This is a genomic window from Synechococcus sp. F70.1, from assembly GCF_047502745.1.
GTDB lineage: Bacteria > Cyanobacteriota > Cyanobacteriia > Thermostichales > Thermostichaceae > Thermostichus.
In genome coordinates, this window is record NZ_JANSJL010000038.1 from 1 (window position 1) to 46875 (window position 46875).

Below are 46875 nucleotides of genomic sequence, written 5' to 3' on the forward strand. Positions count from 1 at the left end.
CTCCCTGGGCGGCATTTTGTTCTGGGGATCCTTGCTGCCCGTTCAGGCGCAGGGGGTCACCCCGCTTTTCCCAGAAACTCCACTGCCCCCCAGCCAAGATATTCCCACCTTGCCCATCGTGCCGGATCCCCGGCCTGTGCCGCCCACACCTGCCCCGCGACGACCGCTGCCCAGGGGGAGCTTTGAGGAAATTAGTCGATACTTCCGCGATCTCAACCGAGCCAAGAACCTGGCCCGCCAAGCGGCCGAGATTGCCAACGGGGGCTTGCAGCGCTACCGCGCCGAGGCTTCCATGCACGGGGCGGCCATCGACGCGCCGTTTGAAGAGTTTGAAGACGCCTGGGTCTTTACCTTCCGCGGCGGCGAGCCCGGCTTTGTCCAACCCAGCATTGAAACCCAGGTGCGGGTGGATCGGCGCACCTTTCAAACCACCATCCTCTACAATGGCCCCATTCGCTCCCGGCGCTGAGGAAGCCCTGGGATCCCTGGCATAATCAAGAAAGGGCAAGGGTCGGGGCTATGGCCAAGTTTGTCTTCATCACTGGCGGAGTCGTCTCCAGCATTGGCAAAGGCATTGTAGCGGCTAGCCTGGGCCGTCTGCTCAAGTCCCGCAACTACACCGTGTCGATTTTGAAGCTGGATCCCTACATCAACGTGGATCCCGGCACGATGAGCCCCTACCAGCATGGGGAGGTGTTTGTTACCGACGATGGCGCCGAGACCGACTTGGACTTGGGCCACTACGAGCGCTTCACCGACACCAACATGTCTAAGCTCAACAACGTCACCACCGGCGCCATCTACCAGGCGGTGATCTCCAAGGAGCGGCGGGGCGACTACCAGGGCAGCACGGTGCAGGTGATCCCCCATGTAACCCAAGAGATCAAGGAGCGGATTCGGCGGGTGGCCCGCGAGACCAACCCCGACGTGGTGCTGGTAGAAGTGGGGGGCACGGTGGGGGATATCGAGTCTTTGCCCTTCTTGGAAGCCATCCGCCAGTTCCGCAAGGACGTGGGCCGCGCCAACGTGGCCTATGTGCATGTCACCCTGGTGCCTCTAATCAAGGCATCGGGAGAGATGAAAACTAAGCCTACCCAGCACTCGGTCAAGGAGCTGCGCTCGATTGGCATTCAGCCGGACGTGCTGGTGTGCCGCTGTGAACAACCCCTGCCGCGCGCCATCAAGGAGAAGATCTCCGAGTTCTGCGACGTGCCGGTGGAATGTGTCATCCAGGCGCAGGATGCTCCCAGCATCTACGACGTGCCCCTGATCCTGGAGCAGGAGGGCCTGGCCCAGCGAGTTTTGGAGATTCTCAACCTGGATCCACAGCAGCCGGATCTGCGCGAGTGGGAGCTCCTGGTACAGCGGCTGCACCACCCGCAAGAGCAGGTGGAGATCGCCATTGTCGGCAAATACGTGCGCCTGACAGACGCCTACCTCTCGGTGGCGGAAGCCCTGCGCCATGCCGGGCTGGCCCTCAATGCCGGCATTACCTTGCGCTGGATCTCTTCTGAGGAAGTCGAGGAGCGGGGACCAGAAACTCTGCTAGCGGGGGTAGATGGCGTAGTGGTGCCAGGGGGGTTTGGCAACCGCGGCATCGAGGGCAAGGTGGTCACCATCCGCCACGTGCGGGAGCGGGGCATTCCCTTTCTGGGGCTGTGTTTGGGCATGCAGTGTGCGGTGATCGACTGGGGATGCCATATTGCCGGCCTGGAGCGGGCCAACAGCTATGAGTTCGATCCCGACACTCCTCATCCCGTCATCAGCTTGCTGCCGGAGCAGAAAGATGTGGAGCACCTGGGGGGAACCCTGCGCCTGGGCCTCTACCCCTGCCGCATTCTGCCCGACACCCTGGCAGCCAAGCTCTATGGTGAGACAATTGTCTATGAGCGCCACCGCCATCGCTACGAGTTCAACAACGCCTACCGCAGCCTGTTCCTCGAGTCTGGCTACGTGATTAGCGGTGTTTCGCCCGACAACCGTCTAGTGGAGATCATCGAGCTGCCCAGCCACCCCTTTTTCATCGCCACCCAATTCCATCCCGAGTTTCGCTCCCGCCCCAACCGCCCGCATCCCCTCTTTTTGGGCCTGATTGAGGCTGCTCTGCGCCGCCGTTCCCAGCTTCAACCGCTGCTGCAGTTGCAAAGTACAAGTTGATCCAAGGGTTGTTGTCTCCAGCACGCTATGCCCCGCCACCGGAAAAAGTCGGATCTGCCTAGCAAAATCTGCCTCACCTGCGGCCGGCCTTTTACTTGGCGTAAGAAGTGGGCCAAGTGTTGGCCAGAGGTGAAGTATTGTTCAGATCGGTGCCGCAACCATCGCCCTAAAGGCTCCCACTCTTCTCCCCCTGGAGACACTCGGGATGGATAATGTAGTCGTTGAGGCTGGGACATGGGTCTCAAACCCGGTGGCATCGACATGCGGTTTCTCAAGTGGCTGTTGCACAATCCTCATGAGACGGAGGAGGAGGATCCCTTCCTTAGAGGTATTACCCGCATAGAAAGCTTGATCTCGAAGCTGCTTTCAATCCTCCTGATTGGGCTAGTTATAGTAGCAGTTGTCGATTTGGCCCGCTTCTTGGTGGCTGATCTGCTACGGGAGCCAACCGGGTTTTTCTCCACCACTTTGATTGAGATCTTCGGCCTCTTTTTGAATATCTTGATTGCCCTGGAGATTTTGGAGAACATTACTGCTTACCTGCAAAAGCAGGTTGTGCAAGTGGAGCTGGTCATTGTTACCTCTTTGATTGCGGTGGCGCGCAAGATCATCATTTTTGATTTCGAGAAGCTGGGGGGGTTGGATTTGATTGGCCTGGGGGCAGCAACTCTGGCTCTGTCGGTAAGTTACTGGCTGGTGCGACGCGCTAAGCCCCCATCCAAGTCCGGTCAAGACTAAGCTTGGATCGACGAGGGCTCTCCCAGGGTTGGTTCTCCCACATTTTTGCTTCCAGCCCAATAGTTGGGCAAAAGACCTACAACAGCCCGCGCCAGGGCTGCTTGGCCAAATCCTACACGGCTATGAGGGGAGCCACTGCCGGCACGATAGTTCTGGAGCTTTTCCCGCAAGAAGCTTCCCTTACTGTCAGCTTCGTCTTTTTGGGCCAACGCTCACTTCTACGATGGCTTCATCTTCCAGCGCGGGATTCGGGGCTTCATGGCCCAAGGCGGGGATCCCACAGGCACAAAGCGGGGTAGGAGGCTACCGCTTTCCCAATGAGCCGTTGCAACGTCCCTACCCCCGGGCGATCTTGGCGATGGCCAATGCCGGCTCTAACGCCAAGGGCAGTCAGTGACTATTCCCTACCTCCCAACTCCACCATCTTTGGCCAACTGGCCCGCAGGATTGCCCGCTAAACCCGGTGGAGATTCGGAATCCCATTAGCTTGAGCTAATCTCGTGGAACAGTTTGATTGATCCTTAGCTGGGTTTTTGCAACTTGCCTTGAGGGGGATCCCGTATGGAGTTCGCTAGCCCCCGGCGAATGTCCCCCCGCATTTTGGTTCTGGATTTTGATGGCGTGCTCTGCGATGGGCGGGCAGAGTACTTTGCCTCCTCCTGTCGTGTCTGTGCCCAGGTGTGGGGCCTGGCTCCTGCGCAATTGCAGCCGTTGCAGCCAGTCTTTGACCAGTTGCGCCCGCTAATCGAGACGGGTTGGGAGATGCCCCTGTTGCTCTGGGGGCTGCAGCAAGGGATCCCGGAAGACGCTTTGCGCCAAGACTGGCCCGGCTGGCGACAGCGGTTGTTGCAGCAGGCGGGGGTTTCCGAGCGGGCTTTGGCCCAAGCGCTGGATGAGGTGCGAGATCGCTGGCTTGCAGAGGATCGGCAGGGGTGGCTGGAGCTGCACCGCTTCTATCCGGGGGTGACAGCCTGGATGCGCCAAGTACAGGCTGCCGGCGAGCCGCGCCTAGCCATTCTCAGTACCAAAGAGGGGCGCTTTATCCAGCAGCTTTTGCTCCGCGAAGGGATCCAACTGCCGCGCCACCGCATCCTGGGCAAGGAGGTGCGCGCTCCCAAGGCCGCCACCCTCCAGCGGCTGCTAACTGCAGCTCAGGTAGCGCCCGAGGAACTCTGGTTTGTCGAGGATCGCTTGCAGACGCTGCGCCAGGTGCAAAGCGTACCGGAGCTAGAGCCGGTGCTCTTGTTTTTGGCTGGCTGGGGCTACAACCTGCCGGAGGAGCGAGAAGAGGCCGCCCGGGATCCCCGCCTGCATCTCCTTAGCCTGGAACAGCTCTCCCAGCCTTTTGAGCAGTGGTTGATCCCGCCTCCTCCTTCCTCTGGTCTTGCCATCAGCCCAGCCGGCCCGCAAGACTTGAGTCGGGTTCAAGCTAGCCCTGACCGGAAACGCCCGGAAGCTGGCCTTGCCTCCCTGCTGCTGACCTTGGTGGAGCTGCTGCGCCAGTTGATGGAAGCTCAGGTGGTGCGGCAGATGGAGGCCAATCGCCTTTCGCCGGAGCAGATCGAGCGGGCCGGCAGCAGCCTGCAAGCCCTGCGGCAGCAAATTCGGCAACTCTGCGCCCTGCTGGAGATTGACCCGGCAGATCTCAATCTAGATTTAGGGGATCTGGGCACGCTTCTGCCCCGCCAGGGAGACTACTACCCCGGCCAGCCCGACGGCGAGGGATCCCTCTTGGAACTCTTGGATCGGCTGATCAACACCGGAATCGTCGTCGACGGCGAGCTCGACCTGGGCTTGGCGGACTTGAGTCTTATCCACGCCCGCCTGCAATTGGTGCTTACCTCCAGCGCCAAGCTTTCTTAGACCCAGGGAGTGTCGATGGAGACGATTGGGAGAAGAGATGCCAGAAGCAAGATGGGAAGGCCGGAAATCGCGGTATGCTGGCTTTGGATCCCATTAATCTCTCTTCACAGTTTTCTCCTATGGATGTTTTCGCCCCAACCGGAAACCTGCATGCCGGCGCGATTTGGCCGGAGGTGGTGGTCACCCTCACGCTGTTGCTCGTCCTGGCAGTGGATCTGGTGGGCGGGTCGGCGGCGCGCAGAAGTTTGCCAACTCTTTCCCTCTTGGGGTTGATGGGAGCCCTGGTGCCCCTGGTGCTGCAGTGGCAGCAGCCCCAGTTGGAGAGCTTCTTGGGCAGCTTTGCCGCGGATCCCGTGAGCATTCTCTTCCGTGGCCTGGTGGTGGTGACAGCAGCGCTGACGGTGATGATGGCGGAACGCTACCTCAGCCAGGCAGGCACGCCCACGGGCGAGTTCTATGTGCTGCTCCTCACGGCCACCTTGGGGGGAATGTTCCTTGCGGGAGCGATGGATTTAATCATGGTGTTTGTCTCGCTGGAAACGCTGAGCATTGCCAGCTACCTCATGGCTGGCTACACGAAGCGAGATCCGCGCTCCTCTGAGGCTGCCCTGAAGTACCTGCTGACCGGCGCTAGCAGCACGGCCATCTTCCTCTACGGCATGTCGCTGCTCTATGGCCTGTCGGGGGGGCAAACCCAACTGTCGGCCATCGCGCCCCACCTGGCCAATGCTGGCCTAGCAGGGATCCTGGCCTTGGTGTTCTGCCTTGGGGGCATTGGCTTTAAGCTGGCGGCGGTGCCCTTCCACCAGTGGACTCCCGACGTCTACGAGGGATCCCCGACGCCGGTGGTGGCCTTTTTGTCGGTGGGATCCAAAGCGGCAGGCTTTGCCCTGGCCATTCGCTTTCTGGCTACCGTCTTCCCAGCCATGACGGAAGAGTGGCGGGCGGTGCTCTCAGTGCTGGCTATCTTGACCATGGTGCTGGGCAATGTGGTGGCCATTGCCCAAACCCGCCTCAAGCGCCTGCTGGCCTATTCCTCTATTGGGCAGGCGGGCTTTGTTTTGATTGGTTTGGTGGCAGGCACGGAAGCGGGCTACGCCAGCTTGATTTTTTACCTGATGGTTTATCTAGCCATGAACCTGGGCGCCTTTCTGTGCGTCACCCTGTTTAGCCTCAAGACCGGCACTGACGAAATCAACGAGTACAGTGGCCTTTACCAGAAGGATCCTTTCCTCACCCTTTGCCTTAGCATTTGTCTTCTCTCTCTGGGCGGGCTGCCGCCACTGGCCGGCTTTTTCGGCAAGCTCTATCTCTTCTGGGCTGGCTGGCAGGCAGGAGAATACACCCTGGTGCTGGTGGGCCTGGTTACTAGCGTCATCTCCATCTACTACTACGTGCGAGTGGTGAAAACCATGGTGGTGAAAGAGCCGCAGGAGATGTCGCTTTCGGTGCAAAACTACGCCGAGACCGACTGGCAGGCAGAGGGCATGCCGGCTCTGCGAGTGGGCATGGTGTTGACCCTCGTGGCCACCATCTTTGCTGGCATCCTCTCCAATCCCCTGTTTACCCTCTCTGTTCAGGCAGTGGAGCGTAGCCCGTTTTTGGGGTTCCCGACAGCCCAGGCTTTTGCTCCCGAGGCAGCCAGCCCTGCAGCTTTGCCTAGCTACTCGGGCCGCAATTCCTAAAAATGCCCCCACCCCTCTCCCTGTAGGAGGGGGAATTAAGCGTTTCAGCCTTGCCCCGCCACCGTCTGCAACTGAGTCGAACCTCAAATACCCTCTAGGCTGACATTAAGAAAGCGGGCAATTTCGGCGGCTTGGTTTTCAATCTCGGCCAAAGAAGGCGGCTGCCCAACGCCGGTGAGGGGGATGTCACCGCGTCCTTTCACTCGCAAGTAGATAGCTCGGCGGGGGTTGAGGCCTTCTCGCAGCTCCACCCGCAGGCTTTGTACCTCGGCAAAGTCATACTCCAGACGAACTTCGCGGTTTTTGCCTGGAAAGCCCTGCCGCACCAGCGTTATCTTTTGGGTACGGCGGTTGAACTCGTTGTAGCCGCCCCCCAAGTTCCAGTACAGGCTCAGCCATTGGTACGACCCTGCCAGGAAGCCGAGCACGCCGTAGAAGAGCATGGCAATGCCCTGGGGAATGAACACCAGGCTGGCGGGGTCGGAAAAGGGAAGCAAATTGCGGTGGAAATAGCTGGAAAGACCAGCCAGGGTAAAGCCCAGACCCCCTGCCGTCAGAACCACTGCCCAAAAGTAAACGCTGGGCCGCCGCGACCCAATGACGGTGTAGCGCAGCAGGTCTTCAGAGCGAATTTCGGGAACAGTTGCAGACACCGCCGGAATCCCTTTTTCCAAAGCTGGCTTCTCCCATTCTATTGGGCGGCTCGACCTCTTGCTGGGATCCCGCTACTTCAGGGTTGAGACTCGCGGGGCGTAACGATTTTCCCTACCCCTGGGGTAACTGCCGGAGGTTCAGCAGGGGAGGGTTCGGAAGTGGGGGAGGAGGTCGGTTCCGGCTCGGCTGGCAGGGGAGAGGATTCGACGGCAGGAGTTGGACTTGGGAGAGCCGAGAGCTGGGCTACGGCCTCTTGAGCCGTCCGCTCTCCAAAGGCAGACAGGGCAATTGCCACTTCCCCACGGCTAACTGGCTGGAGGGGGTTAAAGGTGCGGATGGGGCCGAAGGTGCGCAACACGGTGGAGGCATTCTCTAGGCTGCGATCTGCCACTAGGGGAGCAACAGCCTCGTCGGGGATCTGCGCCGCATCGGTAAAGCCCCAGCGCCCCTCCAGCTCTGCCCGAGATCCCTTGATCTGGCCGGGCGGCAAATCCAAAGGCACCTTCATGCGAATTAACTCGGCTCGCGACAGCAGGCTATTGGGGCGAAACTCGCGATTGGCATCCCCAGTAGCGATGCCGGCAGCTCCCAGGGCCTGGATGTAGCGAAAGTTGGGATCCTCCTCCGGTACATCCAAAAAAAGAGGGCGCTCCGAGGGAGATCCTATGCGGATTTGGCGGCTGGGCTCGTCAGCGTGAATGGCGTTGTTGGCTAGCACCAGCCAGCGGGCAAACTCTCCTCGACGCACGCTGCGCTGCGGCTGAAATTCGCTGCCAGCAATATCGGCAAAGATCCCCAGCCGATCCAGGTAATAGACCGACTGGGCCACTAGGGATCCGGGCTCCAGATCCGTGAAGCGGCTGCTGACTTGGCTTGGCAGAGGTGTCAAGGCAACAGGGGGAGAGGTGGAGGGTGAGGGGAATTCTGAGAGAGGCCTTGGCGTCGCCGGCTGCTCTGCAGAGGGAGGAACAGACAGATCCACCGGTCGCACCGCCCGTTCCAGTCGTTCTCCCCACTCCGTTCCCTGACAAGCTGACAGCAGTCCCAGCAGCAAGAGCCAGGTGATAGCCGGGGACAGCGATTGCTTAGGCCGCTTGGAGTGGTGTTGCTGGTGCAATGCTTTCTCTCCCTCTACTGCGCCCATTTGCGACTGAACTCCTCCAGCACATCCAGCAGGTTCAGCAGGCTTTGCATGGGCAGCAGATCCACCAGAGGCAGCTCTTTGCGCCCGCCCCCCACCTTTACCGGGATCCCTTGCAGGATCTCCGTGACGGCATTCTCATCCACCTTGCCTGCCATCACCTGAGGGGCCAGCCGCTCCGCCAAAACGGTATGCAGGTGGGCATCCCGCAGGTAGAGGTGCCACCGGGCTACATCGATGTAAACTTCCTTGCCAATGGCAGCGGCCAATTGCTCGATCTCGGGGTTGCTCGGCACTTGGGCCATGGATCAGCTTCGTTACTGGTTGCCCTGCGTTGATCATAGCCTGGCCCTCCTTTAGGGAGAGCTGGCGGCAGAGCGGCGCGGTAGAGGCAGGGCGAAGTTCTCTTGCAACTGCCGCAGCAGCAACAGGTGCTCCAGAGCCAAGCGATCCCGTTCGAGGCGCAACTGGCTGAGTTGGGCCTGGGTCTGGCGAATGTCCTCTACGTCGGCGTCCCAGGTTTGCAAAAGGCGGTAGAGGCGGTCTTGTTGGCTGGCAATCTGCTGGTTCAAGCGGGCTAGGCGGCGGCTAAACTCCCTATCCATTTCTGCCGCCAGCTCGGGATCGGGAAGGAGGGGCAGCTGAGCCCAATCGATGCCCAGCTTAGTCGAGGGTGGTGGAGGCGCTTCTACCTCTTTGAGAAGGGGGAAGTTGGGGAAAGGGGAAAGCTCTATCTCACCAGAGGGCGGCTGGTTTTTTCGAGCAGGAGCCTGAGAGCTGGCCGGCGGCGGAGTGGGCTGGGAAGCGGACTTCAAGGCGCTGGGGTTTGCCTGGGCTGGCCAGGATCCCAGACTGCCCAGCCAAAGACAAACTGCTAGCCCCCAAGCTTGGCAAACCGCTGTTCTCACCCTGTGTTCCTCACTTCAAGCTAGCTCAAGCCAATTAGCTCACTCCCAGCTCAAGTCGGTTGGGGAGTTGGGCAGCGACTCGAATAAAATTGAGTAGGCGTCTTGCTTCTGTCCTGGCTCAAATAGATAGCGTTGGGCAACCCAAGCAGAGGCGGGCACAATTGCCACCCGCACTGGCGGATCCTCCAGAGACACCAACGGCTGAGGGTGCAGCCAGCGCCAGCCCGCCCAGCCCGCTCCCGCCAGGGCTACCACGGCTGCTGCCACTTGTCGCCAAGGAAAGCCGCTGCACCGCCGCCAGCCCAGAGCAACCTCTGGCCTTCGATCCAGCTTCTCGAACACACGGCTAATCAGCAGCTCCGTCTGAACGGGATCCAGGGTTGGCGCTTTGAGGTTAGCCAAACCGGCCTGTAAAGCCGACAGTTGGCTGTACAGCTGCTGCGCCTGGGGATCGCTGGCTAGCCAGTCCTCCACTTGTCGCGCCTCCTGGGGGGACAGTTCTCCATCCAGGTAGGCGCTTAGCTGCTCAAAGCGCTCCTCCACTGGCGGCAGCTCCGCGGGGGGAGGGGAGGCGGCATCCTCGCGGTCAGGGTTGAGGTTGGGGCAAAACATGGTCATTCGCCATTGAGGTAGGGCTTCAGGATGGACTGCAAGCGGGCGCGGGCCCGGGCAATGCGGGATTTAACAGTACCCAGAGATACCCCCGTAATCTCCGCAATTTCCTCATAGGCCATCCCCTGAATTTCTCGCAGCAGGATGGCTTGGCGAAAGGCCTCAGGCAGGTCGTGGACGGCTTGGTGCAATCGCTCGTAAAACTCGCAGGTGGCGAGGTGGTCGTGGGGGCTTGGGCTACTGCTGGGCAGCTCCCATTCCATCTCACTCTCTTGCGTGGAAATCGAGGCATCCAAAGAGAGGGGTTGCTGCTGGCGCCTGCGCTTGCGCAGCTCGTCGTAAACCAGGTTGGTGGCAATCCGCCCCAGCCAACTGCGAAACTTTGCTGGCTCCTGCAGATGTTTGAGGTTGCGGTAGGCCCGGATCCAAACTTCCTGGGCCAAGTCCTGGCGATCCGGCCAGTTGGGCGCAAGATGGTAGAGAACCTTATCTACGTAGGCCTGATAGCGGCGTATGAGCTCGGCAAAGGCCTCGCGGTGGGGCCGGGATCCCTGCTGACACAGCAGTACCAGCTCCCGATCGGCAAGCTTTTCTGGCAGCACAGGCTCCTTCCTCAGTGAGGCTGACCAGCACTGGCCGCTGATGTTGCTGAGGGCAGCATCCATAAGCATCCCCAGAAAGAGATCCCCTCCCAACCGGAACCTCTACTTGAGAGACGAATTCAGGACAACCGGGTTCCCTTCCTATCTTTGGCGAGAGTACCCTTGCAGGATAGCTCTTGGGCTGGCAACTGGGCTACAGTGAGCTTGCGGTAGAGTAGACGCCCGATCTGGCATGACTTCCGACGCCGCTGCTGTTCTTTCTGAGCTCAAGGCAGTGCCGACGCTGGCGGAACTTTCGGCCACGTCTTTGCAGTGGCTGGGATCCCAGGTAAAGCTGCGGGACATCCCAGCAGGGCAGGCGCTCTTGATGCAGGATGCCTGGGGCAGCGTTGTTTATTTGATTTGATCCTATCTGGCTGGGTCAAGGTGCGGCGAGCTCTGCGGATCCACACCGCCGAAGGAACCTGGGACAGCGCCCAAACCCTAGCTCTACTCGGGCCCGGCGCCTGGGTAGGGGAAATGGCGGTGTTGGACGAAGCGCCCCGCTCGCGGGATGTGCTGGCCTTAACCTCGGTGCGGGCTGCCGGGATCCCAGCGGCAACTTTCAAGATGCTGATGCTGCAGGAGCCGCGCCTGTGCTACCAACTGGCTCGCAGCCTCTCCCGCCGTCTGCGCCTAGCGAATTTGCAGGCCGACCTGGAGCAACAGAGCCCTTCTGTGCGGGTGGTGCATGCGCTGGTGCAACTGGCGGAAGCCTTTGGCGAGAAGACTGAGCAGGGAGTGCGCATCATCTACCCGCCCCTCCAGGATTTGGCCGACCTCAGCCAGGTTAACCAGGAAACAGTGGCGGCAGTGCTGAACCGCTTGCAGCAGCAGGGGATCATTCAGCCCCTGCCAGACCAACAGTCTCTGCTCCTAATCCAGTACCCCAAACTCGTAAAAGCAGCCCGCCTGCTCTAGTTAGCTGGGGCTGCATCCAGGAAACTTGCTCCTTGCAAGCTGTGGTTTGCGAGAGCTTGCGCTAGCGGCAAGACCCGTGGCATAACGGCTAGCTGGCAAGACCGCAGGCCCACTCTAGCCAAGAGGCATCCTCTTCTGAGAGACTGGCCTGGTGCAGGGCGTAAACCTGGCGGTGATACTCATCCAGCCAAGCCCGCTGTGCCGCGTCTAGGAGATCCCAATCGATCAAACGCCTGTCAAAAGGGATCCACGTCAGAGAGCGAAAGCCCATCCAGCCCTCTGGCTCGGGGAGGGCAACCACCTCGTAGAGGTTCTCCAGGCGAATCCCGCCCCAGCCTGGCTGGTAGTAACCTGGCTCGATGCTGGTGATCATGCCTACCTTGAAGGGGGTGCTGGCGCGGCGGTGGATCCCATTGGGCCCCTCGTGGACGTTCAAAAAAGCGCCGACGCCGTGGCCAGTGCCGTGGCCATAGTCTAGCCCTGCCTGCCAGAGGCTGGAGCGGGCAATGCCATCCAAAGAGAGGCCGTAGGTATCGGGGGGGAAGATCTGGCGGGCGCAGTGAATGTGGGCTTTGAGCACCTCGGTGTAGCGCCGCTTGCACAAGGGATCCGCGGGTTGCGAGCCAATCCAGAGGGTGCGGGTAGCGTCGGTAGTGCCCCCCAGGTAGTGGGATCCCGAGTCCAACAAAAACAACTCGCCTGGCTGCAGCAGCTTCTGAGGATCCGGGGTGCCGTAGTGAACGATAGAGCTATTGGCCCCGGCCCCAGCGATGGTGTTAAAGCTCAGGCCCACCCAATCCCCTTCCTCGCGGTAGTGGGCCTCCAGGGTGGCTGCCACATCGGCTTCGCTGATGGGGATCCCTGCTTGGATCTGCCGGTCGATCCAGGCGAGCGTGCGGATCTTGGCCCGGCTGGCTTTGCGGTTGGCTAGCCGCATCTGCTCCAGCTCGGTGGGGTTTTTGACCGCCTTGAGGACATCCACAGGGTGATCCAGCTCGCGACAGGGGATCCCGTGCAGCAGCTCTTGCGTGCCCTGAGTGGTCTGCTTGGGATCCACTCCCACCGGCCTGTAGCGCTCGGCCCACTGGGGCAGGTGTTCCGGGTAAGCCTCGTAGGGCCAGAGCTCTACCTCCGCTTCGGCCAGCACTTGCCGAGCCGAGGGAGTAAGGCGCTCCAGATCTGTGAAGAGGGCAACCCTCTCCAGGGCAACCAGCGCGTAGGCGCGGAACACCGGGTTGTAGGGGATGTCAGAGCCACGCAGGTTCAATAGCCAGGCTACCTGGTCCAACTTGGTTAAGGGCAACAGGCCTACCCGCTTGCGTCGCATCTCCTGGCGCACCTGGGCCAGTTTGTCGCTGGGGGTGGCCCCGCAGAGCTGGGCAGGGACAGGATAGATGGGTTGTTTCAAAAGAGGTTGGCTAGATTCCTTGGCCAGCTTGTCCAGCGGGTTTTCGCGAACCGGCACCAGCAGCACTCCCCCGGCTTGGGCGTGGGCTTGTAACTGGCGGTAGGTGGCTACGGACACCGTAAAGGGATCCACCCCCAGGCGAAAGCCAGATCCCAACTCCTCTACAATCTCCATCAGGCTGGGCTGATCCGGCAGACCGCCTTTGATCACCGTAAACAGGTTGGGATCCACCTCCCGCTCCGCCTGCTCGTGGTAGCGGGGATCCACCCACAGCCAAGCCCTGTCCCGGCTGATCAAAGCATCGCCCACCGAGCCGGTAAAGCCCGTAATCCACTGCCGCCGCTTGCGATACTCCAGCAGGTACTCGTTGAGGTGCTCATCGGCGGAGGGCACCCAAAACCCATCCAAATTCTGTTCTTGCAAAAGCTGGCGCAGCTGCTGCAGACGGGCGGCAATCTCCGGGCGGGGCAAGGTTTGAGGCATGGCAGAGGCAACGGAAGAGTCCACGCTATCGGCCCTAGAGACCATGTTACAGACGTCCCCTTTCTCCTTGGGAAAGCTGAGCAAGAATTTCTAGCACTCTTCGGGAAAGCCAGCCTCTCGCCAGGCGCGGATGCCGCCGTCCATCGAAAACACGCGGCGGTAGCCCATCTTCTGCAAGTTATCGGCTGCCAGGGCTGAACGAAACCCACCACCGCAATAGAGGACAATTTCTGCTTCTTTGTCTGGGATCACCTTCTCGATGTCCCGCTCAATAATGCCTTTGCTCAAGTGAATGGCGCCAGCAATGCGACCTGCCTGCCACTCCGATTCTTCCCGCACGTCGACTAGGTAGAAGGAATCTCCTTGCCGTTGTTTCTGCCTGACTTGCTCGACGGTCAGCTCTTGGATGCGGCTTTTGGCCTCGTTGACCAAAGCCAAGAAAGCAGGAGAGTGAGGAGACGCCATGGAACCTCGCCGATGAACCCAATCTCCAGAATAAACCGGGCTTTAGGGGTGTGGATCTGCCGCTTGGCCAAGTTGGGCCGGATCCCTACCCGGACAGGCTAAACTAAGCGCAGACCTGCCCGCCGGAGGCCCACAGTTTGAGCTCTCGATCCGCCTTTTCCCAACTGCTCTGGCCCCTTGCCTTGAGTTTGAGCTGGGGGATCCTGCTTGCAGGCAAAGTGCTGGCCCAGACTCCCCCGCTGCGCCTAGAAAGCGGGCTGCAAAGGCAGGTTTCTGCCCCTGCGCCAGCGGCTCTGGTCGAGTGGCTGAACGAGCAAATAGCCGCGGCTAACCGACGGGACTTGCCGAAGGTGATGGCCGGCTACAGCCCCGACTTCCGCCACCGCGACGGGTTGGATCGGCAGGGGGTGGAAGAGGCCATTCGCAAGCTGTGGGACGCGCATCCTGAGCTGACCTACTCCGCCCAAATTGTCTCCTGGCGGCAGATAGGCCCTGAGATTGTAGCTGAGATTGCTAGCCAAGTGCAGGGATCCCAGGCTTCGGGGCGGGGGGAGTTTCAGGTAAAGGCTTCCGTCCTGGTGCGCAACCGCTACCGCCCGGATGCCGCCAATCCAGGACAACTGCTGCTGGTAGAGCAAGAAGTGCTGCGGGAGTCGAGCACGCTCACCTCCGGCTCAGCACCCCCCACCGTTACTTTCAAGCTGCCGGAGGTGGTCAAGCCGGGATCCACCTACTCGCTGCAGGCCATTGTGGCCGAGCCCCTCACCCAATCTTTGCTGTTGGGCGCTGTGGCGGAGCGGCCCGTTGCCGGAGCAAGCTACCTGGATGTCACTTCGTTTGCCCTCGAACCTCTGCAGGCGGGCGGGATCTTCCTGCAGGCGGATGCCCCCCCAGAAGCGGGTGCTGAGTGGATCTCGGTGATGCTGGTTAACCAAAGCGGCCTGGTTGTCGAGAGCCGGCGCCTTACCGTTCAACCCTAAAGAAAGGAACCCCAAGCAAGCCAGACTCCTGGCAGAAAGCCGAGGTGGCCGTCTGGATCCCTTTCCCTCAGGCCAGGGAGAGGAAGCCTAGAACACGACTGAGAACCAGGCAACGGCGTAGGATAGAAAAACGCCCTTTAGCCTGCTCAAGTTGCCGTGGACTACAAGAGTACCCTCAACCTGCCGCAGACTCAGTTTCCCATGCGGGCGGAGGCCGCTAAGAGAGAGCCCGCCATCCAGGCTTTTTGGCAGGAAGAACAGATCTACCAGCGTCTGTCGGAAACCAATCCGGGGGATCCCTTTGTCCTGCACGATGGGCCACCCTATGCCAATGGCGACATCCACATGGGCACTACCCTCAACAAGATCCTCAAGGACATCGTCAACAAGTACCACCTCCTGCGAGGGCGCAAGGTGCGCTATGTACCTGGCTGGGACTGCCACGGCCTGCCCATCGAGCTGAAAGTGCTGCAAAGCCTCTCCCCCCAGGAGCGGCAGAGCCTCACCCCCCTGCAACTGCGGCAAAAGGCCAGAGAGTACGCCCTGCACTACGTCGACGTGCAGCGGGCCAGTTTTCAGCGGCTGGGGGTATGGGGAGATTGGGATCGGCCCTACCTGACCCTATCGCCGGAGTACGAGGCGGCCCAGATCGAGGTGTTTGGCCAGATGGTTCTCAAAGGCTACATCTACCGCGGCCTCAAGCCCGTCCACTGGAGCCCCAGCTCCCAGACGGCCCTGGCAGAAGCGGAGCTGGAATACCCCGACAACCACATCTCCCCCAGCATCTACGTGGCTTTTCCCTTGCAAAGCCTCAGCCCGGCGGCGCGGCCGGTTTTAGAGCCCTTCCTGCCAGGCCTGCGGGTGGCCATCTGGACGACTACCCCCTGGACGATCCCGGCCAACCTGGCTCTCTGCTTTAACCCCAAGCTTACCTATGCGGTGGTGGAGTCTCCCCGCTTTGGCCTGCTGCTCATTGCCGCCGCTTTGCGGCAGCGGCTGGAAAAAGTCCTGGAGACTCCCTTAGAGGTCAAGGCCACCCTGCCGGGATCCGCTTTGGAATACTGCCAGGGACGCCACCCCCTCTTTGACCGCACTAGCCTCTGTGTTTTGGGAGACTATGTGACCACCGAGTCCGGCACCGGCATTGTCCACACGGCGCCGGGGCATGGGGAAGAAGACTTCAAGACTGGCCAAAAGTACGGCCTGCCCATCCTCAGCCCCGTGGACGAGCAGGGGAAGTTTACCGCAGAAGCCGGCCCCCAGTTTGCCGGGCTAGATGTCCTCTCCAAAGAACCGGAGACTAGCGGCAACCTGGCCGTGATTAAGGCTTTGCAGGCTGCCGGTGCCCTGCTCAAGGAGGAGCCCTACAGCCACAAATACCCCTACGACTGGCGCACCAAAGAACCCACCATCTTCCGGGCCACCGAGCAGTGGTTTGCGTCCGTAGCCGGCTTCCGGGAGCTGGCCCTGCAGGCCATCAAAACCGTGAAGTGGATCCCGCCGGAAGGGGAAAACCGCATCACCGCCATGGTCAAGGAGCGCTCCGACTGGTGCATCTCCCGCCAGCGGGCCTGGGGGGTGCCCATCCCTGTCTTCTATGACGAGGAGACTGGCGAGGCTCTGCTGACTGCCGAAACCATTGACCACATCAAGGCCATCTTTGCCCAAGAGGGATCTGACGCCTGGTGGAAGCGCCCAGTAGAAGAATTGCTGCCGGAGCAGTACCGCCGCAATGGCCGCACCTACCGCAAGGGCACGGACACCATGGATGTTTGGTTTGACTCCGGCTCTTCCTGGGCGGCGGTGGCCCAGGCGCGCGGGCTGGGCTACCCCGTGGATCTCTACCTGGAGGGTTCGGATCAGCACCGAGGTTGGTTCCAGTCCAGCTTGCTGACCTCAGTGGCCGTCAATGGCTGTGCCCCCTACAAGGCGGTGCTCACCCACGGCTTTGTGCTGGACGAAAAGGGCCAGAAGATGAGCAAGTCCTTGGGCAACGTCATCGATCCCCTGGTGCTCATCAACGGCGGCAGCGACCCTCAGACGGATCCCGCCTACGGGGCCGATGTGCTGCGACTGTGGGTTTCCAGCGTGGACTACTCCGGCGACGTGCCCCTGGGCAAGACCATTCTGGGGCAGATGGCAGATGTGTACCGCAAGATCCGCAACACAGCCCGCTTTCTGCTAGGCAACCTCTATGACTTTAACCCGGCCCAGGATGCCGTTCCCTTTGAAGCGTTGACCGAGTTGGATCGCTACCTCCTGCACCGCCTAAAGGAGGTGGGAGAGGAGATCACCGAAGCTTTTGACAGCTATCAGTTCTACCGCTTTTTCCAAGCGGTTCAGAACTTCTGCGTGGTGGATCTCTCCAACTTCTACTTGGACATTGGCAAGGATCGCCTCTACATCAGTCACGCCCGCAGCCTGCGGCGGCGGCAATGTCAGACGGTGCTGTCCCTGGTGCTGGAGAACTTGGCCAAGGCCATCGCCCCAGTGCTTTCCCACCTCGCAGAAGAGATCTGGAGTTACCTGCCCTACCCCAAGCCCACCCGTTCGGTGTTTGAAGGGGGCTGGATGCGACTGCCGGAGCAGTGGCGGGATCCCCAGCTAGCTGCCACTTGGGAAAAGCTGCGGGCAGTGCGGCAGGAGGTGAACAAGGCGCTGGAACAAGCGCGCACCGACAAGCTCATCGGCGCTTCCACCGAAGCCAAGCTCATCCTCAAGGTGGCGGATCCCCACCTGTACGCTCTTCTGGAAGAGCGGGCCGCCGAGCTGCGCTACCTGTTTATCACTTCCCAGGTGGAGCTCATCAAGGCAGAGACTGAGGCGGCGGAGCTGCAGGTTGTCGTTCAGCGGGCAGAGGGCAAAAAGTGCGTGCGCTGCTGGAACTACTCTCCTCGGGTGGGGGAATTTGCCGAACATCCAGAGCTGTGTGAGCGCTGCGTAGCGGCCCTAGCTGGCGAGTTTTGACTACCTAACCAAAGACTGCGGCAGCCGCGAGTCCGACTCTCGCTCCAGGTCGCGGAAGAGAGGCGTACTGAGGTAGCGCTCGCCAAAGCTGGGCTGGATCATCACAATCAGCTTGCCGGCGTTTTCCGGTCGCCGCCCCACCTGGATAGCGGCAGCCAGGGCTGCCCCAGTGGAAATGCCGGAGAGGATCCCTTCTTCTCTGGCCAGGCGGCGGCTGTAGACCATGCTTTCTTCGTCGTCTACGGCAATCACCTCATCCAGGAGATCCCGCCGCAACACCTCCGGCACAAACCCTGCCCCGATGCCCTCGATGCGGTGAAAGCCGGGCCGTCCCCCGCTTAGAACCGCGCTTGCCTTGGGCTCGACGGCCACTAGCCGAATGGAAGGTTTCTTACTCTTGAGAAACTCGCCCGCCCCGGTAATGGTGCCGCCAGTGCCCACCCCCGCTACCAGGATGTCCACCTGGCCATCGGTGTCCTCCCAGATCTCGGGGCCGGTGGTGCGGGCGTGGATTTGGGGGTTGGCCGGATTGGTGAATTGGCCCAGCATGTAGGCATTGGGGGTGCGGCGCACGATCTCTTCCGCCTTCCAAATGGCCTCTCCCATGCCACCGGCGCTGCTGGCTAGATGCACCTCTGCCCCGTAGGCCTTCAACAGCAGCCGCCGCTCCAGGCTCATGCTCTCAGGCATGACAATGATGAGCCGGTAGCCCTTGGCCGCTGCCGCCATAGCTAAGCCAATGCCCGTGTTGCCGGAGGTGGGTTCCACCAAAATGGTCTTGCCGGGGGCAATTAGGCCAGCTTGCTCAGCTGCCTCGATCATGCTGACGGCAATGCGGTCTTTTACCGAGGCTGCCGGGTTGAAGCTCTCCAGTTTAACCACAATCTCCGCCAGGCATCCCTCCGCCTGCGGGATCCGGTTGAGCCGCACCAACGGCGTGCGACCGATGAGTTGGGTGATGTTGTCGGCAATCCTCATGGGCAGGCAACCTCGAAAAGCGGGGCCTTTGTCCGATGCTAACCCTGCAGCGGGAGACATCCAGCGAAGTTTTGAAAAGACTCCAGCCAAGCCCTCTGGGAAAGCCATGATCTAGAGTGAGATCACACCGGAAGGACAGATCCCCTATGCACCTGAGTGAAATCACTCATCCCAACCAGCTCCGCAACCTAAGCCTCAGCCAGTTGCGCAGCTTAGCTCGCCAGATCCGCGAAAAACACTTGCAAACGGCTGCCAACTCTCCCGTCGGCTGTCACCTAGGGCCAGGGTTGGGGGTGGTGGAGCTGACCTTGGCGCTCTACAAAACCCTTGACCTGGATCGCGACAAGGTTATTTGGGATGTGGGGCACCAAGCCTATGCCCACAAAATGCTCACCGGCAGGTATCACAACTTCCACACCATTCGCCAAAAGGGGGGGATCTCCGGCTACCTGAAGCGCAGCGAAAGCCGCTTCGACCACTTTGGGGCCGGCCACGCCTCCACCAGCATCTCGGCAGCCTTGGGTATGGCCATTGCCCGCGACCGGCGGGGGGAAAACTTCAAGGTGGTGGCCATCATCGGGGACGGCGCCCTGACCGGGGGCATGGCCTATGAGGCCATCAACCACGCCGGCCATTTGCCCAAGACCAACCTGATGGTGGTTCTCAACGACAACGGCATGTCGATTTCCCCCAATGTGGGGGCGATCCCGCGCTATTTAAACCGCCTGCGCCTCAGCCCGCCAGTGCAATTTTTGTCCAACAGCCTGGAGGAGCAACTGAAGAACCTACCTCTAGTTGGCTCCAGTCTCAGCCCCGAAATTGAGCGCATGAAGGAGACGGTGAAGCTGGTTACTGCTGTGCAGAACAACAAGGCCGGCATCATCTTCGAGGAGCTGGGCTTTACCTACGTGGGACCGGTGGACGGGCACAACCTGGCAGAGTTGTTGGATGCTTTTGAGTTGGCCCATGGCCTCTCTGGGCCCGTGCTGGTGCATGTGGCCACCGTCAAGGGCAAAGGCTACCCACCGGCAGAGGCTGAGCAGGTAAGCTATCACGCCCAATCCCGCTTCGACCTGGCCACCGGCAAACCCTATCCCCCCACCAAACCCACTCCCCCCAGCTACAGCAAGGTCTTCGGCCATACCCTTTGCAAACTGGCGGAGCGGGATCCCCGCATCATTGGCATCACGGCAGCTATGGACACCGGCACTGGCCTGGACAAGCTCAAGGAAAAACTGCCGGATCAGTTTGTGGATGTGGGGATCGCGGAGCAGCACGCGGTCACCTTGGCTGCTGGCATGGCCTGTGAGGGGATGCGCCCGGTGGTGGCCATTTACTCCACCTTCCTGCAGCGGGCCTACGACCAGATTATCCACGATGTCTGCCTCCAAAAGCTGCCAGTCTTTTTCTGCTTGGATCGGGCAGGCGTGGTTGGACCTGACGGCGCCACCCACCAAGGCATGTACGACATCGCCTATCTGCGCTGCATCCCCGAGATGGTGCTGATGGCCCCCAAAGACGAAGCGGAACTCCAGCGCATGGTGGTAACCGGGATCCAGTACACCCAAGGACCCATTGCCATGCGCTACCCGCGCGACTCTGGCGTTGGGGTGCCCTTGGCGGAAGATGGCTGGGAGCCCATTCCCATTGGCAAGGCGGAGGTGCTGCGCAGCGGCGGCGATGTGTTAGTCCTGGCCTATGGGTCGATGGTCTATCCCAGTTTGCAGGCCGCGGAGATCCTCAAAGAGCACGGCATCTCCACGACGGTAGTCAATGCCCGCTTTGCCAAGCCCCTGGATACAGAGCTAATCCTGCCCCTAGCCGAACAAAGCCGCCTGGTGGTGACGGTGGAAGAAGGCTGCCTCATGGGCGGGTTTGGCTCGGCAGTGGGGGAAGCCCTCCTGGATGCCGATATCCGGGTGCCTCTTTTGCGCCTGGGGGTGCCAGACATTTGGGTAGAACATGCTACCCGTGAAGAATCTCTTGCAGACCTTGGCCTCAACAGTGTCGGTATTGCCGAGCGGATCCGAGCCAAGCTTGAGAAGCTGCAAAAGCCAGTGGCCGCAGGATCCCGGGCTACTCTCCTGCAAGACCCATCTGGCGGTTGAACCGGTCCACAGCAGCCTGCTGTAGGGCCTCTACCACTGCCCGTGTTCGCAGGAGAACTTGCACATCTCGCAGCAGGTTATTCCGCCACAGGTTCTCCCGCAGCACCTCTAGCCGGGCATAGCTGGGATCCAAGCGCACGGCTTTGGCCCCCAGTTCTTCCGCCCGCTGGGTTTGGCCGCGAACGTACAGGGCTGTAGCCAGGGCCAGGTAGGGCTCGGCCACCGCCTCGTTCATCTCGATGGTGCGCTCCCAGCGCTCGATGGCCGCCTCCAGATCCCCTTGCTCGTAGTCCACCAGGCCAAGGTTGTTCATAGCAGGCCAGTAGGCGGGATCCAACTCCAAGGTTTTCTCATATTCCCGCCGGGCGGGATCCCATTGGTCGAGCATGAGGTAGGCATTGCCCAGTTGAAAGCGAGCGTTGGGGTTATCCGGCTGCAAGGCAACAGCCCGTTCCAGGGCCTCGGCGGCGGCAAAGTAGCTGCCCTGCCGCAAGTAAGCCACTCCCAGGGAGTAGAGGACATCCCCATCCTGGGGAGCCAGAGCGCGGGCCCTTTGCAGCACCTGCACGGCCTGGGCAGAGTTCCCCAGCTCCAGATAGACGTTGCCCAAAGCGTAGAGCAGCTCGGAAGAGGTGGGCACCATGGCCACGGCCAGTTGCAGGCGGCGCAACGCCTCTTCGGTCTGGCCAAACTGGGCTAGCCGCAGCGCGTTGGTGGCTAGTTGCAGCCCCTGGGCCTGCATCAAGTCCCCATTGGGCAGGGGCACATGGAGCAAGACCTGAGCCCGCGCGGGATCCCCTCCCTCTATCCCCAAGACAAGGGCAAGGCCCGCCGGCAAGGCTAGGCAAAACCGGAACGACAGCGACGGCATGATACCCACGCAAAACCAGGCCATGCCCATGTTAGCCGCAATCGCTGTTTGAAATGTCTGCTCTCGCCCCCTTGGCGCTTTATCAGCCCCAGTCGCTACCTGAGCCAGGTTTTGCTGCAGGAAACTAGAGACGTCGCCACCGCCGCCCAGACTGGGCCAGCAGGTCTTCGGCAGCCTTGGGCCCCCAGGTGCCGGCCTCATAGGTGTACAGCGGCGGCGCGGTATCATAGCCAGGTGGCGTCTCCCAGGCCGACAAAACGGGCGTTACCACCCGCCAGGCAGCTTCCACCTCGTCGGCGCGGGTAAACAGGGTGGGATCCCCCAGCAGGCAGTCCAACAGCAGGCGCTCGTAGGCATCTGGCGCGCTCGACCCAAAGGCTGTCCCGTAGCGAAAATCCATTTCCACCGAGCGGGTGCGGATCTCCGGCCCGGGCATCTTGGCCTCAAAACGCAAGGAGATGCCCTCGTTGGGCTGGAGGCGCAGCACCAGGATGTTGGGGCTCACCTCTCGCGTTGCCGAAGGAAAAAGGGATAGGGGCACCTGCTTAAAGAAGATGGCCACCTCGGAAACCTTCTTGGCTAGGCGCTTGCCCGTGCGCAGGTAAAAGGGCACCCCTTTCCACCGCCAGGTGTCGCATTCCAGCTTCAGGGCGGCATAGGTGGGGGTCTGCGAGTTGGGGTTGACATTGGGCTCTTGGCGATAGCCGGGCACTGGCCTGCCGCTAATCCAGCCGGGGCCATACTGGGCCCGCACCGCTGCGGCTGCCACGTTGCGAGTGTCGGCCAGACGGGTGGCCTGCAGCACTTTGGTCTTTTCATTGCGCACCCCATCGCCGCGCAACGAGACGGGCGGCTCCATGGCCGTCAGGCAATAGATCTGCATTAGGTGGTTCTGCACCATGTCCCGCAGGGCGCCGGCAGCGTCGTAGTAGCCGGCCCGATCCTCCACCCCTACCGTTTCCGCCACCGTAATCTGCACATGGTCGATGTAGTTGCGGTTCCAGAGAGGCTCAAAGATGGCGTTGGCAAAGCGGAAGACCAGCAGGTTTTGCACCGTCTCTTTGCCCAGGTAGTGGTCGATGCGGTAGACCTGCTCTTCCTGACAGATGCGCTGCACAAGGCGGTTCAGCTCCTGGGCCGAGGTGAGGTCGTGGCCGAAGGGCTTTTCAATCACCACCCGCGTCCTGGTTGGATCCGCCAGCATCCCCGCTGCCCCCAACTGCTGGAGGGCCTGGGCATAGAAGTCCGGTGCCACCGCCAGGTAAAACACGCGGTTGCCACGGGTGCCCCGCTCTTCGTCCAGTTGGCTGAGAAATTGCTTGAGGCGCAGGTAGCCCTCGGCATCGCCAATATCCAAGCGACAGTAAAACAGGCGGCTGGCAAAGTCTTGCCAGAGGGCTTCTGGCCCCAGATCTTGGGAGGCAAATTCCTTCAGGGCTGCCCGCATCTTGTCCCGATAGATCTCGTGGCTCCAGTCGCGGCGAGCCACCCCCACCAAGGTAAACTCCGGCGGCAGCCGTCGCTGGACAAAGAGCCGGTAGTAGGCCGGGATCAGCTTGCGGGCCGCCAGATCCCCGGAAGCGCCAAACTGCACCAGAATGCAAGGATCCGGAATGCGCTCTTGGTTGAGGCCAACGCGCAAGGGGTTTTCCGCCAGGGCCACCATAGAGTCGGCTCAGCTTGGGTGGATAGGGAGAGAGGAGCTAGGGCCGCAGAGAACCTTCCAGACAGCGCAGCACCTCTTCCACGTTCTCGCGGCTGCCAATGATGAGGGGCACCCGTTGGTGGAGAGAGTGGGGCACGATGTCCAGGATGGCCTCGGTGCCAGTGGTAGCCACGCCTCCTGCCTGCTCGGCCAAAAACGCCAGCGGGTTGGCCTCGTACATCAGCCGCAGCTTGCCCTCGGGTTTCTTCTGGGTACCGGGATAGAGATACACCCCTCCCTGCAACAGGATGCGGTGAAAGTCAGCCACCAGAGCGCCGCTGTAGCGGGAGGTATAGCTACCTTGGCGATGGGCGTAGCGGATGAAGTTTTGGATCCCCTCGCTCCACTGGCAGAAGTAGCCCTCGTTGAGGCTGTAGACGGAGCCACGTTCGGGAATGCGGATGTCGCTTTGGGAGAGGATGAACTCGCCCAAGCTGGGATCCAGCGTAAAGCTATGTACCCCCTTGCCGACGGAATAGACCAGTTGGGTGCTGGGGCCGTAGAGGATATAGCCAGCAGCCAGTTGCCGGCGGCCCGGCTGGAGGAGATCTTGGTGGTCAGCCTCAGGGCGATCCTCCAGGGGCTGAAGGACAGAGAAAATGGAGCCAACGCTGAGGTTGGCCTCGATATTGGAGGAGCCATCTAGGGGATCGACAAGCAGCGCCAGGCGGCTGAGGGAGCAGTTTTCCGGCAAGCGGGCCGGGGTTTTCATCTCTTCTGAGACCAGCCGACAGACTAGCCCTGTCTGCTCCAAAGCGCGGATGAAGGCCCGGTTGGCGTACTCGTCCATCCGCTGCTGTTCTTCCCCTTGGACATTGACGTTGCCGGTTACGCCCAGCGCTCCCTCGATGAGTCCTGCCTGGCTGAGGCGGCGGGCAATCATCTTGCCGGCCAGGGCAATGCGGTTCATTAGAGCACTGAAGTCCTGGGCCTCGGCGGTGAAGCTGCCAAACTGCTGCAAGACATGCCGGGAGAGGGTGAGCACATCCCGCGCTATCTCGCGTTCGGCGCTGCTGGGCATGACCGAGGGAGGAGAGCTGAGAACCATACGAGGCTTCCCCAAAGAAACGCCGAAACAAGGGATCCCTCGCTTCTAGCAAAGACTCTGTCTTGCTGACCTAGGTGGGAAGCTGGGATCCCTTCTACTAGGTAGGCTGGCCGATTCTCGGCGCAGGTGCCGGGAACTTACAGAGTTGCTTCAGATTTGGCTGGCCTTGCCGGGCTTTTGCTTCGGCTGGGCTGGCAAAAACAGGGCTCTCCTCTAGTCCTTGATTCACTAGACAATCAGCCACTTTGTGGCATGACCAACCTCCTGCCTTGACGGAGATGGGCTGAGCTAGTAGGCTTGCGAGTACATCTTTTCTGGTAGGCACTTTGCCTAGGCTAAAGTTGGCTCCGTATGAGCCGGTGTGCCTTATGGGGGCAAGGAGCAACTACCTGCAGCAAGGCCTACGGCCCGCTATCGCGATCGCGGGGAAGTGACGCCTGTGGAGATCCCTCTGGCGGGGTGGTAGGGGTGGACTCTGCCACTAGCTACGGGTCGTGGAAGCAGGAAGAAAGCGTCAACCTGGAGCAAAAGTCCGCTTTTGTCCAGCGTTGTATAAGTCTTTCAGAGCGGTAGGATGGGTTCTACTTGTATCCCAGCGGGGGCTTGTCGTCCCGCTCTGTTCCATGATGGCCAACCCTCCTTCTCCACTGCGCAGCCAGGTTATCACCCAAGGGGTGCAGCGCTCCCCCAACCGCGCCATGCTTAGGGCAGTGGGCTTTCGCGATGAGGATTTCGGCAAGCCCATTGTCGGCATCGCCAACGCCCACAGCACCATTACCCCCTGCAACATCGGGATCCAAGCCCTGGCAGAGCGGGCCGAAGCTGCCCTAAGGGAGGCCGGCTGCATGCCTCAAGTCTTCGGCACCATCACCATCAGCGACGGTATTTCCATGGGCACTGAGGGGATGAAATACTCCCTGGTGTCGCGGGAGGTGATTGCCGATTCCATCGAGACGGTGGTCAACGGCCAGAGCATGGATGGCCTCTTGGCCATCGGCGGCTGCGACAAGAACATGCCGGGGGCGATGATCGCCATGGCCCGCCTCAACGTGCCCTCTATCTTTGTCTATGGCGGCACCATCAAGCCCGGCCACTACAATGGCCGCGACCTCACCATTGTCAGCGCCTTTGAAGCGGTAGGGGAGTACAGTGCTGGCCGCATCTCTGAGGAAGAGCTGCTGGCAGTCGAGCGCCACGCCTGCCCCGGTGCCGGATCCTGCGGCGGCATGTACACGGCCAACACCATGTCCAGCGCCTTTGAGGCTATGGGCATGAGCCTGCCCTATTCCTCCACCATGGCCGCAGAAGACGAAGAAAAAGCCGAAAGTGCCGCTCAATCGGCCAAAGTCTTGGCCGAGGCCATCAAAGCTAATATCCGGCCGCGGGACATCATCACCCGCCAGAGCATCGAGAACGCCATTTCGGTCATCATGGCCGTAGGGGGATCCACCAACGCCGTGCTCCACTTCCTGGCCATTGCCCACGCCGCAGAGGTGCCCCTGACGCTGGATGACTTTGAGACCATCCGCGCCCGCGTGCCTGTTCTCTGTGACCTCAAGCCCTCGGGCCGGTTTGTAACCACTGATCTGCACCGGGCCGGCGGGATCCCGCAAGTGATGAAGATCCTGCTCAACCACGGCTTGCTGCACGGCGACTGCCTCACCATCTCTGGACAAACAATTGCCGAAGTCCTGCGGGACGTGCCGGACGAGCCCAGCCCAGATCAAGAGGTGATTCGCCCCTGGCATAGCCCCCTTTACCCCCAAGGGCACATAGCCATCCTCAAGGGCAACCTCGCGCCCGAAGGGGCAGTGGCCAAGATCAGCGGCGTCAAGAATCCGAAGATCACGGGGCCAGCGCGGGTCTTCAACTCGGAAGAGTCCTGTCTGGAGGCTATCCTCGCCGGCCAGATTCGACCAGGGGACGTAGTGGTGATCCGCTACGAGGGCCCTAAGGGCGGCCCTGGCATGCGGGAGATGCTCTCCCCCACTTCGGCCATCATCGGCGCTGGTCTAGGAGATAGCGTGGGGTTGATTACCGATGGCCGCTTCTCTGGCGGCACCTACGGCATGGTGGTGGGCCATGTGGCTCCTGAGGCCTATGTAGGCGGCCCCATTGCCCTTGTGGAAGAAGGGGATTTGATCACCATCGATGCCCCTGCTCGCCTCCTCCACCTGCATGTCAGCGAAGAGGAGCTGGCCAGCCGCCGCGCCCGCTGGGTTCCGCCTGAGCCCCGCTACAAACGAGGTATTCTGGCCAAGTATGCCAAGCTGGTCTCCAGCAGCAGCCTGGGGGCGGTGACCGATCTGAACTTGTGGGATTAGACGAGAGGGGAGTTCGGGCTGCTGGGCTTTCTCCTGGCACTACCCCCTCAAGAGCTCTCGCTGCTCAGCCTGCTGGAGTGAAGGGCCGCCAGCGGCTCCCATTGCTGGGCTTGCTGCTTAAGCCGCTTGATCAACTGCCTGCACACCACCTCGCACAGCTCAAAACAGACGGGATCTGCAATTTGGTAGTAGACACTCACGCCCTTGGGCTCGCGGCTGACGATCCCTGCCTGCGCCAGGATCTTGAGATGTTTGGAAACGTTGGCCTGGCCCATGCCAGTGGCCTCTAGGATTTGGGTGACGTTCTTGGGCCCCGAGCGCAACTGACACAGGATCTGCAGGCGGCTGGGCTCCGCCAAAACCTTGAAGTACTCCGCCACGCTGGTCAGCACTTCTGGCGTCAGGGTCAACTGGCGCTCGTCTTTGCCGCCTTTCGCGAGCTCGTCCCCATCCATAGACCGTCTTGAGGGCTGTGCTGACTTGATTTTAACACTAAATGGTTATATAGTGTTCCTGGAGGCCCAAGCTATGTTCAGGTCTTTGCCAACAAACAGAAGGGTAACATGCTATTTCGCCAACTGTTCGACGCCGAGACGAGCACTTACACCTACTTAGTTGCAGACCCAAACACCCGCGAGGCCGCGCTGGTGGATCCCGTGTTGGAGCAGGTGGAGCGGGACTTGAAGTTAATTCGAGAGCTGGGTCTGACGTTGAAGTACTGTCTCGAGACCCACGTTCACGCCGACCACATCACCGGCACGGGCAAGCTGCGCGAGTTGACCGGCTGCCGAGGGGTGGTGCCAGCCCAGGCCAAAGCCCAATGTGCCGACCGCTTCATTGGCCACGGGGAAACGCTGCAGGTGGGATCCATCACCATCGAGGCCATCGCCACCCTGGGCCACACCGACAGCCACATGAGCTATCGCGTCCATGGGGATCGCGTTCTCACCGGAGACTCCTTGCTCATTCGCGGCTGTGGGCGCACGGATTTCCAAAGTGGAGATCCTGGCCTGATGTACGACCACGTTACGCAGCACCTGTTTACCCTGCCAGACGAGACGCTGGTCTATCCCGGCCACGACTACCGTGGGCACACCGTCTCCACCATTGGCGAAGAGAAGCGCTGGAACCCCCGCTTTGTGGATCTACAGACGGGCAAGCTGCGTTCGCGGGAGAGCTTCATCGCCTTGATGAATAGCCTCAACCTGCCTCAGCCCAAAAAGATCCAGGAAGCCCTGCCCGCCAACGAGCAGTGCGGCCAAGTGGCAGCAGCGGTTTAGTTGGAGGCTGTAAAGCCTGCTGAGCTAGCTAGACTTCTCTGAGCCGGCTGGTCAGAAGGGGGAGGGTTGAGAGTGGATCCAGAAAGTCTCTATGAGAAGGATTTCTATGCTTGGACTCAGCAACAAGCTCAATTTCTGCGGGAGCGGGCTTGGGAGAAGCTAGACCTGCCCCATTTGATTGAGGAGACAGCGGCAAGAGCTGCGCAACCAGCTGGGGGTTTTGGTGGGGCACCTCCTGAAATGGGAGTATCAGCCGCAGGCTAGATCGGTAAGCTGGCTTCTCACCCTACAGGTGCAGCGGCAGGAAGTTCTGGATCTGCTGGAGGAAAGCCCAAGCCTGAGGCCCTATTTGCCGGAGGCCATCGCCAAGTCTTACCTGAGGGCGCTCCAGCTAGCCCTGGAAGAGACCAAGCTGCCCAGAAAGACTTTTCCCAAGACGTGTCCTTACGCTCCCGAGCAAATCCTGGATAGCCAGTTTTACCCTGGCGAGCCCAGCAGGTTGCTTGAGGAAGAAGGTTAGTTACCCGAGGAGGAAACCGATGACTGTAGCCCGACAAAATCCTACGCCTTCCGCTCAGCAGGAACGGGATCCCCGTCTCAAGGAGATCGACGCCCTGACCTTAAAGCAGTGGCTGGATCAAGGGCGGGTACAGCTCATCGACGTGCGGGAGCCGGGAGAATATGCCGATGAGCGGATCCCAGGGGCGATCAACATGCCTCTATCTACCTTTGACCCGGCCAGGGTGCCGGCCTCGACGCCGGAAAAACCGGTGGTGTTGCAGTGTCGCATGGGCAGTCGCTCCATCCGCGCTGCCTGTCAGTTGCTAGACCACGGCTGGCCGGAGGTGCTTAGTCTAAAAGGCGGGATTGAGGCTTGGAAGGCTGCCAAGCTGCCCACCACCCGCACCCGCAACGCGCCCATTTCGCTAATGCGGCAGGTGCAAATTGCGGCGGGATCCCTGGTGCTCACCGGAACCTTGCTGGGAGCCTTTGTCCATCCGGCCTGGCTGGTGTTGAGCGGCTTTGTGGGAGCTGGGCTGGTGTTTGCCGGGATCACCAACACCTGTGGTCTGGCGCTGCTTTTGGCCCGCATGCCCTGGAACCGAGGTCAGGCCCTATGAGCGGGATCCCTTCCCCCCAGAGAATCCTGGCGCGCTACCTGCCCTTTACCAGGGATTCCTTGTGGTGGCTTCGGTATCGGCCAGAGGATCTGCCAGGGGATCTCATGGCCGGACTGGTTACAGCCCTTCTCCTAGTGCCCCAGAGCATGGCCTATGCGCTGCTGGCCGGGCTGCCTCCCCAGACAGGTCTCTACACCGCTATCCTGCCGGTCATCGCCTACGGCTTTCTAGGATCCAGCCGGGCTTTGTCGGTGGGGCCGGTGGCCATCATCTCCTTGCTGGTGGCATCGGGCTTGGAGCCGCTGGCTGAGCCGAGCAGCCCGGAGTATGGCCGGTTGGCGCTGGGCTTGGCTCTAGAAGCGGGCCTGATCCAGGTAGGGGTAGGGCTACTGCGGCTGGGGTTTTTGGCCAATTTCTTGAGCCGCTCGGTGGTAACGGCCTTTGGCAGCGCCGCAGCCCTAATCATCGCCTTCAGCCAGCTCCGCCATCTGTTGGGGGTGAAGATCGCCAACACCGAGTCCTTCTGGCTGATGCTGCAACGGCTTTGGCAGAGCCTGGAGGGGGTAAACTGGGTCACTCTGGGGCTGGGGCTGTTGGCCATCACCCTCTTGGTGTACGCCCAGCAGAAGCTCCCCGCTCAACTGCGCCGCTGGGGGATCCCACCCCTCTGGGGCCTACTTCTCACCAAGGGCGCGCCGCTGGGAGCCGTCTTCCTGACCACGCTGCTGGTGTGGGGGTTGAACCTCTCGGAAAGAGCAGGAGTGGCGGTGGTGGGATCCATTCCGGCGGGTTTGCCCCCCCTGACCTTCCCCTGGCTGAGCTGGCCAGAGTGGCGAGCTTTGCTGCCCACAGCCTTGGCCATTAGCTTGGTGGGCTTTACAGAAAGCTATGCGGTAGGTCAGTCGCTGGCCAGCCAGCGGCGGCAGAAAGTGGATCCCAACCAGGATCTAGTGGCCCTGGGGGTGGCCAACCTGGCCGCAGCCACAAGTGGTGGCTACCCGGTAACGGGTGGGATCAGCCGCTCAGTAGTTAACTTTCAGGCCGGGGCCAACAGCGGCCTGGCTTCGGTGGTGACGGGATCCCTGATAGCCCTGGCAGTGAGCTGGCTGATGCCTCTGTTTACCTTCCTGCCCCAGACGACCCTAGCAGCTATTGTGCTGGTGGCAGTGCTGGGACTGGTGGATTTTCACCCCTTGCTGCAGAGCTGGCGCTACGACCGCGGCGATGCCTTGGTTTGGTTGGTTACCTTTGCCAGCGTGCTGGGGATCGGGGTGGAGCCGGGGATTGGGCTGGGAGTGCTGGTGTCTATCCTCCTCTTCCTCTGGCGGGCCAGCCGTCCCCACATCGCCATTGTCGGCCAGGTGCCTGGCACCGAGCACTACCGCAACGTGCTGCGCCATGAGGTGCTTACCGATCCGCGCATCCTGGCAGTGCGGGTGGATGAAAGCCTGTTTTTTGCCAACGCCGCCTACCTGCAGGAGTATCTGCTGCAAGAGGTGGCAGCGCGGCCAGCAGTGGAACAGGTGCTGCTGGTGGCCAGCGCCATTAACTTCATCGACGGCAGCGCTTTGGAGGTGCTGACTCAGTTGGTGGAACGTCTGCGCCAAATGGGGGTGGGCTTTGCCCTGGCCGAGGTGAAGGGGCCGGTGATGGATCGCCTCAAAATGGCGGGGTTTGTGGAGAAAGTGGGCGCCGAGCGCTTCTTCTTGTCCACCCACCAGGCGATGCAGGCTCTCAAGTCCCAGGTGACCTCTATGCCGGCAGCCGCTTCCGGATGAGCACAATCGGCGTTTGCTCTGCCGCATTGCCCGCCGGGTTCTTGCGCAGAGCCTGCTCAACCAGTCCCCGCTCCACACCTGGGCTGGCCGCCAAGACGTTGACTTCGCCTAGGTCGTTGGCATCCACAATGGCCACCTCGTAGCCGGTCTGGGCGTGGAGCTCGGCCACCAGCTTGGCTGGATCCCGTGGTCCCAAGACAATGAACTGGTCATAGGGGGGCAAGGTGCCGGTGACATCGTCGATGAGATCCGCCTGCTCCCCCGCTAGGGCATAGAACACCCCTGGGATCCCCAGCAATTTGGCTAGGGATCCCACCACAAAAGCCCCCAGCACCCGCCAAGCCCCCGAGGAGTCGATGAGCGTCTGCATGCCATAGCAGCTTGAGAGACTGGTCTTGGAAGGGAAGAAGTAGCAGAGGGTGCGGGCCAGCCAGCCGGGCTGCACCTGCAGGGGATGGCGAAAGTGGCCCTGGACAATGGCCGCCGCGCTTTCCGAGATGGCCACAATATCGCCGGGCTGGATATGAGGGCCCACGTAGCGACGCAGCACCTCGGCTAAGTCATCGCTGGGGGTGAGCAGATGGGTGGGAATGGCAGCCCAACTCACCGGCCCCTGCTGCTGCCAGCACAGCTCCGCCAAGGGATCCACTTCCTGCAGCGGCAAGATGAGGTGGCTAGTCTTGAGGGTACGCCGCTGCCGCCCGTACTGGACGTAGTCCAGCTCTAGCCAGGCCGAGCGCAAATCTGCCAGTCCTTCCCCCCCTAGTTCAATCTCGACTTCTAGGCCAGTCTGGCTTTGGGGGGTGATGATGTAAGCCTGCCAGTAGTTGTCTTGGCGAGGAGGCAAGTCGGGGTGACGGGAGCGGAGGCGAATTTGGGTATGGATCCCCTCGACGGAGCTGGTGCTGAGCAGATGCAGTCGCGGCTCCACCTGGGCCAAGGTGACCTCAAAAAGGGGGTTGAGATTGCGGGCCACGAAGTCAGCCTGGATGAGCCAGCGGTCGGGGCTGAGGCGGTTGAGGCGCCAGCTCTGCGGCTCCACCACCAAGCAGTCGGCGGGGCGGGTTCTCAGCCAGTACAGCAACGTCCCCCCGCTCAAGAGCAGGCCAGCCGCCACCTGGATCCAGGCCGAGGGATCCCACAGCCAACGCCCGATCCCCCAGAAGCTCAAGAGCACCCCACCCAGTACCCCGGCCACCACACCTCGGCTCACCGTCCGGATTGTTGCCATCGGGATCCCACTCCTTCGTTAAGCCCTGCTAAAGCCTCTCCCTTCCTTCAAGTTCGCTCCCTAGACTACAGGTACCGGCCAAGCCCTAGCCCTCCTACCGGCAAGCCGAAAGCAAGCTGTAGCAGAATCTCTACCCACATTTCCATCTCAAACACTTAGACTGCAAATAGGTTGCATTCTTTGGTTGCCATGGCCCAGAAACAGTGGTTCAAAAGCTTTGACGACATGATCCAGGGATCCAAAACTCCCATTCTGGTGGATTTTTACGCCACCTGGTGTGGTCCCTGTCAGGTAATGGCGCAGGTGTTGGAGCAGGTGAAGCCCCAGGTGGGGGACGCCATTGCTTTCGTGAAGGTAGATATAGACAAGTACCCCAACATTGCCGCTCGCTGGGGGATCTACGCCGTGCCGACCCTCATCTTGTTCAAGGACGGGAGGCCGGTTGACCGCATCGAGGGACTGCTGCAGCCTCGCGCCTTGGTGGAGCGGTTGCGGGCGCAGGTCAATCTGTCGGTAGGCTAGGTCCCGGCCGACGGCTAGTTCCTGGATAGGCAGCGGGGGCGGCACTAGGTCTTTGCCAGGGCTTGAGGGCTATTTGGGTGTGCCAGTTCTACACGTCCACCTGCCGGGAGAGGTGCCCTACCGCAAAGCCTGGGCTTGGCAACGGACCAGACTGACCCAGATGATCCGCAATCCCCAGCTACCGGATGGGCTACTGTTGCTTACCCACCCGCCGGTGTACACCCTGGGGGCAGGGGCTGATCCCAAGTTTCTCAAAAGCCTCCCTGGACAGATAGGATCTCCGGACACTCAGCCAGAGTCCCCTGCTACTGGAGGGCCGGAAATCCTGCGGGTGGAGCGGGGCGGCGAAGTGACCTACCACGGGCCAGGGCAGTGGGTGGGGTATGCAATCCTCAACCTCAAACGCCACTGTCTGGATATCCACTGGTACCTACGCCAACTGGAGCAGGTGGTCATCGAGACTGTGGCTTACTTTGGCTTGAGGGGGGAGCGGATCCCTGGCCTAACGGGGGTTTGGGTGGAAGGGCACAAAGTGGCCGCCATTGGCATCAAGGTCTCCCGCTGGATCACCTACCACGGCTTTGCCCTCAACGTTTGTCCAGATCTAGCTGCCTTCGAGGCCATCGTGCCCTGTGGGATCCCTGACCGACCTGTGGGATCCCTGGTGCAGTTTTGTCCGGAGGTGACGATGGCTGCCGTGGCCCCAGTCCTGGTGAAGTCTTTTTGTGAAGTCTTCGGGCTGCAGGCCCAGGCAGTTTCCCTAGAGGAGTGGCTGGGGGGCAAGGAAGAAAGCTGAACTTAGCCGGTTGCTTACTCCACCCCCAATTGGCGCAGCAGTTGCTGAATGATGGTTTGATCGGCAAAGTTGCCGCTTTTGGAAAAGAGAGCCAACGCCTGGCGAAAGTCGGCCATAGCGGCCTCTCGCTTCCCCATTTGCAGGTGGGCTATCCACGGCTGAAGTAGGCTTCTGGGATCCCCGGATCCAACTGGATGGCCCGCTCGGCATCGGTCAGAGCTTCTTGGGGCTGGCGCAAGGAGTTGTAAACGTAGCTGCGGTTCACGTAGGCTGGCGCATAGGTGGGATCCAACTGCACTGCTCGATCCAGATCTGCCAAAGCTGCCACCGGATCCCCCCGCAACAACTTGAGGGATCCCTGCCAGTTGAACTCAGAAGCCGTTTTTGGGCCTGAAGTGCTCTCAGCAGGAGTTGGCCAAGAGAGAGCAGGGGCAGCAGCCAAGAATGCTGTTAGGAAACTGATCAGGGCCACCCTTCCCAATCGACGCTTCATTGGCTCTGCACTGCTAAGGATCCCAAGCCACTCCAGCATAAACTGTCGGCAAGAGGGGCAACTCTTGAACCTCAATTGGACTTAAAAGGAAAGCTTCTGGAATAGATGAGAAACGGGTAGGGCAAATCCTGGAATGACTTCTTCACCCTCGAGAAGATCTACCGATTTGAGGAGACGATCGGGCTCTTCAGAGCTGCGATACACCAGGATGTAGTGCTCAATGGGGTGGACGAGCCAAACCAGGCGGCTGCCATTTTCAAAGTACTCCACCAGCTTGTCATGAATTTCTTCGATTGTATTGCCGGAAGAGAGCACTTCAACAGCCAGATCGGGGGCACCCTCTAAAAATCCTATGGGCAGTTCGGTCATGCCCTGCAAGCGTTCTTTGGCAAAAAAAGAAATGTCAGGGGAGCGCCAATTGCCACTCTTCATCTTAAAAGCAGTGCTGGAATCTAAAACGACTCCCAGCTTCTTGGACAAAACGTAGGAGGTTAAAGCTGACAATAGGAGACTGCAAACATAACCATGGAGTGCCCCTGCGCTTCCCATATCAATTGGCTTTCCATCAACAACTTCATAGCGATGCCCCTCTTTGGACAACGCCATGAAAGCTTCCGCTGTCCAAGATCTTCCTTCCTGGGTTAGCGCAGCTCCAAGGGTCATCTGCAAACTCCCTGTTGCTTCTAGGTCAATTTCCCGCTCTTAAACAGTCTGGCGGCAGCGTAGGTCAAAGCTGCGGGGATAACTCAAGCGGGGAGGCCAAACGCTAGAATAGCTTGGCTTATCCTATCGTACTGACGGAAAAGGCACCTTGATCGAGCGCTACACTCTGCCGGAAATGGGCCAGATCTGGTCCACCGCCCACAAGCTCCAAACCTGGCTGCAGGTAGAACTGGCCGTTTGTGAAGCCCAGGCGGAGCTGGGGCGGATCCCTCAAGAGGCCCTGCAGGAGATCAAAGCCAAAGCTGCCTTTGACCCAGCACGGGTTTTGGAAATTGAGGCGGAAGTGAAGCACGACGTCATCGCCTTCTTGACCAATCTCAACGAGCACGTGGGTGAGGCGGGACGTTACATCCACCTAGGCCTGACCAGCTCGGATGTGTTGGATACAGCCCTGGCCCTGCAGCTAGTGGCCTCTGTGGAGCTCCTGCAAGCTCGCCTAGCAGATCTCATCGCTGCGCTGCGTGAGCAAGCTCGGCAACACCGCTACACCCTCATGATTGGCCGCACTCACGGCGTCCATGCTGAACCCATCACCTTTGGCTTCAAGCTGGCCGGCTGGCTAGCCGAGTGCCTACGCCACCAGGAGCGCCTGGCGCGCCTGCGGGAGGTGGTGGCGGTGGGCAAGATCTCTGGGGCTGTGGGCACCTACGCCAATGTGCCCCCCCAGGTGGAGCAGTTGGCCTGCGCCCGCTTGGGCCTCAAGCCGGATACGGTCTCAACCCAGGTGATCTCGCGGGATCGCCACGCTGAGTATGTGCAGACTTTGGCCTTGATTGGGTCTTCCCTGGAGCGCTTTGCCACCGAGATCCGCCACCTGCAGCGGACGGAGGTGTTGGAGGCCGAAGAGTACTTTGCCCCCGGCCAAAAAGGCTCCTCCGCCATGCCTCACAAGCGCAACCCCATCAAAGCGGAACAATTGACAGGGATCGCCCGCCTGCTAAGGGGGTACGCCCTCTCGGCCCTGGAAAACATCCCCCTCTGGCATGAGCGGGACATCTCCCACAGCTCGGTGGAGCGGGTAATCCTGCCCGATGCTTCCATTCTCTGCCACTATTTGCTGGTCAACATGGCGGATCTAGTGCGCCACTTGCAGGTTTACCCTGCCAACATGGAGCGCAACCTCACCCTCTACGGCGGTGTTGTCTTCAGCCAGCAGGTGCTTTTGGCTTTAGTGGAAAAGGGCTTGAGCCGTGAGGAAGCCTACCGTCTTGTCCAAGAGAATGCTCACCGCGCCTGGAACCAGCCTGGCGGGGATTTCCGCGCCAATTTGCTGGCAGATCCCCGGGTGATGGCTCACCTGAGCGAGGCGGAGTTGCAGGCCTGCTTCGACCCGCAGCGGCACCTTACCCACCTAGACGAGATCTTTGCCCGCCTAGGCATTTGAGGATCCCCTATGGTTTGGCAGCGGCAGCACGTTTTGGGCCTGGCGGATTTTACTCCGGAAGAATACCAGATCGTTTTGCAAACCGCCGCCAGCTTTCAGGAAGTGTTGACCCGGCGGCTGCCCAAGGTGCCCACCCTGCAGGGAAAGGTGGTAGTGACGCTGTTTTTCGAGCCTTCCACCCGCACCCGCAGCAGCTTTGAGCTGGCGGCCAAGCGCCTGTCAGCCGATGTGCTCAACTTTTCCCCCGGCACTTCTTCCCTGGCCAAGGGGGAAACCATTCTGGATACAGTTCGCACCTTCTTGGCCATGGGCTCCGACGTGCTCATCGTCCGCCACGCCCAGGCCGGGGTGCCGCAGCAGTTGGCCGCCGAGATCGACCGGCGCGGATCCCATACGGGGGTGTTGAATGCGGGAGACGGCCTGCACGAACACCCCACCCAAGGGCTGCTGGATTTGTTTACCCTCTGTAGCCATCTGGATCCCCAGCGGCCTCGCCTCGAGTTGCTCCAGGGGGTGAAAGTGGCCATTGTCGGCGACATCCTCCACTCGCGGGTGGCTCGCTCCAACATCTACGCCCTGGTGGCTGCTGGCGCAGACGTCCACCTGGCCGGCCCACCTACCCTGCTGCCGAAAGACTTTGCTCAGTTTGTGCCCGGCCATACCCTGCCAGTGCACTGGCAGTTGGAGCCAGCCCTGGAAGGAGCCCGCTTTGTCATTGCCCTGCGCTTGCAGCAAGAGCGGATGAGCGAATTCCTCCTCCCCAGCTTGCAGGAATACCACCACCTTTTCGGCCTCACCCGGCAGCGGCTGCGCCTGTGCCACCCAGAAGTAAGGGTCTTACACCCCGGTCCGGTTAACCGCGGCGTCGAACTCAGTTCTGAGGTGATGGAGGACCCCGACCTCAACCTCATCGAGCGGCAGGTTGCCCACGGCGTGGCGGTGCGCATGGCGCTGCTGTACCTGATGGGGGGCGGGCGGATCCCAGCCTAGAGCCCAGCTCTACCGCTAGTCTGGCTTGCTGGCGGCTCCTTGTTGGTAATGATGGGATCAAGACCTTACCCCTAGAGAGGATCCCTATGACCATGGTCGCCGCTGAAAAGCTGCAGGGCTTGCTCTCGGAGCTGGCCGACATTGAAACCATTACTGATCCGTCAGAAGTGGCCAAGTTGTCCCTGGACTTTTACCACTACAGCCCTGTGCTCAGCCGGCAGTTGAGCGACAAGCGAGGGGATGTGGTGGTGCGCCCAGCAAACGAACAAGAGGTCAAGCGAGTGGCAGCAGCCTGTGCCAAGTGGCGGCTTCCTCTCACCGTACGGGGCGCGGGCACTGGCAACTACGGCCAGTGCATTCCCCTAGCTGGCGGCGTGATCCTAGAGATGAGCAAGCTCAATCAGGTGATCTGGGCCAAGCCGGGGCTAGCGCGGGTGCAGGCAGGGATCAAGCTGGCTGCAATTGACAAACACACCCGCGAGATGGGTTGGGAGATCCGCATGGCTCCTTCCACCTACCGCACAGCCACCATCGGCGGCTTCATTGCCGGGGGCAGCGGCGGCATTGGCTCCGTTACCTACGGCCAACTGCTGGATCGAGGAAACATTCTAGGACTGCGGGTGGTGACGGTGGAGGAAGAGCCGCGGACTCTGGAGCTGCGGGGAGACGACGTGTTCAAAGTCAGCCACGCCTGGGGCCTCACCGGGATCATCACCGAGGTGGAGATCCCCCTGGCGCCGGCTTACCCGTGGGCAGAGCTGATTGTAGCCTTCCCTCCTGAGGGGGGGTTTATGCCCTGCGCCCGGTTTGGCCAGGCTCTAGCCGCTGCCGATGGCATCCTAAAAAAACTCATCAGCCTGCATGCTTGGCCGATCCCCAGCTATTTCGCGCCGCTACGGGGTTATTTGCCGGAGGGATCTGCGGTAGCCCTGTTGATGGTGGCCGAATGCAGCCTGGAGCCGCTGCTAGAGCTCATCCGGGAGCATGGCGGCCAGGTGGTCTACAACAAAACGGCCCAGGAGGCCGCCAAAGGGATCTCGCTGGGGGAATTCTCCTGGAACCACACCACTCTGCACTGCCGCAGCGTGGATCCCAATTTGACCTATCTGCAGTCGATTTTCCCGCCTGACCGGGAGCTGAAGCTGGTGCAGCATCTATACGAGTACTTTGGCGACGAAGTGCTGATGCACTTGGAAATGATTCGCCTTGGCGGACAGGCCATCCCCGTGGGTCTCCAAATTGTCCGCTTTACCACCGAAGAGCGGCTCAACGAGATCATGCGCTACCACGAGGCCCAGGGAGTGTTCATCGCCAACCCCCACACCTTCATCCTCGAAGAAGGAGGCCGCAAGGTGATGGATCCGCGCCAGGTCCGTTTCAAAGAAGAGGTGGATCCCTATGGGCTGCTCAACCCGGGCAAGACGCGCACCTGGCAAGGCCGAGCCTCTGCTTAAAAGGGGGAAGGCAGATGCTGGGGCAATAGCAGCAGCAAGGGCGGGAGAAACAGCCAAGCTGCCACTGCCACAGAAGCCAGCGCTGCCACCAACACTGCCCCAGCAGCACAGTCTTTGGCAACTTCTGCCAGCAGGTGATAGCGACTGCCCAAGGTGAGATCCACCACTGCTTCTAGGGCAGTATTCACCAGCTCGAGAGCCATCACCAGACCACTGGTCAGGCTGATCAAGGCCATCTCCACGGCGCTCAACCGCAGGGCCAGGCCCAAGCCAAAGGCCAACACCGCTGCCAGGAGGTGGATGCGAAAGTTGCGCTGGGTGCGAACGGCGTACAGCAAGCCCCTGCCCGCATAGTAAAAACTCTTGCCCAGGTTGGTGGCCACGCACCAAGAAAGGGGGCGCCGCCAGGGATCCTCCCTTGGAGACTCAACCGGGGCCATAGAATCATCTGCCAAGCGCAGGGGCGAGGGAAAGCGACTAGGGCTGTCGGCCATGAGCCACCTCCAAATCTTCTTGGATGGCAGCAAGCAGGTTTTGCTGTTGCTGTAGCATGCGCTGTAGGGAAAGTTCATCGGGGTGATCCCACCCCAGAAGATGCAGCAGCCCGTGACTGGCCAGCCAGGCCAGTTCGTGGGATAGTGAGTGTCCTTGCGCCTTGGCCTGGGCGCAGGCGGTAGGCACAGAAATCACAATATCCCCCAGTAGACGCACTCCTGTTAGCTTCTGCACCTCCACAGGAGCAGCCATTTCCTCAGCGGCAAAGGCCAGCACATCGGTGGGGGCGTCGATGTGACGAAACTCGCGGTTGAGCTGGCGAATGCGTTCGTCGGAAGTAAGGCAGAGGCTGAGTTCGCAGGGATCCGTCACCCCCAGCTTACCCAACCAAACCTCAAACCAACGTCGCCAAGTGGCCTCCTCAATGGGGCTGGGGACCTGCAGCTCCAGGTACAGATCCAGAAACCCCTCCATGCAGCTCTCGCTCACACCATGCCCCCTATTCTACTGGCTTGCTCAAGTTAAGCTCGGCTTGGGAGCTGGGGCTGCCTTTCTCTGTTCGACAAGCTGCGCCAGCGCTTGCCGTAGCCGATTTTCCAACCTCTGTTGGCTATCGTTAAACAACTCCGCCGGGAACAGATCCCCAGCAATGCCGACGGCCCAGGCCCCTGCCCGCAAGTACTCCGCAGCATTGGCTAGGGTAACCCCGCCGGTTGGGATCAAAGGCAGGGATCCCAGCACTGGCTGGAGGTGGCGCAAGTAGCGGGGCCCTCCCAGGCTTTCTGCTGGAAACACCTTCACTGCCGCTGCCCCTGCTTGCCAAGCTCTCCAGATCTCGCTGGGGGTGAGCGCACCGGCAACGATGGGCAGCCCCACCTCCTGGCCCCAGCGGATGAGGTTCTCGTCGGTGAAGGGGCAAACACAGAACTGGGCTCCTGCCTGCCAAGCTTGCTCTGCCATCTGCCGATTGAAGACACTGCCCACCCCTACCCAACACTGCGGGTACTCCTGTCGCAGGTGGCTAACTAGCTGCAAATACTGGGGAACTTGCGTGGTGATTTCGATGTGGCGGATCCCGGCTCGGATGGCCAGAGTGGCCCCCGCCAGGGCTTGGGCGTGGCTGGCCAAGAGGCGAATCACGGCAATCAAGGGCTGCTGCCATAAGTCAAGTAGCCAGAGGTGCTGTGACCCATTCCTGAAACTGCGTTCAGAACTCTCGAAGGCCATCTTTTGCAGTTGCCCAGCTTAGGTTTACCACCATTTTCTGCACTGGAGCCCGGTTTTGCCTTACCAGCCAGTAGCCTGATAGGTCGCAAACGACCGCCCTTGGTATCTTTAGGGGCGGTAGCTGCTGAGAGTGGGGGGAGCGATGAGTCTCAGGAGGAAGGCAAGCAGCCTAAAGGCATGGGCAATTCTGGGGTTGCTGGCCCTCCTGCTGTGGGGAGGATGGATGAGGGTTGCTCCATCGCAGGCGCAGAGTGTCTACCAACTGCAACAGCGGCAGCAGCACATCCAACAGCAAATCCAGCGCACCCGGCGCCGTCTTGGGGAGCTGCGCCAAGCCGAAGAAGAAGCCCGCCGGCGCATGGGATCCCTGCAGCGAAACCTTCAACAGACCGAAGTTAGCCTGCGGGACAACCAATACCGGCTGGAGCAAGCCCAGAAAGGGCTAGAGCAAGCGCAGCAAGAGCTGCAGGCGCTGGAAGAGCGCCTGAGACGGCAGCAACGGGGTACGGCTGCCCGCTTACGCTACATGCAGCGGCAGGGATCTGAACAGTGGTGGGCTTTGCTGCTCACCAGCCGTGACCTCAACGAGTTTTTTGACCGCCGCCACCAATTGCAACTGTTGATCGAGGCGGATCGGCAGTTAATCCAAAAGCTGCAGGCGATGGCCAAGGAGGTGGAGCAACAGCGCATTGCCCTGGAGGCGCAGCGCAACGAGATCTCCCTAATCCTGCAGGAGCTGGCGGCTCAGAAAAACCAACTGCAGCAGCAGGCTGCCCTCCAAGAGCAGCTCATAAGCCGCTTGGCCAAAGAGCGTGCTGCCTACGAGGCAGCCCAACGGCGTCTGGAAGCCGACTCCCAACAGCTGACCCGTCTCATCCAATACCTGATCGCCCAACAGGCTCAGCAGCGAGGGGGCAGGGATCCTGTTCAGGGAACAGGCCGGCTGATCCCACCGGTGCACGGGCCGATCACCAGCGGCTTTGGCTGGCGGGTTCACCCCATCTATGGCATCCGCCGCTTCCACACCGGGATCGATTTTGGTGTGCCCACTGGCACCCCCGTGAGAGCGTCAGACCGAGGCACCGTCATCTACGCCGGCTGGTACGGCGGCTACGGCTACACGGTCATTGTCAACCACGGCGGCGGTATCACGACCCTCTACGCCCACAACAGCCGCATCACCGCAGGGGTAGGCCAAAAGGTTCAGCGCGGGCAAGTCATTGCTGCTTCCGGCTCCACTGGCCTTTCCACCGGCCCCCACGTTCACTTTGAGGTGCGAGTCAACGGCCAGCCGGTCGATCCCCGCCGCTATCTGTAGAGCAACGCCTCTGCCGGCAGGGGCTGCAGGGATCCCGCCTGCAAAAGCCAGCGCACATCGGCAATAGCAGACAGCTCCTCTGGGTCGTGGGAAACCACCAGCACCGTCCAAGTGGATTTCAGCCGGGCCAACAGCTCGATCACCTGCTGTCGCACCGACCAATCTAGCCCCGCTGTCGGCTCATCCAGCAGCAGCAAAAGGGGGCCGCGAACAAGCTGCACCGCCAAGGCCAGGCGCCGCTGTTGCCCGCCACTGAGGCGGTTGGGGGAGCTCTGGAGAGGGATCCCTTCTAGTCCCACTTGTTTGAGGGCGTTCTCAACTTCCTTTGGGGTCAGCTCCGGGTGGCCAAAGCGCATTTCTTCCAGCACCGTCAGGCCACAGAAGTGCCGCTCAGGAAACTGAAACACCAGCCCTGCCAGGCTGCGCAGCTGCTGAGGAGAGAGCTCTGTTCCTCCCCAGGCAATCCGCCCGCGTGTGGGCCGCGCCAAGCCGGCCAAAATTTCCAGCAGGGTGCTTTTGCCAGCCCCACTTTTGCCCACAATCAGCCCCAACTGGTTCAAGCCCAGCTCAAAGGAGAGATCGCGAAGAATCGGCTGGGGAAGGGCTGCCGGATGGTAGAAAAGGTGCTGCACCTGCAACATGGGCGCCTGAGCTGGGAGAGTTGAAGACTAAAGCCATTCTTCTAGGCGCCCAAGTTGATCCCGGAAGCCATAGGTGAGTTCGCGGTACCACTCCCGCAGCTCAAATTGATCCACAGCCCGCCGCAAAGCTTCTTGCGACCGCTCGATTGGGCGCAGGGCGGCAGGTGGGATCCCTTCTTGGGCAGCCCATTGTTCAAACAGAGCCAGCTCCGTTTGCAGGTAGAGAATAAGATTGGCCACATCCTGAGGATGGGGGTAGTGAGTGGCATCTGGCATAGAGGACTTAACCAGCGGAACTAGCTCCATTTTGGCCAAGAATCCACTCTGCTGCCGCCCAAACCCAACAAGATTCGGGAGGAGGTTTTCTCCGCCCCTGCCTACTTCCGCGAGATAATACAAGGGAAAACGCTCACTGCTGTCACTCATGACCCAAAAGCTTTTGTTCGTGTGTCTGGGCAACATCTGCCGTTCTCCCGCTGCTGAGGGAATCACCAACTACTTGCTGCGCAGCAGCGGCTACGAAGGAGCCATCCTTTGTGACTCGGCAGGGACAGCCGCCTATCACATTGGCAGCCCACCGGATCGGCGCATGCGTCAGGTTGCCCAGCGCTACGGGCTAGAGCTGCAGGGCCGGGCCCGCCAAATCCATCCTCTGGATCTGCGGGAGTTCGACTTGATCCTGGCCATGGATCGGCAAAATTACCGAGATATCCTGAGCCTAGATCCCCAGAGGAAATACGCCGAGAAGGTGCGCCTAATCTGCAGCTACTGTCGCTCTCACACCGATGAAGAAGTTCCAGACCCGTACTATGGGGGCGAGGCTGGGTTTCACTATGTCATCGAGCTACTTTGGGATGCCTGCAGCGGTCTCCTAGAGTCGCTAATCCCTGGGATCCAATGCCCGCCGTTGCCAACCCAGCCTTCTCAGCCTTCTGCATCCCCTCCTGCTGCATAGACAGGCTTGCTAGGTAAGCCCTAGAATGGTCAGCTAATGCCTAGGAGCTTCTCTACAACAACCAGTCCCTCGCAGGAAATTCTTTACCAGCCGGAAGTGTACTTTTTGTAAGGGTGGAGCTATGACCTCTCCCACAGCAACTTTGGGTTACCCCCGAATTGGTAAAAATCGTGAGCTGAAGAAGGCACTGGAGTCCTTTTGGAGTCAAAAATCTGACGCGACTAGTCTCCAGCAAAGCCTGCAACAGGTGATGTTGGCCAACTGGCAAACCCAGAAAGATGCAGGTATTGACCATATCGGTATTGGGGACACTTCTCTCTATGACTTAGTTCTGGACTGGATTGTATTTTTGGGACTGATCCCCAAGCGGTTTCGCCACTTGTCAGGTCTTGATCAGTACTTTGCCATGGCCCGAGGGAAAGAGAACATCCCGGCCCTGGAAATGACCAAGTGGTTTGATACCAACTACCATTACCTAGTGCCAGAGATCGACGAGGATACTCAACCTAAAGCGGATTTTTCTAGTTTCCTGGAAGTAGTTAACCAAGCACAAAGCCTTCTGGGACAAAGAGCTGTTCCCATCATTCTTAGCCCCGTAACCCTACTTTGCCTGAGTCGCCTCAAGGGAAGTTTGCAAGAGCATTTGCATCGTTTACTGCCCTTGTATGCTGAGTTGCTGAGGCAGCTCGCTGCGCGTGGCGTTACTGAAGTGCAGTTCCACGAGCCAATCTTAGTTACAAGCCGAGCAGAAGCCCTAAGAGAAGCAATTACAACCACGTATACCCAATTGGCCACTGCGGAGGTTCCAATTCACCTTGTAACCTATTTTGACGACTTGGGGAACACCTATCCCTGGGTTGTGGAATTGCCAGTGGCAGGCATTGGTCTAGATTTTACGCGGGGGAACAATTTAGAACTTCTGCAGACATATGGCTTTCCCCCGAGCAAGCAATTGGGCGTGGGTCTGGTTGATGCGCGCAACGTCTGGAAAATTCGTCCCCAGCGGGTGCTTTCTATCCTAGAGAGCATCCAAAAGGTTACCACCAATTTGCGAATTCAGCCTTCTGCGTCCTTGCAATTTGTGCCCTATGATGCCCGACGGGAAACCCACCTGCCCACTCCTCTGCGTCAAGTGCTGAGTTTTGCAGAACAGAAGCTAGAGGAAGTTGTCCTCCTGGCCCAGGGAGGTTCAGCAGCCCAAGAGCAACTGGCTGTCATTGAAGCCCAGTGGCAGGAATTTGCCCAGTTTAGCCCCCCAAATCCAACTGTACGGGAGCGAGTTCGCCAGATAACCCCCCAAAGCCTGGAGCGTGCTCTACCCTACGACCAACGCCGCCCTCTGCAGCCTCAACTGCCCTTTTTGCCCACCACCACCATTGGCTCGTTTCCCCAAACTGAGGAAGTACGACAACTGCGGGTCAAGCGCAAACGGGGTGAGATCACTCAGGCGGAGTACGAAGCAGCCATTGATGCGGAAATTGCCCGTTGCATCCGGTGGCAAGAGGAGGTGGGGCTAGACGTTTTGGTTCACGGGGAATTCGAGCGCACCGATATGGTGGAGTTTTTCGGGCAACAGCTAGAAGGCTTTGCCTTTACAGAACACGGCTGGGTGCAGAGCTACGGTAGCCGTTGCGTACGTCCACCCATTATCTATGGTGACGTGGCACGCCGCCAGCCCATGACGGTGCGGGAGTTTCGTGTGGCCCAATCCCTGACTTCGAAAATTGTAAAAGGGATGTTAACAGGGCCCGTAACCCTATTGAACTGGTCTTTTGCACGGGACGATCTCCCAAGACGGGAGCAGGCAATGCAAATTGCTTTGGCATTGCGGGATGAGGTGGCTGACCTGGAGGCTGCAGGCGCCAAGATGGTGCAAATTGATGAGCCAGCCCTGCGGGAGGGTCTACCCCTAAAGCAAGAACGTTGGGACGAATACTTATCTTGGGCAGTGGATGCTTTTCGCTTGACTGCAGGCGTTGCTAAGCCGGAAACCCAAATTCACACCCACATGTGTTACTCAGAGTTTGGTGACATCATGCCCCACATTCAGCGCTTGGATGCAGATGTACTGTCCATTGAAAATAGCCGCAGCAACAACGAAACCCTGCGACAAATTGCGGAGGCAGGCTACCAACATCAAGTGGGGAATGGAGTTTACGATGTCCACAGCCCGGTAGTACCCACTGTGGAGCAGATCGTTCAACAACTGAAGACCGCTATGGAGCTTCTGCCACTGCAGCAAATCTGGGTAAATCCTGACTGTGGACTGAAAACCCGCCGCTGGGAGGAGGTCATCCCTGCTTTGAAGAACATGGTGGCAGCAGCAAAAACGCTGCGGGAAGAAATCTCTTCCTCAGCCCAGTAAAACGGCTTGCCGCCATAGAGAGAAGGCGGTGGTGGCAAGCTAGAGGGTTCTGCTACAGGCCACTACACCGCCTCTACTTTGCTATTCAGTTGGCAAGGGCTAACGGTGGACGTCCTTCTGGCGCTAGCTTGATAGGCTACCACTTAAGCAGGTTAAATCTCTCCATATCAATGGTGGCGCGATTGCGGTAGATCCCGAGCACAATGGCCAAGCCTACAGCGGCCTCAGCAGCAGCCACGGTGATGACAAACACCGAGAACACCTGGCCGCGAATCAGAGCTGAATCGACAAAGTTGGAGAAGGCCATAAAGTTGAGGTTCACCGCATTGAGCATCAGCTCAATGGACATCAGCACCCGAATGGCATTGCGGCTAACGATCAACCCATAGATGCCAATGCAAAAGAGGATCGCTGCTACTACCAAGAAAAACTGCAGTTGCAACATCGCAAGAGACTCCGATGGGTAGAGAGGGGTATGAGACCAGCTCTAACGGGTGCTCACTAGCTCTGCTTGCCGTTCTGACTCCGATTCAAGCTGGGGCCGGGCCCGCTCCAGCAAGCTGAGATCCCCCTGTTGGGCTTGGGGAACGACAAACTCGCGACGCGCCAGCACAATGGCCCCGATCAACGCCATCAGCAGCAGAACGGAGGCCAGCTCAAACGGCAACAGATAATCGCTAAAGAAATGCCCCCCGATCACCATAGCGCTGCTTAGAGGCTGGATTGGCTGCAGAGGCCAAGGAGTGTTGAAGGCCATCACCGTAAGCAGGGCAAACAGACCCAAACACACTGCCGCTGTCACTCCATTGCGCAGCCAGCCCAGCTTCAGAGGGGCAAAGGTGTAGCGCCGGTTCACCAGCATAATGGCAAACAGGATCAGTACGTTGACGGCGCCGACGTAGATCAAAACTTGGGCGGCAGCCACAAAATCGGCATTCAAGAGAAGGTACAGCCCGGCTATGCTCAGGAAAACGCCCCCCAAGAGAAAGCCGGAATAGACGATGTTAGGGGCCCAAACCACTCCCAGGGCAAAGCCAATGGCCATTGCCGAGAGCACCCCAAAGCTAACCAGTTGTACGCCTTCTGCAAGGGTCATGGGATCTTCTCTATCGCTGCTCCCTTACCACTGTACTGCCCTGGCGGACTGAGGAAAAGCCCAACTCCCTTGTTCAATCCATAGAGAAATCCCTAGAGTCAGGTCTCACCAACTGCCGCCTGCTCCGCCGCCGCTGCTGCTACCGCCACCGAAGTCTGAATCTCCACCGAAGTCTGAATCTGTGTCTGTGTCGCTGAGCTCGGGGATGACCACCTCTCGCTCGCTGCGGTACCCGCAGATAGGACAGCTCAGGATTTCCAGCTTCAAGCCGCTAGAGGAATAGGTGGCTTCCCTGAGAACCTGGGTGGTGAGGTCAAGGGTGAGAGCTTGACACCGGGGGCAATAGAGG

48 protein-coding genes and 2 pseudogenes are annotated in these 46875 nt (G+C 60.2%); 25 read left to right on the forward strand and 25 right to left on the reverse strand.

Going from position 1 to position 46875, the window contains the following annotated elements:
• From NW860_RS02955 to NW860_RS02985, 7 genes are all read left to right on the forward strand, one after another.
• Nucleotides 1–469, forward strand: a 469-nt coding sequence (locus NW860_RS02955) for a hypothetical protein (RefSeq protein WP_414512295.1), incomplete at its 5' end; no start/stop codon positions are given.
• A gap of 50 nt (nt 470–519) precedes the next feature.
• Nucleotides 520–2157, forward strand: a complete 1638-nt coding sequence (locus NW860_RS02960; RefSeq protein ID WP_414512297.1) for a CTP synthase — start codon at nt 520–522, stop codon at nt 2155–2157.
• Between the two features lie 27 nt (nt 2158–2184).
• Complete coding sequence (locus NW860_RS02965; protein ID WP_414512299.1) at nt 2185–2370, forward strand: DUF2256 domain-containing protein; 186 nt, start codon at nt 2185–2187, stop codon at nt 2368–2370.
• Nucleotides 2371–2418: 48 nt separating this feature from the next.
• Nucleotides 2419–2895 carry a phosphate-starvation-inducible PsiE family protein gene (locus NW860_RS02970; RefSeq protein ID WP_414394394.1) on the forward strand — a complete coding sequence of 159 codons (477 nt, stop codon included), beginning with the start codon at nt 2419–2421 and terminating at the stop codon, nt 2893–2895.
• Between the two features lie 246 nt (nt 2896–3141).
• Nucleotides 3142–3216, forward strand: a complete 75-nt coding sequence (locus tag NW860_RS02975; RefSeq protein ID WP_414404956.1) for a hypothetical protein — start codon at nt 3142–3144, stop codon at nt 3214–3216.
• Between the two features lie 240 nt (nt 3217–3456).
• Entirely contained in the window at nt 3457–4758 is a 1302-nt protein-coding gene (gene gvpJ, locus NW860_RS02980; RefSeq protein ID WP_414512301.1) for a gas vesicle protein GvpJ, read from the forward strand.
• A gap of 119 nt (nt 4759–4877) precedes the next feature.
• Nucleotides 4878–6443, forward strand: coding sequence for an NAD(P)H-quinone oxidoreductase subunit N (locus NW860_RS02985; protein ID WP_414394098.1), 1566 nt, complete (start codon nt 4878–4880; stop codon nt 6441–6443).
• Nucleotides 6444–6526: 83 nt separating this feature from the next.
• Here NW860_RS02985 and NW860_RS02990 read toward each other — a convergent pair whose 3' ends face one another.
• The 6 genes from NW860_RS02990 to NW860_RS03015 all read right to left on the reverse strand — a co-directional run bounded on the left by NW860_RS02990 (nt 6527) and on the right by NW860_RS03015 (nt 10423).
• Complete coding sequence (locus NW860_RS02990; RefSeq protein ID WP_414512303.1) at nt 6527–7096, reverse strand: photosystem I assembly protein Ycf4; 570 nt, start codon at nt 7094–7096, stop codon at nt 6527–6529.
• Nucleotides 7097–7173: 77 nt separating this feature from the next.
• Complete coding sequence (locus NW860_RS02995; protein WP_414512305.1) at nt 7174–8241, reverse strand: S-layer homology domain-containing protein; 1068 nt, start codon at nt 8239–8241, stop codon at nt 7174–7176.
• Nucleotides 8229–8543, reverse strand: coding sequence for a DUF3181 family protein (locus NW860_RS03000; RefSeq protein WP_414410600.1), 315 nt, complete (start codon nt 8541–8543; stop codon nt 8229–8231). The genes NW860_RS02995 and NW860_RS03000 overlap by 13 nt, the downstream gene beginning before the upstream one ends.
• Before the next feature lie 51 nt (nt 8544–8594).
• On the reverse strand, nt 8595–9146 hold the full coding sequence (locus tag NW860_RS03005; protein WP_414512307.1) for a hypothetical protein: 552 nt from the start codon (nt 9144–9146) through the stop codon (nt 8595–8597).
• Nucleotides 9147–9185: 39 nt separating this feature from the next.
• Entirely contained in the window at nt 9186–9764 is a 579-nt protein-coding gene (locus NW860_RS03010; RefSeq protein WP_414512309.1) for an anti-sigma factor family protein, read from the reverse strand.
• Nucleotides 9761–10423: a sigma-70 family RNA polymerase sigma factor gene (locus NW860_RS03015; RefSeq protein WP_414394390.1), complete on the reverse strand. Its 663-nt coding sequence runs from the start codon at nt 10421–10423 to the stop codon at nt 9761–9763. The genes NW860_RS03010 and NW860_RS03015 overlap by 4 nt, the downstream gene beginning before the upstream one ends.
• A 169-nt stretch (nt 10424–10592) precedes the next feature.
• On the opposite strand from NW860_RS03015, the gene NW860_RS03020 reads away from it, so the two are divergent.
• Together NW860_RS03020 and NW860_RS03025 are read left to right on the forward strand one after the other, a co-directional pair.
• Nucleotides 10593–10766, forward strand: coding sequence for a hypothetical protein (locus NW860_RS03020; RefSeq protein WP_414512311.1), 174 nt, complete (start codon nt 10593–10595; stop codon nt 10764–10766).
• Complete coding sequence (locus NW860_RS03025) at nt 10763–11320, forward strand: Crp/Fnr family transcriptional regulator (protein WP_414512313.1); 558 nt, start codon at nt 10763–10765, stop codon at nt 11318–11320. The genes NW860_RS03020 and NW860_RS03025 overlap by 4 nt, the downstream gene beginning before the upstream one ends.
• Nucleotides 11321–11408: 88 nt before the next feature.
• Here the strand turns inward: NW860_RS03025 and NW860_RS03030 are convergent, their stop codons facing one another.
• Together NW860_RS03030 and NW860_RS03035 are read right to left on the reverse strand one after the other, a co-directional pair.
• Entirely contained in the window at nt 11409–13235 is a 1827-nt protein-coding gene (locus NW860_RS03030) for an aminopeptidase P family protein (protein WP_414512315.1), read from the reverse strand.
• Between the two features lie 66 nt (nt 13236–13301).
• Complete coding sequence (locus NW860_RS03035; protein ID WP_414411350.1) at nt 13302–13676, reverse strand: rhodanese-like domain-containing protein; 375 nt, start codon at nt 13674–13676, stop codon at nt 13302–13304.
• Between the two features lie 137 nt (nt 13677–13813).
• On the opposite strand from NW860_RS03035, the gene NW860_RS03040 reads away from it, so the two are divergent.
• Both NW860_RS03040 and ileS read left to right on the forward strand, forming a co-directional pair.
• A complete protein-coding gene (locus NW860_RS03040) occupies nt 13814–14656 on the forward strand; it encodes a hypothetical protein (RefSeq protein ID WP_414512317.1) in 843 nt (280 codons plus the stop codon).
• A 201-nt stretch (nt 14657–14857) separates the two neighbouring features.
• Complete coding sequence (gene ileS / locus NW860_RS03045) at nt 14858–17623, forward strand: isoleucine--tRNA ligase (RefSeq protein WP_414512358.1); 2766 nt, start codon at nt 14858–14860, stop codon at nt 17621–17623.
• On the opposite strand, the gene cysK is transcribed toward ileS, so the two are convergent.
• Nucleotides 17624–18601 carry a cysteine synthase A gene (gene cysK / locus NW860_RS03050; RefSeq protein ID WP_414394080.1) on the reverse strand — a complete coding sequence of 326 codons (978 nt, stop codon included), beginning with the start codon at nt 18599–18601 and terminating at the stop codon, nt 17624–17626. It abuts the gene before it with no gap.
• A 146-nt stretch (nt 18602–18747) separates the two neighbouring features.
• On the opposite strand from cysK, the gene dxs reads away from it, so the two are divergent.
• Entirely contained in the window at nt 18748–20709 is a 1962-nt protein-coding gene (dxs, locus tag NW860_RS03055) for a 1-deoxy-D-xylulose-5-phosphate synthase (RefSeq protein WP_414512319.1), read from the forward strand.
• Here dxs and NW860_RS03060 read toward each other — a convergent pair.
• From NW860_RS03060 to fbp, 3 genes are all read right to left on the reverse strand, one after another.
• Nucleotides 20678–21604: a tetratricopeptide repeat protein gene (locus NW860_RS03060; RefSeq protein ID WP_414512320.1), complete on the reverse strand. Its 927-nt coding sequence runs from the start codon at nt 21602–21604 to the stop codon at nt 20678–20680. The two genes, dxs and NW860_RS03060, sit on opposite strands and share 32 nt — an antisense overlap.
• A 100-nt stretch (nt 21605–21704) precedes the next feature.
• A complete protein-coding gene (gene zwf, locus NW860_RS03065; RefSeq protein WP_414512322.1) occupies nt 21705–23246 on the reverse strand; it encodes a glucose-6-phosphate dehydrogenase in 1542 nt (513 codons plus the stop codon).
• A 37-nt stretch (nt 23247–23283) separates the two neighbouring features.
• Nucleotides 23284–24306, reverse strand: coding sequence for a class 1 fructose-bisphosphatase (gene fbp, locus NW860_RS03070; protein WP_414512360.1), 1023 nt, complete (start codon nt 24304–24306; stop codon nt 23284–23286).
• 653 nt (nt 24307–24959) lie between these two features.
• On the opposite strand from fbp, the gene ilvD reads away from it, so the two are divergent.
• Nucleotides 24960–26657: a dihydroxy-acid dehydratase gene (gene ilvD / locus NW860_RS03075; protein ID WP_414512324.1), complete on the forward strand. Its 1698-nt coding sequence runs from the start codon at nt 24960–24962 to the stop codon at nt 26655–26657.
• Nucleotides 26658–26704: 47 nt separating this feature from the next.
• On the opposite strand, the gene NW860_RS03080 is transcribed toward ilvD, so the two are convergent.
• Complete coding sequence (locus NW860_RS03080; protein WP_414411357.1) at nt 26705–27112, reverse strand: ArsR/SmtB family transcription factor; 408 nt, start codon at nt 27110–27112, stop codon at nt 26705–26707.
• Between the two features lie 108 nt (nt 27113–27220).
• On the opposite strand from NW860_RS03080, the gene NW860_RS03085 reads away from it, so the two are divergent.
• The 4 genes and pseudogenes from NW860_RS03085 (at nt 27221) to NW860_RS03100 (ending at nt 30836) form a co-directional block, all read left to right on the forward strand.
• Entirely contained in the window at nt 27221–27937 is a 717-nt protein-coding gene (locus NW860_RS03085) for an MBL fold metallo-hydrolase (protein WP_414394071.1), read from the forward strand.
• Nucleotides 27938–28009: 72 nt separating this feature from the next.
• Nucleotides 28010–28457, forward strand: a pseudogene (locus tag NW860_RS03090) (DUF29 domain-containing protein).
• Nucleotides 28458–28476: 19 nt separating this feature from the next.
• Nucleotides 28477–29058 carry a rhodanese-like domain-containing protein gene (locus tag NW860_RS03095; protein ID WP_414394067.1) on the forward strand — a complete coding sequence of 194 codons (582 nt, stop codon included), beginning with the start codon at nt 28477–28479 and terminating at the stop codon, nt 29056–29058.
• A gap of 59 nt (nt 29059–29117) precedes the next feature.
• Complete coding sequence (locus tag NW860_RS03100) at nt 29118–30836, forward strand: SulP family inorganic anion transporter (protein ID WP_414512327.1); 1719 nt, start codon at nt 29118–29120, stop codon at nt 30834–30836.
• On the opposite strand, the gene NW860_RS03105 is transcribed toward NW860_RS03100, so the two are convergent.
• Nucleotides 30811–32067, reverse strand: coding sequence for a hypothetical protein (locus NW860_RS03105; protein WP_414512329.1), 1257 nt, complete (start codon nt 32065–32067; stop codon nt 30811–30813). The two genes, NW860_RS03100 and NW860_RS03105, sit on opposite strands and share 26 nt — an antisense overlap.
• 189 nt (nt 32068–32256) lie before the next feature.
• Between NW860_RS03105 and trxA the strand changes: the two genes are divergently transcribed.
• Together trxA and lipB are read left to right on the forward strand one after the other, a co-directional pair.
• Nucleotides 32257–32589: a thioredoxin gene (gene trxA / locus NW860_RS03110; protein ID WP_414394061.1), complete on the forward strand. Its 333-nt coding sequence runs from the start codon at nt 32257–32259 to the stop codon at nt 32587–32589.
• 79 nt (nt 32590–32668) lie between these two features.
• Nucleotides 32669–33385, forward strand: coding sequence for a lipoyl(octanoyl) transferase LipB (gene lipB / locus NW860_RS03115; RefSeq protein ID WP_414425063.1), 717 nt, complete (start codon nt 32669–32671; stop codon nt 33383–33385).
• A gap of 14 nt (nt 33386–33399) precedes the next feature.
• Here the strand turns inward: lipB and NW860_RS03120 are convergent, their stop codons facing one another.
• The 3 genes from NW860_RS03120 to NW860_RS03130 all read right to left on the reverse strand — a co-directional run bounded on the left by NW860_RS03120 (nt 33400) and on the right by NW860_RS03130 (nt 34541).
• Complete coding sequence (locus NW860_RS03120; protein WP_414512331.1) at nt 33400–33522, reverse strand: hypothetical protein; 123 nt, start codon at nt 33520–33522, stop codon at nt 33400–33402.
• Nucleotides 33523–33533: 11 nt separating this feature from the next.
• Nucleotides 33534–33878, reverse strand: coding sequence for a tetratricopeptide repeat protein (locus NW860_RS03125; RefSeq protein WP_414512333.1), 345 nt, complete (start codon nt 33876–33878; stop codon nt 33534–33536).
• An 81-nt stretch (nt 33879–33959) separates the two neighbouring features.
• Nucleotides 33960–34541, reverse strand: a complete 582-nt coding sequence (locus NW860_RS03130) for a Uma2 family endonuclease (RefSeq protein WP_414512335.1) — start codon at nt 34539–34541, stop codon at nt 33960–33962.
• A 148-nt stretch (nt 34542–34689) separates the two neighbouring features.
• Between NW860_RS03130 and purB the strand changes: the two genes are divergently transcribed.
• The 3 genes from purB to NW860_RS03145 all read left to right on the forward strand — a co-directional run bounded on the left by purB (nt 34690) and on the right by NW860_RS03145 (nt 38429).
• A complete protein-coding gene (purB, locus tag NW860_RS03135) occupies nt 34690–35985 on the forward strand; it encodes an adenylosuccinate lyase (RefSeq protein WP_414394053.1) in 1296 nt (431 codons plus the stop codon).
• Nucleotides 35986–35994: 9 nt separating this feature from the next.
• Nucleotides 35995–36975: an aspartate carbamoyltransferase catalytic subunit gene (locus tag NW860_RS03140; protein WP_414394051.1), complete on the forward strand. Its 981-nt coding sequence runs from the start codon at nt 35995–35997 to the stop codon at nt 36973–36975.
• A gap of 86 nt (nt 36976–37061) precedes the next feature.
• Nucleotides 37062–38429, forward strand: a complete 1368-nt coding sequence (locus tag NW860_RS03145) for an FAD-binding oxidoreductase (protein WP_414512337.1) — start codon at nt 37062–37064, stop codon at nt 38427–38429.
• On the opposite strand, the gene NW860_RS03150 is transcribed toward NW860_RS03145, so the two are convergent.
• The 3 genes from NW860_RS03150 to eda are packed head-to-tail and all read right to left on the reverse strand — an operon-like array spanning nt 38426 to nt 40073.
• Entirely contained in the window at nt 38426–38869 is a 444-nt protein-coding gene (locus NW860_RS03150; protein WP_414394048.1) for a diacylglycerol kinase family protein, read from the reverse strand. The genes NW860_RS03145 and NW860_RS03150 overlap by 4 nt on opposite strands.
• A 37-nt stretch (nt 38870–38906) precedes the next feature.
• The gene (gene ybeY, locus NW860_RS03155; protein ID WP_414512340.1) at nt 38907–39398 is read right to left on the reverse strand and encodes an rRNA maturation RNase YbeY; all 492 of its coding nucleotides are present in this window, start codon (nt 39396–39398) and stop codon (nt 38907–38909) included.
• A gap of 42 nt (nt 39399–39440) precedes the next feature.
• Nucleotides 39441–40073, reverse strand: a complete 633-nt coding sequence (gene eda, locus NW860_RS03160) for a bifunctional 4-hydroxy-2-oxoglutarate aldolase/2-dehydro-3-deoxy-phosphogluconate aldolase (RefSeq protein WP_414411365.1) — start codon at nt 40071–40073, stop codon at nt 39441–39443.
• Between the two features lie 301 nt (nt 40074–40374).
• Between eda and NW860_RS03165 the strand changes: the two genes are divergently transcribed.
• Nucleotides 40375–41469 carry a murein hydrolase activator EnvC family protein gene (locus tag NW860_RS03165; RefSeq protein WP_414512342.1) on the forward strand — a complete coding sequence of 365 codons (1095 nt, stop codon included), beginning with the start codon at nt 40375–40377 and terminating at the stop codon, nt 41467–41469.
• Here NW860_RS03165 and NW860_RS03170 read toward each other — a convergent pair.
• Nucleotides 41460–42110 carry an ABC transporter ATP-binding protein gene (locus tag NW860_RS03170; protein WP_414404902.1) on the reverse strand — a complete coding sequence of 217 codons (651 nt, stop codon included), beginning with the start codon at nt 42108–42110 and terminating at the stop codon, nt 41460–41462. The genes NW860_RS03165 and NW860_RS03170 overlap by 10 nt on opposite strands.
• A gap of 27 nt (nt 42111–42137) precedes the next feature.
• Nucleotides 42138–42386: a hypothetical protein gene (locus tag NW860_RS03175; RefSeq protein ID WP_414404903.1), complete on the reverse strand. Its 249-nt coding sequence runs from the start codon at nt 42384–42386 to the stop codon at nt 42138–42140.
• A 148-nt stretch (nt 42387–42534) separates the two neighbouring features.
• Here NW860_RS03175 and NW860_RS03180 point away from each other — a divergent pair, with 148 nt between their 5' ends.
• A complete protein-coding gene (locus NW860_RS03180; RefSeq protein WP_414411367.1) occupies nt 42535–43065 on the forward strand; it encodes a low molecular weight protein-tyrosine-phosphatase in 531 nt (176 codons plus the stop codon).
• Nucleotides 43066–43186: 121 nt separating this feature from the next.
• A complete protein-coding gene (gene metE / locus NW860_RS03185) occupies nt 43187–45430 on the forward strand; it encodes a 5-methyltetrahydropteroyltriglutamate--homocysteine S-methyltransferase (RefSeq protein WP_414512345.1) in 2244 nt (747 codons plus the stop codon).
• Between the two features lie 136 nt (nt 45431–45566).
• Here metE and nuoK read toward each other — a convergent pair whose 3' ends face one another.
• The 3 genes and pseudogenes from nuoK to NW860_RS03200 form a co-directional block, all read right to left on the reverse strand.
• Nucleotides 45567–45872 (reverse strand): NADH-quinone oxidoreductase subunit NuoK, encoded by a 306-nt coding sequence (gene nuoK / locus NW860_RS03190; protein ID WP_414394380.1) that lies wholly within the window; start codon nt 45870–45872, stop codon nt 45567–45569.
• A 45-nt stretch (nt 45873–45917) separates the two neighbouring features.
• Nucleotides 45918–46526, reverse strand: coding sequence for an NADH-quinone oxidoreductase subunit J (locus NW860_RS03195; RefSeq protein ID WP_414394032.1), 609 nt, complete (start codon nt 46524–46526; stop codon nt 45918–45920).
• Between the two features lie 105 nt (nt 46527–46631).
• Nucleotides 46632–46875, reverse strand: a pseudogene (locus NW860_RS03200) (TPM domain-containing protein); the annotation flags it as partial.

Excerpts from the sequence above, each read along its gene's own strand:
- NW860_RS02960 (WP_414512297.1), top strand. The coding sequence starts at position 520 with ATGGCCAAGTTTGTCTTCATCACTGGCGGAGTCGTCTCCAGCATTGGC.
- NW860_RS02965 (WP_414512299.1), top strand. The coding sequence starts at position 2,185 with ATGCCCCGCCACCGGAAAAAGTCGGATCTGCCTAGCAAAATCTGCCTC.
- NW860_RS02970 (WP_414394394.1), top strand. The coding sequence starts at position 2,419 with ATGCGGTTTCTCAAGTGGCTGTTGCACAATCCTCATGAGACGGAGGAG.
- gvpJ (WP_414512301.1), top strand. The coding sequence starts at position 3,457 with ATGGAGTTCGCTAGCCCCCGGCGAATGTCCCCCCGCATTTTGGTTCTG.
- NW860_RS02985 (WP_414394098.1), top strand. The coding sequence starts at position 4,878 with ATGGATGTTTTCGCCCCAACCGGAAACCTGCATGCCGGCGCGATTTGG.
- NW860_RS02995 (WP_414512305.1), bottom strand. The coding sequence starts at position 8,241 with ATGGGCGCAGTAGAGGGAGAGAAAGCATTGCACCAGCAACACCACTCC.
- NW860_RS03000 (WP_414410600.1), bottom strand. The coding sequence starts at position 8,543 with ATGGCCCAAGTGCCGAGCAACCCCGAGATCGAGCAATTGGCCGCTGCC.
- NW860_RS03010 (WP_414512309.1), bottom strand. The coding sequence starts at position 9,764 with ATGACCATGTTTTGCCCCAACCTCAACCCTGACCGCGAGGATGCCGCC.
- NW860_RS03015 (WP_414394390.1), bottom strand. The coding sequence starts at position 10,423 with ATGGATGCTGCCCTCAGCAACATCAGCGGCCAGTGCTGGTCAGCCTCA.
- NW860_RS03020 (WP_414512311.1), top strand. The coding sequence starts at position 10,593 with ATGACTTCCGACGCCGCTGCTGTTCTTTCTGAGCTCAAGGCAGTGCCG.
- NW860_RS03035 (WP_414411350.1), bottom strand. The coding sequence starts at position 13,676 with ATGGCGTCTCCTCACTCTCCTGCTTTCTTGGCTTTGGTCAACGAGGCC.
- ileS (WP_414512358.1), top strand. The coding sequence starts at position 14,858 with ATGCGGGCGGAGGCCGCTAAGAGAGAGCCCGCCATCCAGGCTTTTTGG.
- cysK (WP_414394080.1), bottom strand. The coding sequence starts at position 18,601 with ATGAGGATTGCCGACAACATCACCCAACTCATCGGTCGCACGCCGTTG.
- dxs (WP_414512319.1), top strand. The coding sequence starts at position 18,748 with ATGCACCTGAGTGAAATCACTCATCCCAACCAGCTCCGCAACCTAAGC.
- NW860_RS03060 (WP_414512320.1), bottom strand. The coding sequence starts at position 21,604 with ATGGCCTGGTTTTGCGTGGGTATCATGCCGTCGCTGTCGTTCCGGTTT.
- zwf (WP_414512322.1), bottom strand. The coding sequence starts at position 23,246 with ATGGTGGCCCTGGCGGAAAACCCCTTGCGCGTTGGCCTCAACCAAGAG.
- fbp (WP_414512360.1), bottom strand. The coding sequence starts at position 24,306 with ATGCCCAGCAGCGCCGAACGCGAGATAGCGCGGGATGTGCTCACCCTC.
- ilvD (WP_414512324.1), top strand. The coding sequence starts at position 24,960 with ATGGCCAACCCTCCTTCTCCACTGCGCAGCCAGGTTATCACCCAAGGG.
- NW860_RS03080 (WP_414411357.1), bottom strand. The coding sequence starts at position 27,112 with ATGGATGGGGACGAGCTCGCGAAAGGCGGCAAAGACGAGCGCCAGTTG.
- NW860_RS03085 (WP_414394071.1), top strand. The coding sequence starts at position 27,221 with ATGCTATTTCGCCAACTGTTCGACGCCGAGACGAGCACTTACACCTAC.
- NW860_RS03095 (WP_414394067.1), top strand. The coding sequence starts at position 28,477 with ATGACTGTAGCCCGACAAAATCCTACGCCTTCCGCTCAGCAGGAACGG.
- NW860_RS03105 (WP_414512329.1), bottom strand. The coding sequence starts at position 32,067 with ATGGCAACAATCCGGACGGTGAGCCGAGGTGTGGTGGCCGGGGTACTG.
- trxA (WP_414394061.1), top strand. The coding sequence starts at position 32,257 with ATGGCCCAGAAACAGTGGTTCAAAAGCTTTGACGACATGATCCAGGGA.
- NW860_RS03120 (WP_414512331.1), bottom strand. The coding sequence starts at position 33,522 with ATGGGGAAGCGAGAGGCCGCTATGGCCGACTTTCGCCAGGCGTTGGCT.
- NW860_RS03125 (WP_414512333.1), bottom strand. The coding sequence starts at position 33,878 with ATGAAGCGTCGATTGGGAAGGGTGGCCCTGATCAGTTTCCTAACAGCA.
- NW860_RS03130 (WP_414512335.1), bottom strand. The coding sequence starts at position 34,541 with ATGACCCTTGGAGCTGCGCTAACCCAGGAAGGAAGATCTTGGACAGCG.
- NW860_RS03140 (WP_414394051.1), top strand. The coding sequence starts at position 35,995 with ATGGTTTGGCAGCGGCAGCACGTTTTGGGCCTGGCGGATTTTACTCCG.
- NW860_RS03145 (WP_414512337.1), top strand. The coding sequence starts at position 37,062 with ATGACCATGGTCGCCGCTGAAAAGCTGCAGGGCTTGCTCTCGGAGCTG.
- NW860_RS03150 (WP_414394048.1), bottom strand. The coding sequence starts at position 38,869 with ATGGCCCCGGTTGAGTCTCCAAGGGAGGATCCCTGGCGGCGCCCCCTT.
- ybeY (WP_414512340.1), bottom strand. The coding sequence starts at position 39,398 with ATGGAGGGGTTTCTGGATCTGTACCTGGAGCTGCAGGTCCCCAGCCCC.
- NW860_RS03165 (WP_414512342.1), top strand. The coding sequence starts at position 40,375 with ATGAGGGTTGCTCCATCGCAGGCGCAGAGTGTCTACCAACTGCAACAG.
- NW860_RS03170 (WP_414404902.1), bottom strand. The coding sequence starts at position 42,110 with ATGTTGCAGGTGCAGCACCTTTTCTACCATCCGGCAGCCCTTCCCCAG.
- NW860_RS03175 (WP_414404903.1), bottom strand. The coding sequence starts at position 42,386 with ATGCCAGATGCCACTCACTACCCCCATCCTCAGGATGTGGCCAATCTT.
- NW860_RS03180 (WP_414411367.1), top strand. The coding sequence starts at position 42,535 with ATGACCCAAAAGCTTTTGTTCGTGTGTCTGGGCAACATCTGCCGTTCT.
- metE (WP_414512345.1), top strand. The coding sequence starts at position 43,187 with ATGACCTCTCCCACAGCAACTTTGGGTTACCCCCGAATTGGTAAAAAT.
- NW860_RS03195 (WP_414394032.1), bottom strand. The coding sequence starts at position 46,526 with ATGACCCTTGCAGAAGGCGTACAACTGGTTAGCTTTGGGGTGCTCTCG.